The 55,341-nt window shown below is 53.2% G+C and carries 51 protein-coding genes; 21 read left to right on the top strand and 30 right to left on the bottom strand.

Annotation, left to right across the window (positions count from 1 at the left end; genetic code table 11):
- The 9 genes from G506_RS21325 to G506_RS0100230 form a co-directional block, all read left to right on the top strand.
- The coding region (locus G506_RS21325) for a hypothetical protein (RefSeq protein ID WP_205619440.1) at positions 1–210 on the top strand (210 nt) is incomplete at its 5' end.
- A complete protein-coding gene (rsxD, locus tag G506_RS0100265; protein ID WP_028115125.1) occupies positions 210–1,262 on the top strand; it encodes an electron transport complex subunit RsxD in 1,053 nt (350 codons plus the stop codon). The genes G506_RS21325 and rsxD, both read left to right, overlap by 1 nt.
- Before the next feature lie 3 nt (positions 1,263–1,265).
- Complete coding sequence (gene rsxG, locus G506_RS0100260) at positions 1,266–1,898, top strand: electron transport complex subunit RsxG (protein WP_156904737.1); 633 nt, start codon at positions 1,266–1,268, stop codon at positions 1,896–1,898.
- Complete coding sequence (locus tag G506_RS0100255) at positions 1,895–2,590, top strand: electron transport complex subunit E (RefSeq protein WP_028115123.1); 696 nt, start codon at positions 1,895–1,897, stop codon at positions 2,588–2,590. Before rsxG ends, G506_RS0100255 begins: the two co-directional genes overlap by 4 nt.
- 73 nt (positions 2,591–2,663) lie before the next feature.
- A complete protein-coding gene (gene nth, locus G506_RS0100250; protein ID WP_028115122.1) occupies positions 2,664–3,299 on the top strand; it encodes an endonuclease III in 636 nt (211 codons plus the stop codon).
- 105 nt (positions 3,300–3,404) lie between these two features.
- Positions 3,405–3,806, top strand: a complete 402-nt coding sequence (locus G506_RS0100245) for a DUF350 domain-containing protein (RefSeq protein ID WP_084631035.1) — start codon at positions 3,405–3,407, stop codon at positions 3,804–3,806.
- A gap of 10 nt (positions 3,807–3,816) precedes the next feature.
- A complete protein-coding gene (locus G506_RS18265; protein ID WP_051201775.1) occupies positions 3,817–4,452 on the top strand; it encodes a DUF1190 domain-containing protein in 636 nt (211 codons plus the stop codon).
- Complete coding sequence (locus G506_RS0100235; RefSeq protein ID WP_028115120.1) at positions 4,453–5,619, top strand: glutathionylspermidine synthase family protein; 1,167 nt, start codon at positions 4,453–4,455, stop codon at positions 5,617–5,619.
- Between the two features lie 54 nt (positions 5,620–5,673).
- A complete protein-coding gene (locus tag G506_RS0100230; RefSeq protein WP_051201774.1) occupies positions 5,674–6,027 on the top strand; it encodes a DUF4377 domain-containing protein in 354 nt (117 codons plus the stop codon).
- 152 nt (positions 6,028–6,179) lie between these two features.
- Here G506_RS0100230 and G506_RS0100225 read toward each other — a convergent pair whose 3' ends face one another.
- From G506_RS0100225 to G506_RS0100175, 11 genes are all read right to left on the bottom strand, one after another.
- Positions 6,180–7,079 (bottom strand): hypothetical protein, encoded by a 900-nt coding sequence (locus G506_RS0100225; protein WP_028115118.1) that lies wholly within the window; start codon positions 7,077–7,079, stop codon positions 6,180–6,182.
- 153 nt (positions 7,080–7,232) lie between these two features.
- Positions 7,233–7,784: a GNAT family N-acetyltransferase gene (locus G506_RS0100220; protein ID WP_028115117.1), complete on the bottom strand. Its 552-nt coding sequence runs from the start codon at positions 7,782–7,784 to the stop codon at positions 7,233–7,235.
- Between the two features lie 108 nt (positions 7,785–7,892).
- A complete protein-coding gene (locus tag G506_RS0100215) occupies positions 7,893–8,414 on the bottom strand; it encodes a DUF2306 domain-containing protein (RefSeq protein WP_028115116.1) in 522 nt (173 codons plus the stop codon).
- A 40-nt stretch (positions 8,415–8,454) separates the two neighbouring features.
- Entirely contained in the window at positions 8,455–9,459 is a 1,005-nt protein-coding gene (locus tag G506_RS0100210; protein WP_028115115.1) for a S66 family peptidase, read from the bottom strand.
- Positions 9,460–9,593: 134 nt separating this feature from the next.
- Positions 9,594–10,088 (bottom strand): hypothetical protein, encoded by a 495-nt coding sequence (locus G506_RS20785; protein ID WP_156904736.1) that lies wholly within the window; start codon positions 10,086–10,088, stop codon positions 9,594–9,596.
- A gap of 416 nt (positions 10,089–10,504) precedes the next feature.
- The gene (locus tag G506_RS18260; RefSeq protein WP_084631033.1) at positions 10,505–11,068 is read right to left on the bottom strand and encodes a DUF4329 domain-containing protein; all 564 of its coding nucleotides are present in this window, start codon (positions 11,066–11,068) and stop codon (positions 10,505–10,507) included.
- 318 nt (positions 11,069–11,386) lie between these two features.
- Positions 11,387–14,611 (bottom strand): carbamoyl-phosphate synthase large subunit, encoded by a 3,225-nt coding sequence (carB, locus tag G506_RS0100195; RefSeq protein WP_028115113.1) that lies wholly within the window; start codon positions 14,609–14,611, stop codon positions 11,387–11,389.
- 18 nt (positions 14,612–14,629) lie between these two features.
- The gene (carA, locus tag G506_RS0100190) at positions 14,630–15,784 is read right to left on the bottom strand and encodes a glutamine-hydrolyzing carbamoyl-phosphate synthase small subunit (protein ID WP_028115112.1); all 1,155 of its coding nucleotides are present in this window, start codon (positions 15,782–15,784) and stop codon (positions 14,630–14,632) included.
- Between the two features lie 222 nt (positions 15,785–16,006).
- The gene (gene dapB / locus G506_RS0100185; protein ID WP_028115111.1) at positions 16,007–16,816 is read right to left on the bottom strand and encodes a 4-hydroxy-tetrahydrodipicolinate reductase; all 810 of its coding nucleotides are present in this window, start codon (positions 16,814–16,816) and stop codon (positions 16,007–16,009) included.
- A gap of 267 nt (positions 16,817–17,083) precedes the next feature.
- Entirely contained in the window at positions 17,084–17,695 is a 612-nt protein-coding gene (locus G506_RS0100180; RefSeq protein ID WP_035386921.1) for a BamJ family beta-barrel-assembly machinery protein, read from the bottom strand.
- A 232-nt stretch (positions 17,696–17,927) separates the two neighbouring features.
- On the bottom strand, positions 17,928–19,910 hold the full coding sequence (locus G506_RS0100175) for a TonB-dependent copper receptor (RefSeq protein WP_028115109.1): 1,983 nt from the start codon (positions 19,908–19,910) through the stop codon (positions 17,928–17,930).
- Positions 19,911–20,124: 214 nt separating this feature from the next.
- Between G506_RS0100175 and G506_RS18255 the strand changes: the two genes are divergently transcribed.
- The 3 genes from G506_RS18255 (at position 20,125) to G506_RS0100160 (ending at position 23,435) form a co-directional block, all read left to right on the top strand.
- Positions 20,125–21,381, top strand: a complete 1,257-nt coding sequence (locus G506_RS18255; protein WP_051201772.1) for a sensor histidine kinase — start codon at positions 20,125–20,127, stop codon at positions 21,379–21,381.
- A gap of 2 nt (positions 21,382–21,383) precedes the next feature.
- The gene (locus tag G506_RS0100165) at positions 21,384–21,914 is read left to right on the top strand and encodes a response regulator transcription factor (protein ID WP_028115108.1); all 531 of its coding nucleotides are present in this window, start codon (positions 21,384–21,386) and stop codon (positions 21,912–21,914) included.
- A gap of 84 nt (positions 21,915–21,998) precedes the next feature.
- Entirely contained in the window at positions 21,999–23,435 is a 1,437-nt protein-coding gene (locus tag G506_RS0100160; RefSeq protein WP_028115107.1) for a glutathione synthase, read from the top strand.
- An 85-nt stretch (positions 23,436–23,520) separates the two neighbouring features.
- Here the strand turns inward: G506_RS0100160 and G506_RS0100155 are convergent, their stop codons facing one another.
- On the bottom strand, positions 23,521–23,748 hold the full coding sequence (locus G506_RS0100155) for a VF530 family protein (RefSeq protein WP_028115106.1): 228 nt from the start codon (positions 23,746–23,748) through the stop codon (positions 23,521–23,523).
- A gap of 209 nt (positions 23,749–23,957) precedes the next feature.
- Here G506_RS0100155 and G506_RS0100145 point away from each other — a divergent pair, with 209 nt between their 5' ends.
- Positions 23,958–24,332 carry a VOC family protein gene (locus tag G506_RS0100145; protein WP_028115104.1) on the top strand — a complete coding sequence of 125 codons (375 nt, stop codon included), beginning with the start codon at positions 23,958–23,960 and terminating at the stop codon, positions 24,330–24,332.
- Between the two features lie 130 nt (positions 24,333–24,462).
- On the opposite strand, the gene G506_RS0100140 is transcribed toward G506_RS0100145, so the two are convergent.
- Positions 24,463–26,481 (bottom strand): alkyl/aryl-sulfatase, encoded by a 2,019-nt coding sequence (locus G506_RS0100140; protein ID WP_028115103.1) that lies wholly within the window; start codon positions 26,479–26,481, stop codon positions 24,463–24,465.
- Positions 26,482–26,602: 121 nt separating this feature from the next.
- Between G506_RS0100140 and G506_RS0100135 the strand changes: the two genes are divergently transcribed.
- Positions 26,603–27,505, top strand: a complete 903-nt coding sequence (locus tag G506_RS0100135; RefSeq protein WP_028115102.1) for a LysR family transcriptional regulator — start codon at positions 26,603–26,605, stop codon at positions 27,503–27,505.
- Between the two features lie 120 nt (positions 27,506–27,625).
- Here G506_RS0100135 and phoU read toward each other — a convergent pair whose 3' ends face one another.
- Genes phoU through G506_RS0100115 form a run of 4 tightly spaced genes read right to left on the bottom strand, consistent with a single transcriptional unit; the run spans position 27,626 to position 33,056 of the window.
- Positions 27,626–28,339 carry a phosphate signaling complex protein PhoU gene (phoU, locus tag G506_RS0100130; protein WP_028115101.1) on the bottom strand — a complete coding sequence of 238 codons (714 nt, stop codon included), beginning with the start codon at positions 28,337–28,339 and terminating at the stop codon, positions 27,626–27,628.
- A gap of 31 nt (positions 28,340–28,370) precedes the next feature.
- Complete coding sequence (gene pstB / locus G506_RS0100125) at positions 28,371–29,189, bottom strand: phosphate ABC transporter ATP-binding protein PstB (protein ID WP_028115100.1); 819 nt, start codon at positions 29,187–29,189, stop codon at positions 28,371–28,373.
- Between the two features lie 12 nt (positions 29,190–29,201).
- Positions 29,202–30,836, bottom strand: a complete 1,635-nt coding sequence (gene pstA, locus G506_RS0100120) for a phosphate ABC transporter permease PstA (RefSeq protein WP_028115099.1) — start codon at positions 30,834–30,836, stop codon at positions 29,202–29,204.
- 9 nt (positions 30,837–30,845) lie between these two features.
- Positions 30,846–33,056: an ABC transporter permease subunit gene (locus G506_RS0100115; protein WP_028115098.1), complete on the bottom strand. Its 2,211-nt coding sequence runs from the start codon at positions 33,054–33,056 to the stop codon at positions 30,846–30,848.
- A gap of 203 nt (positions 33,057–33,259) precedes the next feature.
- Between G506_RS0100115 and ppk1 the strand changes: the two genes are divergently transcribed.
- On the top strand, positions 33,260–35,341 hold the full coding sequence (ppk1, locus tag G506_RS0100110; protein ID WP_028115097.1) for a polyphosphate kinase 1: 2,082 nt from the start codon (positions 33,260–33,262) through the stop codon (positions 35,339–35,341).
- Positions 35,338–36,819, top strand: a complete 1,482-nt coding sequence (ppx, locus tag G506_RS0100105; RefSeq protein WP_028115096.1) for an exopolyphosphatase — start codon at positions 35,338–35,340, stop codon at positions 36,817–36,819. Before ppk1 ends, ppx begins: the two co-directional genes overlap by 4 nt.
- A gap of 55 nt (positions 36,820–36,874) precedes the next feature.
- On the opposite strand, the gene G506_RS18250 is transcribed toward ppx, so the two are convergent.
- Complete coding sequence (locus G506_RS18250) at positions 36,875–37,315, bottom strand: MerC domain-containing protein (RefSeq protein WP_051201771.1); 441 nt, start codon at positions 37,313–37,315, stop codon at positions 36,875–36,877.
- 284 nt (positions 37,316–37,599) lie between these two features.
- Here G506_RS18250 and G506_RS0100095 point away from each other — a divergent pair, with 284 nt between their 5' ends.
- The 4 genes from G506_RS0100095 (at position 37,600) to hypE (ending at position 41,819) form a co-directional block, all read left to right on the top strand.
- A complete protein-coding gene (locus tag G506_RS0100095; RefSeq protein WP_028115095.1) occupies positions 37,600–39,204 on the top strand; it encodes a long-chain fatty acid--CoA ligase in 1,605 nt (534 codons plus the stop codon).
- Between the two features lie 263 nt (positions 39,205–39,467).
- Positions 39,468–39,695, top strand: a complete 228-nt coding sequence (locus G506_RS0100090; protein WP_028115094.1) for a HypC/HybG/HupF family hydrogenase formation chaperone — start codon at positions 39,468–39,470, stop codon at positions 39,693–39,695.
- The gene (gene hypD / locus G506_RS0100085) at positions 39,688–40,821 is read left to right on the top strand and encodes a hydrogenase formation protein HypD (protein WP_028115093.1); all 1,134 of its coding nucleotides are present in this window, start codon (positions 39,688–39,690) and stop codon (positions 40,819–40,821) included. Before G506_RS0100090 ends, hypD begins: the two co-directional genes overlap by 8 nt.
- Entirely contained in the window at positions 40,818–41,819 is a 1,002-nt protein-coding gene (gene hypE / locus G506_RS0100080) for a hydrogenase expression/formation protein HypE (protein ID WP_035386857.1), read from the top strand. Before hypD ends, hypE begins: the two co-directional genes overlap by 4 nt.
- Positions 41,820–41,943: 124 nt before the next feature.
- Here the strand turns inward: hypE and hypB are convergent, their stop codons facing one another.
- The 11 genes from hypB to G506_RS20995 form a co-directional block, all read right to left on the bottom strand.
- Positions 41,944–43,023, bottom strand: coding sequence for a hydrogenase nickel incorporation protein HypB (gene hypB, locus G506_RS0100075; protein WP_028115091.1), 1,080 nt, complete (start codon positions 43,021–43,023; stop codon positions 41,944–41,946).
- Entirely contained in the window at positions 43,023–43,364 is a 342-nt protein-coding gene (gene hypA, locus G506_RS0100070) for a hydrogenase maturation nickel metallochaperone HypA (protein ID WP_028115090.1), read from the bottom strand. Before hypA ends, hypB begins: the two co-directional genes overlap by 1 nt.
- The gene (locus G506_RS0100065; RefSeq protein WP_028115089.1) at positions 43,357–44,307 is read right to left on the bottom strand and encodes a hypothetical protein; all 951 of its coding nucleotides are present in this window, start codon (positions 44,305–44,307) and stop codon (positions 43,357–43,359) included. The genes hypA and G506_RS0100065 overlap by 8 nt, the downstream gene beginning before the upstream one ends.
- Before the next feature lie 3 nt (positions 44,308–44,310).
- Entirely contained in the window at positions 44,311–46,644 is a 2,334-nt protein-coding gene (gene hypF, locus G506_RS0100060) for a carbamoyltransferase HypF (protein ID WP_035386856.1), read from the bottom strand.
- A gap of 2 nt (positions 46,645–46,646) precedes the next feature.
- Positions 46,647–46,889: a HypC/HybG/HupF family hydrogenase formation chaperone gene (locus G506_RS0100055; protein ID WP_028115087.1), complete on the bottom strand. Its 243-nt coding sequence runs from the start codon at positions 46,887–46,889 to the stop codon at positions 46,647–46,649.
- Positions 46,890–46,913: 24 nt separating this feature from the next.
- Positions 46,914–48,563: a hypothetical protein gene (locus tag G506_RS0100050; RefSeq protein ID WP_028115086.1), complete on the bottom strand. Its 1,650-nt coding sequence runs from the start codon at positions 48,561–48,563 to the stop codon at positions 46,914–46,916.
- A gap of 85 nt (positions 48,564–48,648) precedes the next feature.
- A complete protein-coding gene (locus G506_RS0100045; protein WP_028115085.1) occupies positions 48,649–49,179 on the bottom strand; it encodes a HyaD/HybD family hydrogenase maturation endopeptidase in 531 nt (176 codons plus the stop codon).
- Positions 49,180–49,188: 9 nt separating this feature from the next.
- Positions 49,189–49,878 carry a Ni/Fe-hydrogenase, b-type cytochrome subunit gene (gene cybH, locus G506_RS0100040; RefSeq protein WP_240473363.1) on the bottom strand — a complete coding sequence of 230 codons (690 nt, stop codon included), beginning with the start codon at positions 49,876–49,878 and terminating at the stop codon, positions 49,189–49,191.
- Positions 49,879–49,890: 12 nt separating this feature from the next.
- On the bottom strand, positions 49,891–51,591 hold the full coding sequence (locus G506_RS0100035) for a nickel-dependent hydrogenase large subunit (RefSeq protein ID WP_028115083.1): 1,701 nt from the start codon (positions 51,589–51,591) through the stop codon (positions 49,891–49,893).
- Entirely contained in the window at positions 51,588–52,691 is a 1,104-nt protein-coding gene (locus G506_RS0100030; protein WP_420806067.1) for a hydrogenase small subunit, read from the bottom strand. Before G506_RS0100030 ends, G506_RS0100035 begins: the two co-directional genes overlap by 4 nt.
- 72 nt (positions 52,692–52,763) lie before the next feature.
- Positions 52,764–52,931, bottom strand: coding sequence for a hypothetical protein (locus tag G506_RS20995; protein ID WP_169628052.1), 168 nt, complete (start codon positions 52,929–52,931; stop codon positions 52,764–52,766).
- Positions 52,932–53,529: 598 nt separating this feature from the next.
- Between G506_RS20995 and G506_RS0100015 the strand changes: the two genes are divergently transcribed.
- A complete protein-coding gene (locus G506_RS0100015; RefSeq protein WP_028115080.1) occupies positions 53,530–54,507 on the top strand; it encodes a transposase in 978 nt (325 codons plus the stop codon).
- A 483-nt stretch (positions 54,508–54,990) separates the two neighbouring features.
- Here G506_RS0100015 and G506_RS0100005 read toward each other — a convergent pair.
- The coding region (locus G506_RS0100005) for an integrase core domain-containing protein (RefSeq protein ID WP_028115079.1) at positions 54,991–55,341 on the bottom strand (351 nt) is incomplete at its 5' end.

Here is a 55,341-nt window from a genome sequence, read left to right as displayed (position 1 = left end):
GTTGCTGCCGCCATTGCTAAAGCCAAAGCTAAGAAACTGGCTGAACAGCAAGCCGAGCAGCCAACAGCCGAACCGGCGGTAGCAGAGGCAGCCCCTGCCCCATCGGCAGAAGACAAACGCAAAGCGGCAGTCGCTGCTGCGATTGCCAAAGCCAAGGCCAAAAAAGCGGCCGAGGCGGCAATGCAGAATAACGATAAAGAGAACAACTGATGGCATTTAAGATCGCCTCATCACCGCACCTGCAGGTGCGTACCCCAACCCACCGACTGATGATGTTGGTGATGCTGGCCACCATCCCTGGGGTGTTGGTGCAGTGGTACTTCTTTGGCTGGGGTAACCTAGTGCAGATCGCCCTAGCGATGTTGACCTGCGCCGCCGTCGAAGCAGTGTGCATCAAGCTGCGTGGCCGCGACGTAAAGTCCACCCTAAGCGACAACAGCGCACTGGTTACCGGTGTGCTGTTGGGCATCTGTTTGCCTCCGCTCGCCCCTTGGTACATCGCGGTGCTCGGCAGTATTTTTGCCATTGGCATCGTCAAACAGGTGTACGGCGGCATGGGCCAAAACCTGTTTAACCCGGCGATGGCCGCGTACGTTACCCTGCTGATCTCATTCCCAGCGGCGATGACTCAGTGGTTACCACCGGCGCCATTGGCAGCGCAAACCTTGGGTCTTGGCGACACCATCAATGCAATCTTGTTCGGTTTGTCGAACATCGGCAGCAGCATCGAAGCGCTGCGTCTGGGCATTGATGGCAGCACCATGGCAACCCCACTGGATACCTTGAAAGTGGATCTGACCTTGGGCTTTACCGCCACCGAAGCGATGAACAAGCCGATTTTCCAAGGCTTGGCTAACCAAGGCTGGTTGTGGTTGAACCTGGCGTTCCTTGCCGGTGGCCTGCTGCTCTTAGCATTGAAAGTGATCCGCTGGCATATCCCAGTGGCAATCATCGCTACCCTGGCACTGCTGAGTTTTATCGATCTGCTGATCGATCCTGATGGCAGCGGCGGCGTGATATTCCATCTGCTCTCTGGCGCCACCATGTTCGGCGCGTTCTTTATCGCGACCGATCCGGTATCCGCCGCGACCTCCAACAAAGGCCGACTGATCTTTGGCGCCTTGATTGGTCTGCTGGTGTACCTGATCCGTACCCTTGGCGGCTACCCAGACGCGTTCGCCTTTGCGGTGATGTTGGCCAACCTGTCAGTGCCGCTGATCGATTACTACAGCCGCCCTACCACCTATGGCCACCGGAGCTAAGCGATGATCCACTCCATCAATAGAAACGGCCTGCTGTTGGCGGCATTCGGCTTAGCGGCAACCGCGGTGGTTGCCCTGACTCACGCCGGTACCAAAGACAAAATTGCCGAGCAGAAACAGCAACAACTGATCGCCACCTTGGATCAGATCATCCCTGCCGGAAGTTACGACAACCAACCGCATCAGGAATGCCATCAACTGGTTAGTCCGCAATACTTGGGGAACGAGCAAGCGCATCAAGCGTTTGTGGCGCGCCTGAACGGCCAACCGGTGGCAATCGCCATTGAAACCACCGCACCGGATGGCTACAACGGCAATATCGAGGTGATCGTTGGCGTGAACTGGCAAGGGGAAATCCTTGGCGTGCGCACCCTTGAACACGCCGAAACCCCGGGACTGGGTGATCTAATTGAGCTACGTCGCTCCGATTGGGTTACCAGCTTCAACGGCTACCGCCTTGAGGGCGAGCAAGACTCACGCTTTGGGGTAAAACGCGATGGCGGTGATTTCGACCAGTTTACTGGCGCAACCATTACCCCGCGTGCTTACGTTAAAGCGGTTAAAAATGCGCTGATCTACGTTGAACGCAACAAACAGCAGATCGTTAACGCACCAAAGTGTGAGGTGAAATCATGAGCCAGTACCGCGAAATCGTCTGGCAAAGCCTGTGGAAGAACAACCCGGGCATCGTCCAGCTGCTGGGTCTGTGTCCCCTGCTGGCGGTGACCAACACCCTGACCAACGCCATGGGCCTTGGCATTGCCACCATGGCGGTGCTACTCGCATCCAACGTGCTGGTATCGCTGCTGCGTAAGGGCATTCCGGCGGAGATCCGGATTCCGGTGTACGTGATGATCATCGCCGCGCTGGTAACCTGCGTGCAGCTGTTGGTAAACGCTTACGCCTATGGCCTGTATCTGTCACTGGGGATCTTCCTGCCGCTGATCGTCACCAACTGCATCATCATCGGCCGCGCCGAAGCCTTTGCCTCGAAAAACAGCGTTGGCTTAGCCGCATGGGATGGTCTGATGATGGGCTTAGGTTTTACCCTCGTGCTAATGCTTTTAGGCGGTATTCGTGAACTGCTCGGCCAAGGTACCTTGTTTGATGGCGCTGAGTTACTGCTGGGCGACTGGGCGGCGGTGCTGCGGGTAGAGCTGTTCCAACTGGATAGCCCATTCCTACTGGCGCTGCTGCCACCGGGCGCCTTTATCGCCATGGGCTTGCTGATTGCCGCTAAAAATCACTTCAACGACAAAGTGGAAGCGCTGCTGGCGCCACCGGCGGAAAAACCGCAAGTGGTTGAACGCGTTCGCGTGACCAATTAATTTCAGCAATATCATTGAGACCAAATCCCGAAGATTCCTCTTCGGGATTTTTACATCGCTTACAGGGCTGACAATGAATAAAGACAAACGCCGCCTGATTTTGGAACGCCTGCGCGAGCAGCGCCCGAATCCAGAAACCGAACTGGAATTTTCTAATCCTTATGAACTGCTGGTAGCGGTAGCGTTATCGGCGCAGGCCACCGATGTTTCGGTCAATAAAGCCACCCGCAACTTGTTCCCGTTAGCCAACACCCCGCAAGCGATGTTGGACTTAGGGCTGGAAGGCGTTAAAGCGCAGATCAAAACCATCGGCCTGTATAACACCAAAGCCGTCAACGTCATTAAGGCGGCGCAGATCTTGGTCGATAAGCACGGCGGCGAAGTGCCAGAGAATCGCGAAGCGCTGGAAGCACTGCCGGGTGTTGGCCGTAAAACCGCTAACGTGGTGCTGAATACCGCCTTTGGCTGGCCCACCATCGCCGTCGATACCCACATCTTTCGGGTCTCCAACCGCACCAAGTTTGCCATGGGTAAAAACGTCGATGAGGTCGAGCAAAAACTGCTGAAAGTGGTGCCAGCCGAGTTCAAGGTCGATGTTCATCACTGGCTGATCCTGCACGGTCGCTACACCTGTCTGGCTCGTAAACCGCGCTGCGGCTCCTGCATCATCGAAGATCTCTGTGAATTTAAAGAGAAAATCGAGATTTAAGCGGTTACACAACTGCCAGCCATAATCACTGCATCCCTGCTCATGCTGCGATAAGATGAGAGATACGACCCAAACTAAATCGACAAATTAGGGATGCCCACTTTTATGGAACTGCTCGCCGGTCTCAGTGCTTTCTTCAGTTACTTTGCCGCAGGCTTTATCGCGCTGCTGCTGTTCAAAACCATCTATGCCGCCATCACCCCATTCGACGAATGGGGCCTGATCAAAGCCGATAATCAAGCCGCCGCCCTCAGCCTTGGCGGTGCTTTGATTGGCTACACCATCGCGCTGGCCTCAGCGGTCAAATACTCCATCAGCTTTACTGATTTCATTACCTGGGCGGTGATCGCCTTGGTGGCCCAGCTGCTGGCGTTCGCCTTAGTACGCTTTACCCTAATGACCGACATTGTCGCCAAGATTGAGCAAAACCACCTTGCCAGCGCCATCGTATTGGCCAGTATCAACATCAGTGTCGGCCTGCTAAACGCCGCCTGCATGAGTTACTAAGGAGCCCGCCATGAAACGCAGTAACAACGTCTGTCTCCCTCGTTTTCGCAAAGCGGTGCCAACCACCACCGCGGTCGCGCTATCGGTAACCTTAGCGGTCAGCGGTTGCAGCCCAGCACCGATGGAAGAAGCGGCGCAGATCTACACCAACGTCGAAGAGTGCGTAACCCAATACCCTGATCAGCCGCAACTGTGTGAACAGGTGTTTGGCTCTGCACAGATGGATCATCTGGCCACCGCCCCGCGCTTTGTCAGCCAAGCGGATTGCGAAGCGGAATTTGGCGCCGAGGCCTGCCAAGAAGCACCTGAAGGCAGCCAAAACAACGCCAGCGGCGGCAGTTGGTTTATGCCAATGATGATGGGCTACATGATGGGCTCAATGCTGTCCGGCAACCGGGCACCGAAATACGCACCGGTGTATGGCTCACGCTCAAAGTCTTCGCCACTGAACGGCAAAATCTTCACCGGTAACGGCACCGTGGTTGGTAAAGCCGGTGACAAAATGGTGCGCGCTACGCCCAGCGCCTTCCAAAAGCCGACCGCACCGACTCGGGTAACCCGCAGCGGCGGCTTTGGCAAGATGGCAGCGGCTAAGTCCTCCTCATCACTGTCGAACAAATCCGGCTCACGCAGTTTCGGGGGCTAAATGCAGCGTCATCTGGTCACTCCGCGCAGCCATTGGCAACAGCAAGCCGAAGAGTACGGCTTTGACTTTCATACCATGTACGGCGAGCCCTACTGGGATGAAAGCCGCTACTACCAGTTCAGCCTCAAGCAGATTGAGCAAGATCTTGAAGATCCCACCGAAGAACTAGGGCAGATGTGCCTGCAAGCGGTGGATAAGGTGGTTAACTCAGAGCAACTGCTGCAGCGCTTTGCTATCCCAGAAGCCCATTGGGATACCGTCGCCCGCGCTTGGCGTTTGAACGAGCCCAGCCTGTACGCCAGACTCGATCTGGCCTACGACGGCACCGGCCCAGCCAAACTGCTGGAGAACAACGCCGATACCCCAACCTCGCTGTATGAATCCGGCTTTTTCCAGTGGCTATGGCTGGAGGATCGCATCAAAGATGGCACCCTGCCTGCCAGCGCCGATCAGTTCAATTCGATTCAAGAACAGCTGATCAAGCGCTTTGCTACTTTCAAAAAAGAGTGGCCGCCGGTGGCGTTGCACTTTGCTTCCTGTGAGGAGAGCATCGAGGATCGTGGCACCGTCCAATACCTGCAAGACTGCGCCGAGGAAGCCGGCTTCAACACCATCTACACCGCCATTGAGCAGATCGGCCTCAGCGACAAAAACGAGTTTCTCGACAGCAACGGCGAGCTGATCCGAGCCTGTTTTAAGCTCTATCCATGGGAGTTTATGCTGCGCGAAGAGTTCGGCGATTTCGTGCCTAAGGCCAACGTTCGCTGGCTCGAGCCAGAGTGGAAATCGGTGCTGTCCAACAAGGCACTGCTGCCGCTACTGTGGCAGATGTTCCCCAACCACCCTAACCTGCTACCAGCCTATTTTGCCGATGAGGCCCACCGCAGCGACAGCGGTCTGTGGGTGAAAAAGCCGATCTACAGCCGTGAAGGTGCCAACATCGCCATCCTAGAAAACGGCAAACCGCTAGAAAGTTCCGGCGGCGCCTACGGCGAGGAAGGCTTTATCATCCAAGCTTACCAACCGCTGGCGAAATTTGGCGACGACAACGCCTTAATTGGCTCATGGCTGATTGGTGATAACGCCGCCGGTATCTCGGTGCGCGAAGACCACAGCCGGATCACCCAAGATCTGTCCCGCTTCATCCCCCACTGCATTCTTGACTAACAATTGATCCCTTATACTGGCTTGGTTAATCCCCAAGCCAATTGGAGACTGTTTATGAACCACACCATCAAAGCCGCTGCGGCAACTGCCGCTATCGCGCTGCTGAGTGCCTGCGCCCAAACCACCGATAGCAACACAGCAACAACTTCAGACACTTCAAAAAGCGAGATCCTCACCGTCACCGTCGCGCCCCAGCAAGCCGATTGTGTTGGCATAGCGCCACGTAAGTGCTTGGTTGTCGATGGCCAGCTGTTTTACAGCGATATCCAAGGCTTTGAATTTGAACCCGGCTTTGAATACCAGCTGCAAATTGAAAAGTCGTTGGCCTTTGGCGGCGGCCCAGTACCCGCCGATGCTAGCCGCTATCAATATCGTTTGATTAAGCAAATTAGCCGCAGCGCGAAATAACCCAGCTACCGAAAATCGCTACGCGTTGCTGCACTTTGAAAGAGATTTGATCTGGTTTGCTGAACAGTCAACCAGATCAGCTTCCGAGGGGGGGATTGGATTATTTTAACTCCTAAATCAGGTGCGCCGCAGGCGTCACCTGGATGCACTTGTTAGTTGCGCTTGGTACTGTAATATACAGCAAGCATTGAAATATTCTCTCGTTTGTCTGGATAAAGACTCCAGAGGTAAACCAAACTATCTGCGAGTGTTATCTGATGTATATTTTTATTTTGATCATTTATTAGTGATGAGATGATATTTTCAAATTCATTTTCAGTAGAGACTGAATTGCAGCCTTGCAAAAACAAATGATCAATTTTATCTTCTGGATCATCAAAATCCCATTTTGACTGTTCATATACGTGAACAAGAATTCTATAAAAAATATCTTTTCCTATTTTCGTTCTAGAGCGGAGTAACCAGCATAGAGTTATTAAGTTATGACCAAAGAAACCCGGCTGCTCAATACATGAATCTAGGACTTTATCTACTTCTACAGTAGAGTTTATTATAGAAGTTGTTTCACCTTTAGTAATTTTTCTAAATGTAGACGATAGATATTCTGCGAAACGGTCTAGGAAGAACGGTATTTGATCATCTTCTAATTCAGAATAAACTTCACGCAAAGCAAGTAAAATAGAAACGTTATGTGAAAGATATTCATTTCTTTCTGCAGCTAAATTTAAGTAGTGATTAAAAATGTGATCTATACCTGCTCGTTGATGCCATTGTTTCATAGCTATATAACCAATTGGCAATACACCGTTTTGCATTACATACTGAATTCGATCATCAGATAATACTTTTGATTCAATGTTCTCAGACATGATCATTGGTACTTTCACTTCTGAAATAGCAATCAAATTCTGACATTGCTTCCATTCTTGAACACCAAAATTTTCAAATCTTACAGAGAGATATTTCATGGCCAAATATGCCTTCAAGGCATGAGGTTGATGGATTGATGCGGATCTTTGAAGAGCATCAGTCAATACTTCATTTTGAATCATTATCTACTTCCTTAATTGATGTTTCTATTGTTTTGATGCGAGCAACTAACGCCCTATTAATAGGCAAATTTTTCTGGGTTGATTTTTTCCTGCGAAGCAGAAAAGCAAAAAGCGACACAGTTGAATTTGTCCTTATTTAACAGATTGTTATATTTAACTATACTCGGTTTTAATCAAACCAAAACATTTAAGGTCGTGGAACTTATTTTTCCAGTACCCACTATGCCGTCTTAGCCCTTCTTCTTTAAACCCCACTTTCACGAGTACCGATTCGGAAGCTGTATTGCCTGGAATTGTGTCACCTTGAATGCGATGAAGTTCACCACAGGGTAACTCACCATCAAAAGCAGCTGTCACTATCCTATGTACTGCCTCTGTTGTATACCCCATTCCCCAATGTCTCGGGAGTAAATCATATCCAAGTACGGCATTTTTCATTTTAGCGTTCCAACTATTGAAACCACATGTTCCAATCAGCTCATTCGTTTCTTTTAAGCGAATAGCCCAACGGATACCTAATTTTTCTTCAAAACGGTTGCGGAAGAACTTAATAAGGTTATGTGCCTGCGATAAGTCATTGAAAGCTTCAAGGTCGTAATACTCAGTAACGGACTCATCCGAAAATAGGTCAAAGACACTTTCAGCATCTTCATCAAGTAACTCTGTTAGCCTTAGTCGATTTGTTTCTAATACAGGAAAGCGCACCTATTCCTCCGTGAAATATAACGCCGCAATAAGCGGCAAGTAATGGTTGGCTAAAATCGGCGAGGAACAAGCGCGAGCCAAGCGTTACGCGTCCGTTTGATTGCCTTGTTAGCCAACTTTAAGCCGCTTTCTCCAAGAGCGAAAAATTAGTTCTGCGAAAAACATTACAAGCCCCATGATAGCAAAAGCTAAAGCCACATCAACGTACCCCGTATAACTAATATTTTGTGCGTCACTTTGCCTTGTAGTCATAAGAATAGTTGGCAATCTAACCATAATCTCCGCAACAAAAGCTGCAATCAAACCAACATAACTCCAATACATAAATGAAAAATGTAATACAAGCCAATTAGTTTTATGACGCCAAAACAATGGAATGTATAGTGCCATTATCGTAGTAGGTAAACTAAGTAGAATAAAAATATGAAATAACCCAATGCTTCCTGACATACTTGTGATCGGAATAGCGCTTAGATTTAGAACTAACATACTAAAAAAGTATACATAACCAAGTTTTTTGTGCTTATTTGTGCCTTTCTTTGACGCAAGGACTACTGCCCCAATGACTAGAGCAATAATTGCTGACACTACATGAAACGCACCAAGTGGTCCATTGATAAACTCATCCATATGTTACACTCCCTACTTTCCTAGTTGGGTAAACGCTTTGTTAATTTGCTGATAGCCACTTACCTTCAAGGCTAAAACGATGATTATCGAAGTCAATTCTTGCTTGAATACCTAATGGTGTCACAAGCATTGGGTGAGTATGACAACTATCAAAACCATAGAAAATCGGTACTTCTTTTCCGTTTAGCACCTCCAATAAGACATCCAGTGGAGAGCGACTTGTACCTTTATGGTCAAACAACTCATGTTTACCCAAAACAACCGCACTGACCTTATCAAACACACCACAGGCCAGTAAGTGAGCAAACGAACGCTCCACCGCATCGATACCTTTTAATGAGTCTTCGATAAGCAAGATGTCACCACGCTGTACCTCAGGCATATAAGGGCTACCCCAAATACCCGCCATCGTATTTAAGTTGCCACCTATAACGCGTCCACTAACCATTCCATTGCCAATGAACTTCCACTCATTTTGATATGTCGCCTTACCCGAATCTTGTGTTTCCCAATCATGTTTAACATCAGTCCAATCTCCGGGCATGGAATAAGAGTAGATGTCTGATTCTGAAGTTAAGATATCCATGAAAGAGTTGAACGTTTCATCCACCAAAGGAGGAAACTCTCCAAAAGATGCAACTAGTGCTGGTCCATAGAATGTGACTAATCCTGTCTGCGCATAAATACCCATGAGTAGAGCGGTTACATCTGAATATCCGATGATTATCTTAGGGTCATTCCGGAGTGCTTCATAATCGATGTATGGCAATAAAGCGTTGCTGTTACTTCCACCAATAGTGGACATGATACAACGAACGCTTGGATCTCTAATGAGCTGATTTAACTCTTCCACTCGCTCCATTATCGAACCAGAGCGATAGTTGTCAGAGCTCCCTGTAAGAGAGCCTGAAACAAGCTTAAAACCTTTTGATTCAAGGTAAGACTTTGCTCGTTGAAAACGTTTGGGAGCAAATACCGTCGCTGGTGATGACGGTGAAAAGAAACCAATTTTGTCACCAGCCTTCAATGCCTTGGGGTACAACACTTAAATCTATCCTCCATGATTTGATTAAGCTAACGTCCCCAAGCAGGGGCAAAGTTACGCAGGCTAAAATTAGGAGCGAAGCGACGGGTGCCTGCGTAAAATTTGTCCTGCTGACTTGGCTTGTTAGGTTTTAATTACAACGATACTGGGATTGGTACAGGTATGCTGTAAATCTTATTTTTAACAAATGTTTCCTTAACCAGTTCTTTGTTTTCAGCTTTAAAAATTAGTGAGCATTTTTCATTTGGCTCGTTCACATTAAACTGAATGTGGTAGTTACTTTTAGCGCTAGGAGTAACATCTAATAATGCAGAACATGAGCTTGAACTAAATGTTCCTGAATTCATAGAAAACAACTGAATTCTATAAGCTGTGTCACTATTCAGGTAGAAATTCCCACTTGATTGGTTTGGCTTTAACGTTGTTACGCTTAGAGGGCGATCATTTTGTAAAGACTGATCAGGAGTAAAAATTCTGACAAAAATAGTTTCATCTGGATGTATCGAGTTTTGCTCTAGCGTTGATGTTGATACCAATACACTTGCGCTTGTCTCATTTTGAGCTATTTGAGGTGTAGATACACAGCCAGATAAAAAAGATAAAACAGCCAACCCTAAAATTTTTCGCATAACTTTCCTTAAAACCTAACAGCTTATTAGGAGGCGCAACTCCTCCTATCCCTCTGAATCTAAGCATCCTATCACACCAGATTAACCTTTGTTGCAATGGGGTTTTAATCATTTAGATCAGTTGCCTATATTATTAGTATCCTGAGATAAATCATGCGCAAATGATAGACGCAAGTTGCAAAAAGCAGGATACACCACAGAATCAGTATAAAAACACAGTATCCACTACCGCTATGGCTATGGCTATGGCTAGTCCTTTTCTTACCCTCATTGCATCCGCCATGCGCATCTTTCGTTATCGTGAAACTACCATCAAAACTTATCTGTACTGGATAACATATTGCATCATTTTCAACAACAAACGTAACGATATGCCATAACTATATAAATTGCTAAACCATTCTCACTTTTTTGTTTTAGCAATCGCCATCATCATTTTCTTCGCGTTGGTTAAGTTCACTAATGGTGTAACTGACAGCAGGACTCATTGCTTCGCACGGTTGGAATAGAGGATCAATGGGTATACAACCGTTTTCGCATAGTAAGAAAGTGGCTTGGCTCTCTAACGAATTAACCCAAACTCTGCCACCGGGCGTAGCAACATACCCGTTGATCCCTTCTGAAAAGTCAGCGATTAAATCATCTACGGAAGGTGTCTCAGTATCTGCATCCGCAGAGTAACTCCCATGAGTATGATAAGAAGCAATCATGTCGAGTTGTTCGTCATCTACCGGAACGCAGCTGTCTTCCTCACCAGCGTTGGGCCGAGTAGCGATTAATCTGTTGTTTTGATCAAATCCAATCAGGCCGCAATATTCACGTTGGTTAACGAAAGAGAGTTTTTGAGCCTCCTGCAAGACGGCAAGCGCAAAACGGTCAATGCTATCCATCTTTAGTAATGAACTAGCATGGGCACGAAGGGGGCTTAAAAGCAAAATAGCATCCAAAGAGAGTGCAATCTGGTGTTGATGACAGAACATTCCGGCTCTTTCCTGTTGGTGTAGGGTAATGGTTGTTTGCCACAATTTTCACGTAACAAATTTATAGACCATTCACTTACGCAGAACACCATACCAAGGCATGAGCAACGCGACTCAAAAATCCAACGTTACCTGCGGATTGGGATGCAAATTCATTAGACCACTTCGCTATTGCAAAGAGTTTTATCGGCCTTTTATCGTTGCTTTAGATAAAAAAAGCTGCCGTTGGCATAAGCCAACGGCAGCTGTTGTTTGAAGCAACCTGTTGCAGACTTTTTTGCAGTAGCTAGGGCAACGCCTTAGTTACTGCTGGACTGCTTATTTGTTGCTGGTGCGTTGATGCAGCTCTTGCACCGAAGTCACCTTGGCGCGGTCATCGGCACTGTGGGCCATACAGGTCGCAAACGCGGCGTTCATGGTGGTGGTGTAGTTCACCTTGTAACGCAGGGCACCGCGACGCAGCTGACGGGAATCTTCAATCGCTTGACGACCTTCGGTGGTGTTAACGATGTAGGTGTATTCGCCGTTTTTGATGCGATCCAGAATGTGTGGACGACCTTCGTGTACTTTGTTTACCAGACGTGGGTTGATGCCCGCTTCGCCCAGCGCTACCGCGGTACCGTGGGTGGCATCCAACTGGTAACCCAGCTCCACCAGCTTCTGCGCCAAGTCGCCGATGCGACGCTTGTCACCAGAACGAACGGACAGCAGCGCACGGCCATTGCGTGGTACGTCTTTCTGCGCGCCCAGCTGCGCTTTAGCATACGCTTCGGCGAAGGTGTCACCGACGCCCATTACCTCACCGGTAGAGCGCATTTCAGGGCCCAACAGTGGGTCAACGCCTGGGAACTTGTTGAATGGCAGTACCACCTCTTTAACGGAGTAGTAAGGTGGGATCACTTCTTGGGTGAAGTTCTGCTCTTTCAAGCTCTTACCCGCCATCACTCGCGCCGCAACTTTAGCCAGTGGCACACCAGTAGCCTTAGATACGAACGGCACGGTACGAGCGGCACGTGGGTTTACCTCAATCAGGTAGATCACGTCGTCTTTGACCGCGAACTGCACGTTCATCAGACCGATTACGCCCAGCTCCAGTGCCAGTTGGCGCACTTGCTCGCGCATCCGGTCTTGGATCGCTTGGCTTAGGGTGTATGGCGGCAATGAACAGCCAGAGTCACCAGAGTGAACACCCGCTTGTTCGATGTGCTCCATGATGCCGCCGATAACCACGTCATCGCCGTCGCAAACCGCGTCTACGTCCACTTCGGTGGCGTCATCCAAGAAGCGATCCAACAATACTGGGGATTCGTTGGATACCGATACCGCTTCGTTGAAGTAGCGACGCAGGTCTTGTTCGTCGTAGACGATCTCCATCGCGCGGCCACCCAGTACGTAGGATGGGCGTACTACCAGCGGGTAACCGATGCGCTCGGCGTCCATTACCGCTTGCTCTAGGTTGGTTACGGTGCTGTTTTCAGGCTGCTTCAGGCCCAAACGGTCAACCGCTTGCTGGAAACGCTCACGGTCTTCAGCACGGTCGATGGCATCTGGGGAAGTACCGATGATTGGCACCCCAGCCGCTTCCAGCGCGCGCGCCAGTTTCAGCGGGGTTTGGCCGCCGTACTGAACGATAACGCCTTTTGGCTGCTCTACGCGGACGATCTCCAGTACGTCTTCCAGGGTTACTGGCTCGAAGTACAGACGGTCAGAGGTGTCGTAGTCGGTAGATACGGTTTCCGGGTTACAGTTAACCATGATGGTCTCGTAACCGTCTTCACGCATCGCCAGCGCCGCGTGTACACAGCAGTAATCGAACTCGATGCCCTGACCAATGCGGTTTGGGCCACCGCCGATCACCATGATCTTGTCTTTGTCGGTTGGGTTGGCTTCGCACTCTTCCTCGTAGGTGGAGTACATGTAAGCGGTATCGGTAGAGAATTCCGCGGCACAGGTATCTACGCGCTTGTACACTGGGAACAGCTCGTGCTTGTGACGCAGTTTGCGTACTTCTGATTCCGCCACACCCAGCAGAGTCGCCAGACGCGCATCAGAGAAGCCTTTGCGCTTCAGGGTGCGCAGGAAGTCGGCATCCAGTGAGCGCATGCCGCCCTCTTGAACTTTCTCTTCCAGCTGGATCAGCTCTTCGATTTGGATCAGGTACCACGGATCGATGTTGGTGATCTTGAAGATCGCATCGCGAGACAAGCCCGCACGGAACGCGTCAGCGATGTACCAAGGACGCTCACAGCCCACATCTTGCAGCTCGTAGCGGATCTTAGACAGGGCGTCGTTGTCGTTCAGATCAACGATTGGGTCAAAGCCGGTTTTGCCGGTTTCCAGACCGCGCAGTGCTTTTTGCATCGATTCTTGGAAAGTACGACCGATGGCCATGACTTCACCTACCGACTTCATCTGAGTGGTCAGACGGTCGTTGGCGCCAGCGAACTTCTCGAAGTTAAAGCGTGGAATTTTAGTTACCACGTAGTCGATGGATGGCTCGAATGACGCTGGGGTTGCACCACCGGTGATGTCGTTAGACAGCTCGTTCAGGGTGAAGCCTACCGCCAGCTTGGCGGCGATCTTAGCGATTGGGAAACCGGTCGCTTTGGATGCCAGCGCGGAGGAGCGAGATACCCGTGGGTTCATCTCGATGATCACCATCCGGCCATCTTTCGGGTTAACCCCGAACTGCACGTTGGAACCGCCAGTCTCTACGCCAATCTCACGCAGTACCGCCATCGAGGCGTTACGCATCAGTTGGTATTCTTTGTCGGTTAGGGTTTGCGCTGGTGCTACGGTGATAGAATCGCCAGTGTGCACGCCCATTGGGTCAAAGTTTTCGATGGAACATACGATGATGCAGTTGTCCGCTTTATCGCGTACTACTTCCATCTCGTACTCTTTCCAACCGATCAGCGATTCGTCAATCAGCAGTTCGTTGGTTGGCGACAGATCCAGACCGCGGGTACAGATCTCTTCAAACTCTTCGATGTTGTAAGCGATACCGCCACCAGAGCCGCCCATGGTGAAGGACGGACGGATGATACATGGGAAGCCCACTTCATCCAGTACCTTGTAGGCGTCTTCCATCGAGTGAGCGATGCCAGCACGTGGACATTCCAGACCGATGGACTTCATCGCTTTGTCGAAACGAGCGCGGTCTTCCGCTTTGTCGATGGCATCAGCGGTGGCGCCGATCATCTCAACGTTAAATTCCGCCAGTACGCCCTGCTTTTCCAGCTCCAGCGCACAGTTCAGTGCGGTCTGCCCGCCCATGGTTGGCAGGATCGCATCTGGACGCTCTTTGGCGATGATGTTGCGTACTACTTCCCAGTGAATTGGCTCGATGTAGGTGGCGTCGGCCATCTCTGGATCGGTCATGATGGTGGCAGGGTTGGAGTTCACCAAAATAACCCGGTAACCCTCTTCGCGCAGGGCTTTACAAGCCTGGGCACCAGAGTAGTCAAATTCACAAGCCTGACCAATAACGATTGGGCCAGCGCCCAAGATTAGAATGCTTTTAATATCAGTTCTTTTTGGCATTTTTCTATCTCTTATCCGTTACTGCTTGGTCTTAAATTCATTCATCAGTTCGATAAAGTGATCGAACAGCGGGGCGGCATCGTGTGGGCCTGGGCTCGCTTCTGGGTGTCCCTGGAACGAGAACGCCGGTTTATCGGTGCGATGAATGCCCTGCAACGAGCCATCAAACAAGCTCTTGTGGGTCGCACGCAGGTTGGCAGGCAAGGTCGCTTCTTCTACCGCGAAACCGTGGTTCTGGGCGGTGATCATCACGCGCTTGCTGTCGATATCTTCCACCGGATGGTTGCCGCCATGGTGGCCGAACTTCATCTTGATGGTCTGAGCGCCAGAGGCCAGAGCCAACAGCTGGTGACCCAAACAGATGCCGAATAGCGGCATTTCGGTTTCCAGAATTTCGCTGATCGCTTGGATGGCGTAGTCACATGGGGCTGGATCGCCTGGGCCGTTAGACAGGAACACGCCATCAGGCTGCATCGCCAGCACTTCAGAGGCTGGGGTTTGCGCCGGTACTACGGTAACGTCACAGCCACGGTCAACCAGCATGCGCAGAATGTTCTGTTTTACGCCGTAGTCGTAGGCCACTACTTTGTATTTCAACTCTTCGCTTGGGGTATCGGATGGCAGACCGCCAACCAGTTTCCAGCTGCCCTGACGCCACTGGTATGGCGCAGACACGGTCACTTCTTTGGCCAAGTCCATGCCTTTTAGGCCTGGGAACGCTTTGGCTGCTGCCAACGCTTTTTCAACGTTGTCTTCGCCAGCGATGATGGCACCCTCTTGTGCGCCTTTCTCGCGCAGGATGCGAGTCAGCTTGCGGGTGTCGATGTCGGCAATGCCAACCACACCGTGGGCTTTTAGGTAGTCAGATAGGGATTGTTCATTACGGAAGTTAGAAGCCAGAACTGGCAGATCGCGGATCACCAAACCTTTGGCGTGAATGGCGTCGGATTCAACGTCTTCAGCGTTGGTGCCGGTGTTACCGATGTGTGGGTAGGTCAGGGTAACAATCTGTTGTGAGTATGATGGATCGGTCAGGATCTCTTGGTAGCCCGTCATGGAAGTGTTAAAAACGACCTCTCCGGCCGCTAAACCCGTGGCACCTATGGATTTACCACGAAAAACAGTTCCATCCTGGAGCACTAATAGGGCAGTATTTTTCAACTTGACCTCCACCATTTGATTTTATAAGATTTTGGTTTTCCTGCAAAAAAGCAGTAGGGTAACTGGCAAAAATTGAATTTTTGACAAATTCCGCGAACTATACCAGCGAAGACCCTGTTTGCCTACCTATTCCCTCACAAATAACGCCATATTTTAGTGACTTCTCTGTTCTCAGAGAAAAACACTGCGGTTTGGGCACAAAAAAGCACGCGCTTCGGCGTGCTTGATTGAATACTACTTAAATCCCAGTACCTGCTGCATGTCGTACAGTCCTGCGGGCTTGTCCGCTAGCCACTGCGCCGCACGCACTGCGCCGTTGGCGAAGGTCATCCGACTGGAAGCTTTGTGGGTGATCTCTAACCGTTCGCCAATATCAGCAAACAGCACGGTGTGATCGCCAACCACATCACCAGCGCGAGTGGTAGCAAAGCCGATGGTTTGGCGGTCGCGTTCACCCCCCATCCCTTCACGACCATAAACCGCACACTGCTTTAGATCGCGACCTAGGGTATTGGCAATCACCTCGCCCAATTTAACCGCGGTGCCCGATGGCGCGTCTTTCTTAAAGCGGTGGTGGGTCTCTTGAATTTCAATGTCGCACTGCTCGCCCATCACCTGGGCGGTCAATTCCAGCAGTTTCATCATTAGGTTAACGCCCACCGACATATTCGGCGCGAACACCATCGGCACCGTTGCCGCGTAGTCGGCTAACTGCGCTTGTTGCTCTAGCGTTAGGCCGGTGGTGCCGATCACCATCGATTTATTCAGCTCGCCGCAGTGTTTGGCAAACGCAAGGGTCGATTCTGGCGAGGTAAAGTCGATCAGCAGGTCAAAGTCATTGGCTACCGCAGTGATATCGTCACTCAGCGCCACACCGGCACGGCCAGCGCCAATCAACTCACCGGCATCCACACCAACCAAGGATGAGCCGCTGCGCTCAATCGCGGCGCCCAACACCAATTGCGGCGCCGCCAGCACCGCTTCAATCAAAGTACGTCCCATGCGGCCACTGGCGCCGGCGATGGCAACTCGAAGTTCTGTCACGTTCACTCCTTTGAGCAAATCAATCAATTTGCCGCACTATAATACCAATTCGCCTAAATATCTGATCATTATTGCTGGTTTAAATCGTCTCACTCGGCGTTACTCAACTTACTGGTAGAGCCACTAGCAGCGGCGTTGAGTGCCTTGATTGAGACGATTTCTCCTGCGCACTAGATAGGCCATTTACTTAGGCGACTTGGTATACCCGTTCATTTGGGCACAAAAAAGGGAAGCCAAGCTTCCCTTATTGTTCGGTAATCAATGGGATTACAGGATTTCCAGCAGTTCTACTTCGAACACCAGTGCGGCGTATGGAGGAATTGCACCGCCAGCGCCTTGCTCGCCGTAAGCCAGGTTGTGTGGGATGTACAGCTTAACCTTGGTGCCAACAGGCATGGTTTGCAGGGCTTCAGTCCAACCGGCGATTACGCCGCCTACTGGGAAGTCAGCTGGCTGACCACGGTCAACAGAGGAATCAAATACGCGACCGTCGGTGAAAGTACCGTGGTAGTGACAACGTACGGTAGATTCGCGAGTTGGCTTTTCGCCTTCGCCTTGCTTCAGTACTTCGATCTGCAGACCAGATTCGGTAACGGTTACTTCGTCACGCTTGGCGTTTTCAGCCAGGAACGCTTCGCCTTCAGCCGCAGCCGCTTTGGCTTTTTCTGCCGCTTCTGCGCGCATGCGCTCAGAGATAACTTGGAAAGCTTGTTGCAGTTCCATCTCTGGTACTGCGGACTCAACGCCATTCAGTGCGTCAGCCAGACCAGCTTGTACTGCAGCGATATCAACGCCTTCGAAGCTCTGGCTTGCCAGTTGCTCGCCCATCTGACGGCCAACGCCGTAGCTTACTTTCTGTTCTACAGACTCAAAAGTCATTTTGATTTCCATTATTAGTGGCATGAAAGGCCTGCAGTCTATCACCGATGCTGGCCAACCACATCGGCAATTGGTTGTTATTGCTGACGCTTGCTGGAAAGACAGCTTCAAAAAAGCGGCAACACCTAGGTGCTGCCGCTGACCTTCAAGGGCACCAGCCCCGATGGAGTGAAGGATAAGTTACCGAGGTTAGGCAAGCCGCTAACTTACGCCGACACAGCCTATCCTTCGGTTAAAATTGGTAATCCAGCTTTACCCAGAAGTTACGACCGGGTTCGTTAACGCGAACCGTGCGCTCATTACCCTCGAGCAGATCGTTACCCGCTCCGGCTTTACTTACGTGTTCGGCATAAGCGCGGTCAAACAGGTTGTCGATGCCGAAACTTAAACGAGTTTGGTCGCTGTGGCTCCAAGCACCATTCACCGACACCACCCCAAAGCCGGCGGTTGCACCGAAGTCTTGACCGACGATATTGCCCTGCCCCTCAGCCACCCGATCTTGGTTATCCACCAGCCGCCACAAACCACCGAATGACCAAGTACCGTTGTCGTAATTCAGCGCCAAACGCCCTTCAAGAGGTGAGATTTGACCTAATGGGATATTAGCAGTGTCGTTTTCACCACGGGTGTAAGCCACGCTGGAAATCAGGCTCCAGTACTCGGCAAACTCATATTTGGCCGCCACTTCACCGCCAAACAAGGTTGCATCGATGTTTGAAGCTTGCAGTTTGCTTATCTCTGGCGTGGGATCGACGTCTTTAATCAAGATGTAATCTTGAATATCGGCATAGAACAGCGATACATCGAGCTGCACTGGCCCGTGGTACAACCAACCGATATCCAACTGATTGGTTTTTTCGGTGTCCAGATCCAGTTTTTGTGGCGACTTGGATGCTTCCCAGTAATCGGCAAGCCGCTCAGAGCGGCCAACCCCAGCGTACCAAGTGCTGTTGTTATGCTCATATTGGTAACGGACAAAACCACTGTACAAAGTATCGCTGCGCTCGGTCTGGTCTTGGTTGTTTTGCCATGTGCCTAGCAGTTCCGTATCCCAAAAATCGGCTCTGATCCCGCTGAACAAGGTCGCTTGCCCCAAAGCGTGTTCCGCTTCGACAAATATCCCAGTATTAGTTTGGCCAAAGACATCTTTAAACGGCGCAGCCAACAATTGATCTAACGAAGCACCGTTACGCATATCTTGCACGGTGTCTAAGTGATCCACGCCAACGGTCATCAACACATTGCCCAGTTCCAGTTCGCCCCACAGGTGGCCACCAAAGCTGGTACGACGGGGGTTAGCCCCTAATGCGTCGTTACCCGGCTTATCAAACTGATCCATGATGTGGTCGTTTTCATTCCAGTAGCCTTGGAATTCAACGCTGCGCCAGATGTCATGGTCCAATACGGTTTTCGCCAGTAGCGACCAGTTCTCGTTGTCGATGGTGCGAGCTTTATTAGCACGATCGGCGTATTCGGCGCTGCCACTGGATTTGCCGTAGCTTAGCTCTACCACGCTGTCATCGGTTGGAGTCCAGCCAATGGCGGTATTTAAGTTTTCACGGTCGTATTTCGACTGCATCTGTTTGCCATCACCGTCTTCAAAGTGATCGCTTTCAGAGCCATTCAGATCCAAGCTCCAGTAGTGGTTCTCATCGCCCACTTTTAGTTCGCTGACGTAATCAAAACGGCCAAAACTGCCCGCCATAATACTGGCGCGTCCTTCCACGGTTTGCTGATCAAAGCCGTAGCGATCCCGTTCAAACAGCACCGTACCAGCGCTGCCCACCGGGCCGTATTTCACCGTTTGCGGGCCTTTAATTACGGTCACTTGCTCGTAAGTTTCTGGGGCAATGTAGTTAGTTGGTGGATCCATCCGGCCGCCACAGGTACCAGCCAAATGTTGACCATCGTTGATCACCGCCACCCGCGAACCTGCCATACCGCGCAGGCTGATGTCACCGCCAGAACCGCCTTTGCGAGTGATGGTAAAGCCCGGAATGGTTTTCAAATAGCCGGAACCATCAAAGGTTGGGATCGGCTGCCGTGGCTGTTTGGGATCGGTAATAACGGTCAGCGCTTCATCGGCCAACTCGGCCACTACCACGATATGATCGTCGCATTGTTGCTCGCCGCAATCGGCATTGGCGAATGCCATCGGCGCCCACAACGCTAAGTGAACAGCAACGGCGAGGGAAAGTGGTTGAATCGATTTCATGGCAACGTCCTAACAGGCCAATCTTGAACTGGCGCCATTGTGTTGCCGCAGGCCAACGCCACCAATGACAAATCAGCAAACTGCGACAATCGGTCGCAGGCAGTCGTGATCCGCCCGACAAATCCATCGCCCGTGATTGCATCGGCAGCGAAAAAATCTAGGGTATCGAGTTAATCAGCCCATTGCGGCCATCGCTATTTACCCTGAGTCACTTATGCGCGCCTTTATCGATTCCCTCTGGCATTACACCGAGCGGTTGCTGCCACTGCAAAAACTGTTGTTGTGCCGCTCAATTTGGTTGCTGCTGTTTTGGGGCTACTTCGCCAGTGAAGGGGCGATGGGGACGCCTTATCAGTTTCTTGCCAGTTCGGTCTCTATTTTGCTGCTGGCATCGCTGTTTCACGTCACTAGCATGCTGTTGCTGTACCGCCAGAAACGCCCCAGCGTGTTCGCCCAAGCGCTACAGATAAGTGCCGAACTTATTATCATGACCGCCCTGCTGGCAGTGAATGGCGGCGCCACCAACGCCTTTGTCTCGGCCCTAATCTTACCGGTGGTGTTTGCTGGGGTTAGCCTCTCTACCCGCTACATCGTCGCCTTCACCACGGCAGCGATGATCGCCTATAGCTGGCTGATTTGGCAGATGCCAAAAATGATGGTGATGCACGAAATGGACATGACCGAACACTACCACGGCATGTGGGTCAGCTTCCTGCTTTCGGTGGTGGTGATTGCGTTGGTGGTGGGCACCATGGCCAAGATGATCGCCAAACGAGAACGCGCCATCGCCTTGCAGCGTGAAGCCCAACTGCGTCAAGAGCAGCTGCTGGCGCTTGGAACCGCATCAGCGCAAGTCACTCATAACGTCGCGACCCCATTGGCCACCATGCAGATGTTGTACGAGGAGTTAGCCGAGATGCACCCGACCGATCCAGCGGTGGCGGATCTGGCCGAGCCATTGGCCCAGTGCCGCCAGCATCTGGATTACTTCCGTCAATTAGCGGTGGAGATCCGCGAAGGTCAGATCCGCTGGCAACACTGCAAACCGCTGCTGACACAGCTGCAAGAGGCGGTGCTGCTGCATTTCCCCGATCAAAAGTTGCGCTGCGATAACGGCACCGACGGTGAAGTCAAAGCCGACGGCATGTTACTGCCCGCGCTGCTGAATTTGGTACAAAACGCCGTTGCCGCTAATCACCGTACCGGCAACAATCAACTGCAACTCAGCGTCACCACCGATTCGGATCGCTTAGTGCTGTCGCTGCGAGATTTTGGCGATGGCATTGCCCACGACCGCTTACAAGAGCTTGGCGGTGAGTTGCTGGCCAGTACCGAGGGATTGGGGATCGCGGTGCTGCTATCCAATACCACGCTGGAACGCTTAGGTGGCTCGCTCAAATTAAGTAACCACCCACAGCAAGGGGCAATCGCCACCGTGACGCTGCCCTACCGTGCATCTGTCGGCGCTTAACAATGATGAAGTTACTGATTATCGAGGACGATATCGCCTTTGCCAGCGCTCTTGCGCGGCGGATGACCCGCCATGGCTTTGAGTGCCACTGCATTCATCAGGCGGATCTGGCACTGGCCAGCGCCCGCCAATGGCAACCGAGCCATATCCTGTTGGATCTGAAATTAAATCACGATAGTGGCCTAGATCTGGTTACGCCACTGCGCAGCGCCCTGCCAACGGTCAAATTGGTGCTGCTGACCGGCTTTGCCAGCATCGCCTCGGCGGTGGAAGCGATGCGCCGTGGTGCCGACGATTATTTGTCTAAACCGGCCGATACCCAAGCGCTACTGAAGGCGTTAACCGGCCAAGGGCACAACAATGACGCGCTACTGCTGGACACCATGTCGCCAGAGCGGTTGGAGTGGGAGCATTTAAATCAAGTATTGGCCGCCAACGAAGGCAACGTCTCCGCCACCGCTCGGCAACTGAACATGCATCGTCGCACCCTGCAACGCAAACTGCAGAAAAAGCCGGTTGCCAGCACCGCTTAAAAAGATATTTCGATAAACCTTGAAAAGTCATCTGGGCATCTACATTTAAGCGACATGTTAATGTTCACCCTGTAGGTGCCAACCATGCTTCCACTTGCCACCAACTCTGCCGTACAAGACGCCATTGAATGGAGTCTGCTTAACGGCATGGCACTGAAAACCGCCGCCCACAGTGCCCAGCACTGCGCCTTTAGCTTGGCGCCAACCATCATCGAGCGTGATCGCTTTGAACTGCTTAAATCGACGGTACCGCTGCTGGGTAAACTGATCCACGGCGTTTCCGAAGATCATCCGTTTTTGCAGCAAGCGATCACCCCGCTGATCGACGGCGATCCGTTTTTTGCCAGTCTGGCGGCACTGCACGACGAGATCCATTTCGAGGGCAACGAGGCGCCACGACTGCCGATGCTGCTGATGCGCACCGACTTTATGGATGACGCCAAGCATGGCCCGAAACTGATTGAATTTAATGGCATTGCCGCTGGTATGGGGCCATTTGGGCAGCGCGCCCATCAACTGCACGATTTTGTTCAACGGCAGTGGCCCGCGGCCTTTAGACAGTGGTCGGAAGTCGACAATCTGGAGTTAGTGCCAAACCACGCCATCGAACACCTGGCCAAAGGCATCGCTGGTGCCGCCCACAGCGTTCGCGCCCAAGCCGGAGAAACTGGCCAACCGCTGTTTATCATGGTGGTGCAGCCGGATGAAGATAACGTCTACGATCAGCACCTGCTGGAGCAAGCGCTGCAAGCCGAAGGGGTGCGTACCGTGCGCCGCAGTTTCCGCCAATTGCATGACCAATTGGCCTCTGGTGACAATCAACGTTTGCTGCTGCAAGGACTCGGCGGCGTCGATGCCATCTATCTGCGTGCCGGTTATCAGCACTGCGACTACATGGCGGCGGATCTCGATGGTGGTCACTGCTGTTCGTTGCTCGGCAAAGTGCGTGTGATGATGGAACAGCACCGCGTCGCCATCAACGCCACCGTCAGCCAACAACTGGCCACCAGCAAACGGGTGCAGATGTTGCTATCAACCATGAGCGCAGAGGAACTTACCCAGTTCGGCGTCAGCCTAGATGAAGCGCAGCGGATCAAACCGTTTTTAGGCGAGATGCGACCGCTGGATAACAGCTCCGCCAACTGGTTTGCCAGCCAAGATAGCCACGATTGGGTGTTAAAAAACCAAGGTGAAGGCGGCGGCCACTGCGTGTTTGGCGACGATATCCTGCCAAAACTTAAGCAGATCCAACCGCACCAGTACTCGGCATGGTCGCTGATGCGCCGCTTACACCCGCATCATCGCCAAAGTCCGGCGCTGATTGTCCGCCAAGGCGAAGCGCAGCAAGTGGATGATCTGATAAGCGAAATTGGCATGTTTACCCTGCACCTTGATGGCCATTCCCTAACCAGCGAACTGGGCTACGCCGGTTACCTTATTCGCAGCAAACCGGCCTCCGTTTCTGAAGGCGGCGTCCACAGCGGCCAAGGCGCGGTCGATTCATTGGCGTACGCCAAATAAGCCCGCAAACAACAACGGCGGCACATCAGAATGTGCCGCCGTTGTGCTTGATGCTCCGCGGCGAGCCGCGCGGTGTCGATAATCCTTAAAAGCCGTTTGGAAAGGTATCGATGTACAGGGCTTCAACCTTGTCGCGTGCCCACTGAGTACGGCGCAGAAACTTCAGTGACGACTTCACCGACGGATTGCTGTGAAAACAGTTAATGCGGATCTCACGATCAAGGTATTCCCAGCCGTAGTGCTCTACCAGACGGGTCACCACCATCTCTAAGGTCACCCCATGTAACGGGTTGTTCGGTTGCTGCTGAGTCATGAATACCTCAAGAAAATGGCTGTCATTCAGAAAATTTGGCGGAGTTTAGCAGAAAAGCCACTGGGGCTTAATGGCTGAGTCATCACTTGCTGGCCACTGCGGCGGGCTACACCAGCGTTGGCAGCGATAACATTGAAATTAGTATTCTCTGCGACGCCCTGTTCGGCGCTAATATCGAAAAATAAGCAAAACAAAATCTGGGTATAAACATGATCGACCACGTCACAATTTCCGTCAGTGACTTAGAGCGAAGCCGCAAGTTCTATGAAGCCGCTTTTGCTCCATTAGGCTACAAAGTTGCCTTTGGTGAACCGGGTAAGTTTTGGGCATTTGACCTCGGCAAGGGATTCCTATTCGAGATCTGCAGCGCCAAGACAACCGGGCCGTTAACCAGCTTTCATATTGCTTTCAGGGTAGCGAACCAACAAAAAGTGCGGGAGTTTTATGATGCGGCCATTTTAGCCGGAGCCCGAGATAATGGAGCGCCAGGACCGCGACCGCACTATACCGAAAACTATTACGCTTGCTTTGTTCATGATCCCGATGGCCATAACATTGAAGCGGTTTTTGATATTTGGAAATAAGCTGTCTGCAATCGGTCTTGATAGCACGACAATCCCCAAATTCATCGCAATAATGATACCGACAAAAAAGCCAGCGGACTCAACCGCTGGCCTAGTGTGATACGAGTTTTAGTCAAACAAGGCTAACGGTTCATTTCTCTGGCATTGGCAGGATTTCAAACATGCCATCAAAATCATCCAAGCAGTTTGCTAATTGGCCAATCAGTTCGCTATTGCCGCTGAGTTTGGCTTTACCCGATTGAACCAGCTCATCCAGTGTGACTTGCCCCAGCACCATGGCCGTCATATCCACCTTATTAAGTTGCAGCGTCACGTCGGTCTTTGGCGGCTCGGCAACTTCAATATTGGCCATATTTGAGTTGGAAACCTCGCCAAAGTAGCGCTCGTTTAAGTCGGGATGGTAGATACCAAAGTTAAAGTCTAACCCGGCTTGTTCCGCTTTTTCAGCATTCAGCCGTACCGCCAAGAAATCTAAAAACATACCGGTTGGGGTGTTAGCTATCACGTCTGGCGAGGCAAGCTTGATAGAAGGCTGGATCTCGCCAGTTCTAAGCTCTACCGCCCCCTGCAGGTACGAGTTGCGCCACGCCATGGTCTCTGACTGATAACCTTGCTGTTCAAAGCTGTCCGCTAAAGCAAAGCGGTAATCGATATTGCTTGGCTGACACTGAACCAGATCATTAAACAGCTGCGATGCCTGTTGGTATTCGCCGTTATTAAAGTGCGCTTGGCCGGCTTTAAATAAGGTATCGGCCCCGGCTGCCTCGACATAAACACAAGACTTCTCTTTGGTTTGCAGCGGATTGGTATTCACTGGATTCATATCATGGTAGCCCAAGTAGAGGTTTACTACTGCCCGCGCATTATGACTGTACGAGCCGTGATAACCGTTGGTGTGCCAAGTATCTTGCTGCGCTTGCGGCACGATTTTTTCAATCTCGCGGCCGACATCGTGGATGGTGACCCCGTGATTGGCTAGACGCATCGCTTGGTTATGGATAAAGCCATAATTGTCCCGCTGCAGCGTCATATAATCCGAGATTTCATTGCTTGGGGTAGTCGCATCATTCCAGACCGGAGCCGAGTGCGCCGCATGAATGTTGTCCACTAAACCGCTGTCGACATAACGCAATTTCAGCTCGGTTAGGTACTTGGTCCACACCAAGGCATCACGGACTTTGGCGCCGCGGAAGGTGTAGATATTGTGCATGCCGTCATAGGTTAATTCCGCGGTATTCAATGAGCGATACTCGGGAATATAAAGTACGATTTCCGCCGGGGCTTCAGCGCCGGGCATATTGATGGCGTGAAATTCCAAACCATCAATGGTGATCACCTTTTCGCGGGACTCAATCTCCTCTGTTGGCGCAACCAAGGTTACTTTCCCCCGGGAGGTGCCCAGACCAAGCGCATTATCGACAATCCCCTGAGTATTGTTATCTAGGGTGGTGCCATATTGATAGTTGGCTCGACGACCCATGGCCGCCCCAGCAATCACGTTTTCATCCGCCAGCTCTTTAATGAAGTCGTTAGGGGCATAAATTGGGGCGCCATCAATCAGATCACCCGATTCCACAATCCCGCGGGAGCCACCAAAGTGATCCGCATGCATGTGCGAATAGATGATGCCGGTGATCTTATGCTCGCCATTGATCTTAGGCAGATGCAGTTTGGCAAACTGCCATGATGCGGCCGCCGCTTCTTTGGAAAGCAGCGGATCGTGAATAACGTAGCCGTTGTTGGTGCGGTAGATGGTCATGTTCGAGATGTCAGCGCCGCGGATTTGATACACGCCATCGGCCACCTGATATAAACCGCCGGCGGCGTAGTTAAGCATCCCTTGACGCCAGATAGAGGGATTCACCGATGCCGGCAGCTCATCCACACTCATCTGCGCCATGTATTCAAATCGATTTTTCAGCTCGCCAGCGTCATGGCTACCAAACTCGGCAATTAGCCCTTTGTTGGTGCGTTCAAAAGCAGTGACATCCTGCCACGGCAGTTGTTGTGCCAAGGCCGCATTGGCATCTTGGGTATGCTGAGTTGCAGGCTTGCCTTGGTAGCTTTCTAAACTGGCGTAGTCTGCTGATGCTGCAAAGGAAACTATTAGTGCAAGGGTAATCGCTGATGGTGCAATAGATCTTTTCATAGTAAGCCTCTTGGTAGCTAGATATTGAACATGGGCTCACTTTATTGGCTTGACACATCGAGATACATGCACAAAACTTTATTTAAAACATCATAAATGGTGATGTGTTAAGGGTAAGGTTGTGCGGTTATCTAATATCGATCTTAACTTGCTGCGGGTCTTTATCGCCGTTTATCAGCACAGTTCTATTACCATCGCGGCAGAGACTTTGGGCTTAACTCAACCCGGCGTCAGTGGCGTGCTTAAGCGGCTGCAGCAGCAATTGGGCGTGCAGCTTTTTGTTCGCAGTGGCCGAGGAATAGAGGCCACTCATCAAGCTCACGAGTTAGCTCGCCAGATTGAGCCCGCACTTAATCAAATTCGCAATGCATTGGAAGGGATCGACGGCTTCTCTAACGCTAATTCGCGCCGCTTTGTGGTGTATGCCTGTGAGCCGGTGATGTTGATGCTGCTGCCAAAGATTGAAGCCGATAACACCTTAGGCAATGTCGAAATTGAGCTGCAACCAACGCTGACCAGCGAGATAGAGCTGATCAACAGCCTGAACCAACAACAGGCCGATTTGGCCATCGACTTCGCCAACTATTCCGCCCCCTCATTCTTTTCTGAGTTTTTACTGAATGATGAGATCTGCCTGATTGCGCGCAAAGGCCATCCAAGGATCAGTAACTCACTCTCCACTAAGCAGTTTTATAGTGAAAAGCACGTCACCTTAAAACTCCGTCGTGAAGACGAATATTTAGCGGATTATTTTACCGAAGAGCCAATATCGGAGCGTCAAATCGCCGCGGAATGTGACTCTTTGGTGTCACAGCTGACGATGATATCCAACAGCAATTGTGTCGCGACCACAGTCAAAAGCATTGCCGACCAGTTTGCCCAGCAATTGGGGCTACAAGTGTTCGATGCCCCCTTTACCGACTTGCCCATCAAATATCGCCTACTAACCCATAACCGCATGAAACACAGCCCCGCCAACATCTGGCTAAGAAACAAACTTAGGTCCTACTTTGCCAACGATTGATTGGCAGTGTAGTGGTCTATCGACAACGTTTTACTTGACCGACTAGCACAGAAAGATGGATGTCTATTTAACAAAAACGGGCATCGATTGATGCCCGTTGCTCATTTCCTTCAGCCCTTATCAGCGGACGATATCTTGCACCTGAGAACGATCGAGGTGACGGACGTCTTTGCCTTTGACGTAGTAGATGATGTATTCGCAGATGTTTTTGCAGCGATCGCCAACCCGCTCTAGCGCGCGCACTGCCCACAGCACTTCGAGGATATTCGGGATCGAGCGTGGATCTTCCATCATAAAGGTCATTAACTGGCGCACCACCCCTTCGTAAGCTTCATCCAGGCGCACGTCCTCTTCGTGGATCTGCATCGCCGCTTCAACATCCATCCGCGCAAACGCATCCAACACGTTGTGCAGCATCCGTTGGGCGTGACGGCCCATGCTGTCGATGCTGGTCATCATGGTGCGGTTGCGGCTCGGTTCGTTATGCAGCTGCGTCACCAAACGGGCAATGCGTTCGGCACTGTCGCCGATCCGTTCCAGCTCGGTCACCGCTTTGGAGATCGCCAGCACCAGCCGTAAGTCGGACGCTGCCGGTTGTCGTTTGGCGATGATCCGAGTGCACTCTTCGTCGATGTAAACCTCCATCGAATTAACCCGGCGGTCGCGTTCGATGATCTGCTCCGCTTCGGCTTTATTGCTGCGGGCCAGCGCGTCGAGCGCGTCGGTCAGCTGTTGCTCGACCAGTCCGCCCATCGCCATCACGTTGTTGCGGATCTCCTCCAGTTCAGCATTGAACTGACCGGAGATGTGTTTGCCAATATTCAGGTGTTCCATAAGGTACTCGCTCACAGCTGGGCTACGCGCCCTAGCCCATCCGTCCGGTAATGTAATCTTCAGTGCTTTTTTGCGCTGGGGTAGTGAACAGGGTGTTGGTATCACTGTACTCCTCCAGCTTGCCCATATACATAAAGGCGGTGTTGTCGGACACCCGCGCCGCCTGTTGCATATTGTGGGTCACGATCACCACGGTGTAGTCGCGCTTAAGGCCAGTGATCAGCTCTTCAATCACTAGGGTCGATAGCGGATCCAGTGCCGAGGTCGGTTCATCCAGCAGCAGCACCTGCGGTTCAATGGCGATAGCACGAGCAATAACCAAACGCTGCTGCTGACCGCCAGAGAGACCAAAGGCGTTATCGCTAAGCCGATCTTTCACTTCATCCCACAACGCCGCCGCTTTAAGACCTTTTTCAACCGCTTCATCGAGACGACGGCGGTCGTTAACCCCTTGCAGACGAAGGCCATAAACCACGTTTTCATAGATCGACTTAGGAAATGGATTGGGTCGTTGGAATACCATCCCCACCTGCCGCCGAAGCGCGGCGACATCCACTTTACGTTGATAGATGTCGTTGCCTTCCAGCAGGATTTGGCCATCGATATGGCAATCGTCAATCAGATCGTTCATCCGATTTAAGCAGCGCAGCAAGGTCGATTTACCACAGCCACTGGGGCCGATAAAAGCGGTGATCTGATTGCGCGGGATCTTCATAGTGATGCCATCAAGTACGGTCTTTTTGCCGTAGCGCAGCGACAAGTCATGGATCGAAAACGCCGCTTGCTCATCCGGCAAATCGGCTAAGTCCAAGCGGTTATTGCTAAACAGATCGCGATCGAGAGTAAGCATGATAATTCTCTGTTAACTGTCGAGGTGACGATAACGACGACGCAGATGATTACGTACGCCGATGGCGGTCATATTAAGGCCGACAATCACCGTCACCAACAACATCGAGGTGGCGTACACCAACGGTCGCGCCGCTTCGACATTGGGGCTTTGAAAGCCAACGTCATAGATGTGAAAACCAAGGTGCATAAACTTGCGCTCTAGGTGGATGAAGGGAAAGTTACCATCCACCGGCAGTTGCGGTGCCAACTTAACCACCCCCACCAACATCAGCGGTGCCACCTCGCCTGCAGCGCGCGCAACCGCCAAAATCAGGCCGGTCATGATTGCTGGACTGGCCATCGGTAGCACCAAACGCCACAAGGTTTCCGCTTTGGTGGCGCCGAGCGCTAGGCTGCCATGGCGTACCGAATTGGGAATGCGCGCTAACCCCTCTTCGGTGGAGACAATCACCACCGGCAAGGTCAAAATCGCCAGCGTCAGCGCCGACCACAACACCCCAGGGGTACCAAAGGTTGGATTGGGCAGCGCTTCAGAATAAAACAAACTGTCGATGCTGCCACCAAGCACATAGACAAAGAAGCCAAGGCCAAACACCCCATAAACAATCGACGGCACCCCAGCAAGGTTGATCACCGCGATACGAATAAAGCGAGTAAGCCATCCCTTACCGGCATATTCATGCAGGTACACCGCCGCCAACACCCCAAAGGGCATCACTACCACCGCCATCAACAACACCATAAACACGGTGCCAAAGATCGCCGGGAACACCCCGCCCTCGGTATTGGCTTCGCGCGGTTCAGCGCTGACAAACTCAACCACGTTGCCGCCCCAATGCTTAAGCTTGTCAGTAAAACTCATGGCATTGGGGAAGTGAATTTGCACTACATCGGCCAAGTTAATTCGTACTAACTCGCCGCGCATGTCGCGTACCAACAGATGGTCACGACTGGCTTGGCTACGCAGCTTAAACAGCTTGCTTTCTTGCTGTTGGTACTGCTGCTCAAGGGCTTTAAATTGCCGTTCCAGTTGGCGCTGCTGTTCGCTGTCCGGCTCGCCTAAGCGCGCCAGTCGCAGTTGCTCCAACTGGTAATTGAGGCTGCCGATCTCATGGCGCTGCATCGCTTCGGCTTTACCAACCAGTTCATTGGCATAAGCAACCGCTTTCGGTAGCCACTGGCCGATAAAATCATCCTGATAGCGACTGCCGTTGTATTGCAACTGGACAATTTCGCCATAGAAGTTGCCGTTTTGACGCCGTTCTATCACCGCCAATGAGGTCGGTGCGGCCTCCGATAGCACCTGCGGCTGCCACACCCAACGAAAATCCAGTGGCACGTATTCGCGGTTGCCAGTTTTCACCAAGAAACGTTCGACAACATCGCCATCCACCGCGAAGTTAATGCCCGCTTCGGTCACCGTTTCCAATGGCACTTGCTCGCGATCGTAGCGCTCACCAATCAGGGTGCTGATGGCACCGTTATCGTCTTGCAGTTGCCACTGATACACCGGCGCTGGCCAAAAGTAGCTAAGGCCCCGCCAGCCAATTAGACACAGCAAACCCAGCACCGCCAGCAGCGCTAAGCTGACTCCGCCGCTGGTTAACCACACCCAAGGGCTGCCTGATTTAATCCAACTTCTCATGCCCTGCCCCTACAGATTGGCGTACTTGTCACGCAGTCGCTGACGTACCAGTTCGGCGATGGTGTTAATCACAAAGGTGAACACAAACAGCACCAAAGCGGTTAAGAACAGCAGTCGATAGTGGCTGCTGCCCAGCGCCGATTCTGGCATCTCGATGGCAATGTTGGCGGCCAAGGTGCGCATCCCTTCAAACAGGTTCCACTTCATGATGGCGGTGTTGCCGGTAGCCATCAGCACAATCATGGTTTCGCCGACTGCACGGCCAAAGCCCATCATGGTGGCGGAGAAGATCCCAGGGCTGGCGGTTAACAGCACCACCCGCGTTAAGGTCTGCCACTGGGTCGCCCCCAGTGCCAAGGAACCGTTAACCAGATGCCGTGGCACCGAATAGATCGCATCTTCGGCAATCGAAAAGATCGTTGGTACCACCGCAAAGCCCATCGCCAGCCCCACCACCAAGGCGTTGCGCTGGTCAAAATCGATGCCCAATTGATTGGTAACAAAAGCGCGACCATCGCCGCCCAACAGTGTCTGCTCAATCACAGGGCTTATCGCCAAACAGCCCCAGCCAACCAGCAGCAGCAATGGCAGTAGCAGCAGTTCGCGGTAGTTAAGCAGCGGCAGCTGTTGAATACGTTCTGGCAAACGGCGCCACCCCAGCGCCACCAGCAAGATGGTGATCGGCATCAGCAACAGCAGTAGCAACACCCCAGCGAGGTGAGTCTCCACTATCGGGGCTAACCACAGCCCGGCTAAAAAGCCCAAAATCACCGTCGGCAGCGCTTCCATGATTTCGATGGTGGGTTTAACCACCCCGCGCACTTTGGCGGTCATGAAATAGGCGGTGTAGATCGCCCCTGAAATCGCAATCGGTACCGCAAACAGCATCGCGTACAGCGCCGCTTTAATGGTGCCAAACAGCAGTGGCATCAAGCTTAATTTGGCTTCAAAGTCTTCCGAACCCGAGGTCGACTGCCACACGTACGCCGGTTCTGGGTAACCTTCATACCAGACCTTGTCCCACAAGGCGCTGAACGAAATCTCTGGGTGGGGGTTATCCACTGCAAATAGGTTGATGGTTTGCCCCTGATCGAGCATCAGCCCAGTACCCGCCGGCGAAAATGCCATGGCGTTGATTGGGGTATTGAACTGCTCTGTCAACAGTTGCCGCTCGGACGTGGTGTACAGCAACTGCAGTGCCCCAGCGTTATCTGCCACCGCCACGGTTTTGCGGAAATATTCGGTGGCGATCGCCGTTGCCGCGAACGGCAACTCAAACTGACGAATTTGCTGGTACAGGCGGCCATGGTCACTGCGCACCGCAAACCATTGGCTGAGTTGTGCAGAGGCGCTTTGCAGCAGCAATGAACTGCCGCCAGGCAACAGCTGAATATCGGCAGTTGCTTGGTTGGTTGTGAGGATCTGCAATCGTGCAACGTTGTCAATGTCGGCCATCTGCCAGACGCTGACGCGGCCACTGGCTAGCACAAACATCTGCCGCTGATCCGGTGTCAATAACACCTTGTCTAGCTGCGGTGGCAACTGCGGTAACGCCCGATCGACGCGCTGCCACTGGCGAGTTTCGGCAATAAAATCGACATCGGCGTAGTAGCGGGTTAAGTGCCAACCAAGGGCACTGTCTTGCCAGACCACCGTGATCTGTTGGTCGTTAACTTCCAGCGCCAACTGAGTGATCGGCTGACGCTGCTTATCCAGTTGCATTTGGCTGCCATCAAGCTGCGGCGTCAAGCGCGGAGCAATGGTGCGCACGCCATCGCTGTAGTCGACGATAAACTCCGGTCGCAGCAGTTGCAGATAGCCATCACTAAAGCCAAATCCCAGCCAACTTTGTTGCGGATTACTGGCGGCAAAAGCGCTGATTTTGGCATCAGCACGGCTGACAAGGCGGGTTTGGTGGGCACCGCTTAGGTGATAAAACTCGACCACGCCATCGGCGCTAACGCGATAACCGTATTGGTTCGATTCATCCATCCCCAGATGCACCGTTGGCGCCAAAGAAAGGTACGGGCTAGACAGGGTTGGAGTAATACTGGCGCGGCTAAACAGTGGGGCCACCACCGTCAGCAGGTAGAAGAAGATCAGTAACAGAGCCACCAGCACCAGTGAACCACCGGCAGAGATAGCGATACGCGCGATGCGGTCTTTGGCTAACCGCTTACGACTGCTACGCATCAGATCGGAGTTCACGCTGCTACTCATCTCAAAATAAAAATGGATGCCACTATATGTCGTTTATATGACAGTAAAATTACAAGCTAGGCTTGATGGCACGCATGGTAATCAATCACTTAGGATGATTCACTGCAACTTGGCGGCTTTGCTGTTTTATTGCGCAAGTTGTCATTTGCCTGCCATCGCTTTTGCGCAAGCTAACGCCGTTAATATCGACAATCGAGGTTCCCGTGGTTTTGCCATCCGCCCAACATATCGAAAAAGAGCTCAGCTGGCTTAGCTTTAATGCTCGAGTGCTGCAAGAAGCCGCCGACGAGCAAACGCCATTGATTGAACGAGTGCGGTTTCTGGGGATCTTCTCCAACAACCAAGATGAGTTTTTTCGAGTCCGAGTCGCCGGTCTTAGGCGCCGCCTGATCATCGAGGAAGCTCGCGGCGGTGGCGAGAAAACCCGTACTTTGATGACCGACATCAATCGTCGCGTCAACGAACTGCAACAACAGTTTGATGAGATCTACCAGCGGCTGATCGTCGACTTAGCGCGGCGTAATATTTTTCTGGTGAGCGAGAACCAACTGTCCGAATCACACCAGCAATGGCTCAACCGCTATTTTCGCGAGAAGATCCGCCGCCATATCATCCCGATCCTGCTGGGGCCTAAATCGGCCATCGAACACCAACTGGAAGATGGCCTGACCTACCTGGTGGCAGAACTGCGCCACGGCGATAGCCTGCAATACGCCTTTATCCCTGTGCCGTCAGATAAAGTACCGCGCTTCGTCACCCTGCCCAGCGACGCCAGTCGCGGTCGCACAACGCTGATCTTACTGGATAACATCATTCGTCACTGCGTCCACGATCTGTTTGCTGGGATCTTCCAGTTCGACAGCGTGCGCTGTTACTCAATGAAGCTGACTCGCGACGCCGAATACGATCTCTCCAACGAAATCGACTCCAGCTTGCTAGAAAAGATGTCAGAGGGGTTAAAACAGCGACTCACCGCCGAACCGGTTCGACTGGTGTACGACCGCGAGATGCCACAAACCATGGTCGATATGCTGGTTGGTTGCCTTGGTGCCAGCAGCTATGACAGCGTTAGCGCCGGCGGCCGTTATCATAATTTTCGCGACTTTATCGCCTTTCCCAACCCCGGCCGCAAATACCTTGAACACAAGAAACTGGCGGGGATCAGCAGCGCCCAATTCAGCAACTACGCCACCGCCTTTGAGGCGATCAGCGCCAACGATATTTTGCTGCATTACCCCTATCACCGTTTCTCGCATCTGGTTGAATGGCTGCGCCAAGCCGCCTATGACCCGCAGGTACGAGCCATTAAATTGAATATCTACCGCGTCGCCAAACGTTCGCAGGTACTGGCCACCTTGATTGAAGCAGTAAAAAACGGCAAAGAGGTCACGGTGGTGGTGGAGTTAGCCGCCCGCTTTGATGAAGAGGCCAACATCGAATGGGCCAAGCTGCTAACCGACGCAGGAGTTAGAGTTAGCTTTGGCATTCCTTCGCTGAAGGTGCATTGCAAGCTGGCTTTGATCAGCCGTATCGAACAGGGCGAGATGGTCAATTATGCCCACGTTGGCACCGGCAACTTTAACGAGAAGACCGCCAAGATCTACACCGACTTGGCACTGTTCAGCAAAGATCCACAGATCACCGACGAAGTTGCCCAGGTGTTTGACTTTATCGAGCATCCCTACCGCCGGATTAAGCTCAACCATCTGCTGCTATCGCCGCTGGATGCCCGCCGCAAACTGTACCGGATGATCGATCGCGAAATCCAAAACCAACTGGCGGGCAAATCGGCGCAGATCATCTTGAAGGTAAATAACTTGGTTGATTCTGGCCTGATCAAGCGGCTGTACGATGCGTCGCGTAACGGCGTTAAGGTGCGCTTAATCGTGCGCGGTATGTGTTCGCTGGTGACCGACTTGCCGGAAAGCTCTGACAACATCGAAGCGATCTCGATCGTCGACCGCTTTCTGGAACACCCGCGAATCATGGTGTTTCACAACGATGGCGATCCCAAGGTGTTTATCAGCAGCGCCGACTGGATGACCCGCAATATCGATCAGCGGGTCGAAGTTGGCTGCCCGATCTATTGCCCGCGATTAAAACAGCAAATTTTGGATCTGCTGCAGATCCAACTGCAAGATACCCAAAAAGCGCGGCGGATCGATCGCCACCAAACTAATCCTTATGTCAGCCGCGGCAATCGCAAGAAACGCCGCAGTCAGATTGCCACCTACGATTACTTAGTGGCGCAAGAAGCGCAGCTTAAGGACAACAGTACGCTATGACGCAAGCGCAAGTGGGCGATGTTATCGCCGCCATCGATCTGGGTTCCAACAGTTTTCATCTAGCCATTGCGCGGGTGTTGGAAAATCGGGTACAGATGCTGCACCGCGTAAAACAGCGGGTGCAACTGGCCGAGGCAATGGATGCCAAAGGTAATCTGGCTGAGGCCGCCATGGCTCGCGGGCTAGAGTGTTTAACTCAATTTGCCCAGCACCTTGAGACCAGCAACATCAACCAAGTGCGGGTGGTTGCCACCTACGCCCTACGGCGCGCCCCCAACCGCCACAAATTCGTTAACCCCGCCCGTAAAATTCTCGGCACCGAGGTCGAGGTGATCGCCGGCAGCGAAGAGGCACGCTTGATCTTCACCGGCGTAGCGCAACAGATGGAGCTGGAAGGCGGTTCGCTGGTGATCGACATCGGTGGCGGCAGCACCGAATTGATCATTGGCCAAGGCCGCAGCGCCAAACTGCTGACCTCGCTGGATATGGGCTGCGTCAGCTATCACGACCAGTTCTTCGCGGACGGCAAGTTCAGTGGCAAACGCTTTGACAAGGCGATCACCGCGGCAGCGCAGCAACTGGAACCGTTGTTAGAGCGTTACTTGCGCCAAGGTTGGGATCAGGCGATTGGCTGTTCTGGCACCATCAAAGCCATTTGCCAACTGTGTGCCGATCCCAACCAGCCACAGCAGTTAACGCTGGCGCAGTTAGAACAACTAAAACAGCAGTTGATCGACAGTGGCGGCAACCAAAGCCCCCTGCTGAGCGATCTGCCGGAGAGTCGGCAAAAAGTGCTACCGGCGGGACTCGTCGTGCTGTTGGCCTGTTTTCGCACGCTGCAGATAGACCAGATGCAGTTTTGTGCTGCCGCCCTGCGCGAGGGGGTGATCATCGAGATGAGCGGCGATCAAGACCACGATTCGGTGTGCGCCGAAACCGTGGCAGCGATGGAGCGCCTACATCACGTTGACAGTGCCCACGGCCAACAGGTGGGCAGCAGTGCGCAAGCGCTGTTTGCCAGTTCGCCCTACCACAACCGCCAGCGAGCCCAGCTAGTCAACTGGGCAGGTCGGCTACTGGAGGTCGGTCTATCGATGAACTTTCGCGGCATGCACCGCCACAGCGGTTACATCCTCAGCAACAGCAATCTGCCAGGCTTTACCGTCGAGCAACAACAGTTGCTTGGTTGGCTTGGCCGCCATCACCGCAAACGCTTAGATGAGTGTCAAACCCCAGAGCTGCAGTTGGCCGACAGCGACGGCCTGCAGCATATGTTGGTGGCTGTGCGGCTGGCGGCGATGTGGCACTTAGGTCGGCGTAAACTGCCGTTGCCGACCATCAGTTGGCATCGTAATCAAGCCAGCGTGGCGCTGAGTCACGAAGCGCTTAACGAGCCACTGCTGATGGCCGATATTGAACGGGAGCAACAGTGGCTTGCCAGCATCGATTGGGCGCTAGAATTGCTGGCGAGCCCCTAAAACGACCAAGCCCCAACACAATTGCTGGGGCTTGGCATGCTAGCTGGATAAACGCTTAGTGGTGATGATGGCCGTGTTGACCATGGTCGTGGCTGCACTTAACGCTACGGCACAGGCGGTAGTTACGCCAGTGGGATGCCGCCAACACCGCCCCAGCAATCACGGTCGCCACTTTTTCACCATCGTGACCAAACAGGTCATGGCCGAAAAACGCCGAAATCACCAAACCGATCAAGCCAACCGCAATGCCGCCCAACACCAGTTTGTCTTTATGCTGACGGCAGCCCATAAACGCCGCAATCACACTGGATGGGATCACCACCCACAGCATCATCTGGTGAAAGCTGTGATCATGATGACCGTGGCCGTGCTCAGACACCGCTGCCAATGCCGGATACAACGCCAACACAATTGGCATCGCCGCACAGTGCACCGCACACACTAAAGATGCGCCGATGGAAAAACGATCGAGGAATTGTTGAGCAAATTGTTTCACGAAAGCGAACTCCAGCAGCAGGATGAGTGATAAGTATTCTCATTAATGGGAGACGGATTATATGCCCTTTCTAGCACGATGCAAGCCAGATTTTTTGCTAACCACTAACAGCCATATTACCGGGTAACTGGCCAATGCCAGCGGCACAAACCCCCATCAAGTTAACAGTTGCGGTCTAAGCTGATTGCGACCATCGGCAGAATCCTTCACTTTATCGTGACTCAGCGCAACATCAATTGCACGAGCTGACGCCCGATAACATCGTAACGATAGCGACCATCACCATGACCCAGTATGTAAACGAACCGTCTAACTACCAACTGCTGATCAAGAACTTGCTGTTTTCTCCGGTGGCATTTAATCCACAACAGGAGATCGTCTACGGCAATCACCGCCGTCACAGCTACCAAACCTTTCATGACCGAGTTAAGCAACTGGCGAATGTGCTGACCCAGATGGGGGTTAAAAAAGGCGATACCGTAGCGGTGATGGATTACGACTCCCATCGCTATCTGGAGTGTTACTTCGCTATCCCGATGCTCGGCGCCAAACTGCATATGATCAACGTCCGTCTGTCACCGGAGCAGATCCTCTACACCATCGATCACGCCGAAGATGACATTGTACTGATCCATGAAGAGTTTTTGCCGATTCTGGATCAGATCAAAGGCCGCATCGACACCGTTACCGATTACATCGTGCTGCGCGACAACGACCAGTGCCAATATGAGCAGCTGCTGGCGCAGCAACCGGCCGAATTTAACTTCCCTGAGTTTGACGAAAACACCATCGCCACCACTTTCTACACCACTGGCACCACCGGTTTACCGAAAGGGGTGTTCTTTACCCATCGGCAATTGGTGCTGCACACCTTAGGGATCTTAAGCTCCATCGGCACCAACGCGGTTCAAGGTCGTCTGCATCAAGGCGACATCTACATGCCAATCACACCGATGTTCCACGTACACGCCTGGGGTCTGCCGTACATGGCCACCATGCTAGGGGTAAAACAGGTCTATCCGGGCAAGTATGTGCCCGATACCCTACTGGGACTGATTGAGCAGGAAGGGGTCACTTTCTCTCACTGCGTGCCGACCATCTTGCACCTGCTGCTTAGCTCTCCAAAATCCCAAACCGTCGATTTTAGCCATTGGAAAGTGGTGATCGGCGGCGCCGCACTGCCCAAAGCCCTATGTAAAGCAGCCTTAGAGCGGGGCATCGACGTGTTTGCCGGCTACGGCATGAGTGAAACCGGGCCAATTCTCTCTTTGGTGCAACTGACCCAAGAGCACCTCGATATGGATCTCGACCAACAAGCGGAATACCGCGCCAAAACCGGCAAAAAAGTGGCGTTAGTCGAAGCCCATATTGTTGATGAGCAGATGAACCGACTGCCTCACGATGGCAGCCAGAGTGGCGAAATTGTGGTTCGAGCACCGTGGCTTACCCCGAGCTATCACAAAGACAATAAGAACTCGAAAGCGCTATGGCGTGGGGGTTACCTGCATACCGGTGATGTTGCCACCATCGATGGCGATGGTTTTATTAAGATCACCGACCGAGTTAAAGACATGATTAAGATCTCCGGTGAGTGGGTCAGCTCGCTGGAGCTCGAAGACATTTTGCATCAGCACCCAGCGGTGTCAGAAGCGGCGGTGATTGGCATGCCGCACAGCAAATGGGGCGAAGTGCCACTGGCATTGATCGCCGTTAAGGCAGACGCCACGGTGACCGAGAAAGAGTTGGTCAGCTTTGCCAAGGAGTTTATTAGCAAAGGGATCTTGGCCCGTGAAGCCCTGCTGCTGAAAGTCAAATTGGTGGACGCCATCGCCAAAACCAGCGTTGGCAAAGTCGACAAAAAAGAGCTGCGACGGTTGTACCCGCAATAACTCTGCCCTGCTAATCGTTGCCACAGCGCAGCCTAAAATAGCTGCGCTTTTTTTGTCCCGTTTACCCTTCGTATTTACCTCCGACTCAGTTACGCCAACAAGGTTAAGTAACAATCGCAATGCGCAATCTTTCGCCACCACTTCCTCAATGGCGTTGATTAAGTGCGCTGGTTAGCATTTTTCTTATCGATGACTGCCGCATTCCTGCGGGATCTGTTACCACCTAGGCAGCACTTAATGACGTAACAAGGAACTGCTGCTCAATGTGCCTCTCTATCCCCTCTGAAGTGGTTGAACTTCATCCAGATGATCGCGTTACCGTGGATACGCTTGGGGTCAAACGGCAAGTCAGTAGCCAGCTGATTGCCGAGCCACTGGCCATCGGCGACTACGTGCTGCTGCATGTGGGTTTTGCCATGAACAAAATCGATAAAGCGACCGCCCTTGAAACCTTGACGCTGCTAAAACAGCTGGAGAGCGCCAATGAGTGATGCGCCACTGACCCTACAGCAGCTTTATCAAGGCTATCGCGATCCCGCTACTATCGCACTACTGGCGAAACAGATCGCCGCCTTGGCCGCCCAGCTTCCCAAGCCATTGCGGATCATGGAGGTCTGTGGCGGCCACACCCACGCCATTATGAAATTTGGCCTGCCGCAACTGTTGCCCAGCAATATTCAATTTGTCCATGGCCCCGGTTGTCCGGTGTGTGTGATGCCCAAAGAGCGCATCGACCAAGCCATCGCCCTTGCTCAGCAGCCCGATGTGATTCTGGCGACCTTAGGCGACATGATCCGGGTGCCCGGCTCACACACCAGCTTGGCCAAACTGCGCGGCCAAGGCGCCGATATTCGCGCCCTCTACGACCCCTTAGATGCACTGACCATCGCCCAAGACAACCCCAGCAAAACCGTGGTGTTCTTTGCCATCGGTTTTGAAACCACCGCACCAATGAGCGCCGTACTGCTGCAACAAGCCGACGCCCTTGGCATCGACAACCTGTTGCTGCACTGCAATCACGTGTTGGTGCCACCGGCGATTGATGCGGTGATGGCCGACGGCCAAGCGGCCATCAATGCCTTTATCGGCCCATCCCACGTATCGGTGATCACCGGAGCCCAGATCTATCAAGCCGCCGTCGATAGCTACCGGATCCCGCTGGTGGTCACCGGCTTTGAACCGGTGGATCTGCTGGAAGGGGTGCTGATGCTGGTCAAACAAGCAATCGCCGGTGAAGCCAAACTGGAGATCCAATATCGCCGCTCGGTCACCACCGAGGGTAACCTTAAAGCGCAGCAGCTGGTGGCCGATTGTTTTGACACCGCCGACAAGTTTCGCTGGCGCGGACTTGGCGATATCGCCGCCTCAGCGCTGCAGCTAAAACCGCATCTGGCCCATCGTGATGCCGAGCAACGGTTCGCCGATGTGCTGCCAACCGAGCCGATTGAAGATCATAAAGCCTGCCTGTGCGGCAACATCTTAAAAGGCCTAAACAGCCCGAACCAATGCAAAGTATTTGGCCGCGGCTGCACCCCGCAAACCCCAATGGGCAGCTGCATGGTCAGCTCTGAAGGCGCCTGTCACGCCCACTACAAATACGCCGGAGTCACTCTATGAAAGCGCAGCAACGATGCATTGAATTAAGCCACGGCGGCGGTGGGGTCGAGATGAGTCAGCTGATCCACAAGCTGTTCTTTAAATATCTGGGCAACGATATTTTGCTGCGGGATGAAGACGCGGCCCGGCTGCAATTTAATGGCCCAGTGGCCTTTACCACCGACAGCTTTACCGTCAGCCCACGCACCTTTAACGGCGGCGATCTCGGTAAAATTGCCATCGCTGGCACCGTGAACGATCTGGCGATGGCTGGCGCCAAACCGCAGTATCTTTCTTGCGGTTTTATCATCGAAGAGGGGCTGCCATTTGCCGAGCTGGAACAGCTGGTGCAATCGATGGCCAGCGAACTGGCCAAATCCGGTGCCAAAATCGTCTGCGGCGACACCAAAGTGGTCCCCAAAGGCGCCGCCGATGGCCTGTTTATCAACACCTCGGGGATTGGTGAATGCTTAGCGGCGCCCTCTTGGCAACAGCTGCAAGTGGGCGATCAGATCTTGGTTTCCCGCGATATCGGCTGCCACGGCGCCTGCATTCTGGCCAGCCGCGAAGGCTTAACTTTAGAAACCGAACTGGCTTCCGATTGCGACACCCTGTGGCCAGCGGTAAACGCCCTACTTGAGGCCGGCATCGACTGCAAAGCGATGCGCGATGCCACCCGTGGCGGTCTCGCAGCGGTGCTGAATGAGTGGGCCAGTGGCCGTGAATTGGGCATCGAAGTGACCGAGCAAGCGCTGCCTATCGCTCCGGCAGTGCAAGGGCTGTGTGAACTGTTCGGCTTTGAGCCGGCGGAGCTGGCCAACGAAGGCACCTTTGTGTTGGCAGTCAGCGCCGACCAAGCCGAGCAAGCCCTCGCGGTCCTCAAGCAGTTCCACACCAGTGCCGCCATCATCGGCCAGATCAGCGACAGCCATCACGGCAAAGTGGTGCAAACCAGCCCGTGGGGCTCCAAGCGCTATATGGAGCTGCCTAAAGGCGAACTGCTGCCGCGGATCTGTTAGGAATAACTCTCCCAAAAACCAAAAGCGCGGAACTCAGGTTCCGCGCTTTTTTATGCCACTCATTTTAAACCACTTAGACCACTCCTATTAGAGCACTCTTATTCGGGCAAAGTGGCGCTGTGGCTTACTTTGCCGCTTTGCGCTGTAACCAGTCCAGCCACAGCTCCATCCCCTCACCGGAGGTGGCAGAGAGGCAGATAACCTCAATGTTGGGGTTAACCTTACGAGCGTTGGCGATGCACTGCTCCAGATCGAACTGCAGGTATGGCAGCAGATCGATCTTATTGACCAGCATCAGCTCGGCAGCAGCAAACATCTCTGGGTACTTCAGCGGCTTATCTTCGCCTTCGGTCACCGACAGGATCGCCACTTTGGCGTGTTCACCCAGATCAAAGGCGGCCGGACACACCAGATTGCCGACGTTTTCAATAAACAGAATGCCACCGGGCTTCAGGCTTAAATGGTGGTAAGCCTGATGCACCATCGCCGCATCCAAGTGGCAGCCCTTACCGGTATTGACCTGAATCGCGTTAACGCCGGTGGCGCGAATGCGCTCAGCGTCGTTCGCGGTCTCTTGATCGCCCTCGATCACCGCCAGCTCAGTGGTCTCTTTTAAGCGCAGCAGGGTTTCGGTCAAGGTGGTGGTTTTGCCGGAGCCTGGGCTCGAGACCAGATTCAATACCAATACTTGGTCGTCGATAAAATGGCTGCGGTTATGGGCGGCAATCTCGTTGTTTTTACCAAGGATATCTTGCTCGATCTGAATCATCCGCTGTTGCGACATCCCCGGCGCATGGGCGTGCGCTGGGCCCTTGCCGTAGTGCAAATCTTGCTGCTGTTGTTCCGGCTCAAAATGCTCGTGCTGATGGTCATGACCGTGATGATGACCGTGTTGATGATCATGATCATGATGGTGATGGTCGTGATCGCCATGATGGTGGCCATGATCATGGTCATGCTGGTGCGGATGAGCATGGTCGTGACCATGACCGTGTTGCGGCGGCGCGCCCAGCACATGGTAATGGACGTGATGATGAACATCGCCGCTATGGTGATAATGGTGATGGATCACGGTCGCCACCGGCTCAGCCGGCTGTTGGCCGTGATGATGGTGGCCATGATCGTCGTGGTGGTGATCGTGATGATGGCGGTGCTCGCCTTCAATCCGGGTTTGACCCTCGGCACAGCCGCAAACGGTACACATTATTCGGTTAACTCCAATGATTTAACTTGCATCTGATTGCCATCGATCACCGTCAACTGGTGACCCTGACAGCGGGGACAAGCGTCCCCCTTTTGTTTGATTGGCACTTGGGCGCCGCAGGGAAAGCAAAAGGCGCTACCGGGCACCAACTGATAAACCAAGGTGGCGCCCTCGGCGGCGGTGCCGCGAGCGACCACCTCGAAGCCAAATTCCAGCGCCGGGATCTCAATGGCGGCTAACTCGCCGAGGGTTAAGATCACCTCCTTAACCTTGCTGCCCTTGGCTAATTGCTGACGTTCAATGATCTGGATGATCCCCTCGGCCAATGACATCTCATGCATCGGATGGCTCCTCGGTAACGGTAATTTCGATATCAACGCAGGGTGCGTGTGACTGCAGCCACAGGGTCAAACCCAGTCGTGACTGCGGGCAATCGTGGTAGGGCGTGCCAAGCAAGCTTTGGCTTATACTGGCCAGTAGTCCCTCGGTTGGGATCTGAATTTGATAATGATCGGCAACGCCGCTGTGCCAGTGGCAACGATGAACCAAGGTACCTCGGGCGGCGGCGATCGTGCCCGCGCCAAGCAATGGCGATTGACCCGCCGCCGGCTGCAGAAGCCACTGCGCCGCTTGCCAGCACTCTTGCCATAACCCGGCAAACCGAGCGGCGATGGTCAGTTGCGACGGTGGCTGACGCACGGCGGCGCCGGATTCAAACCGCGCCATGCAGGCGTGTTCGGTGACAAACTGCGCGGCCCAAGGGGATTCGATAATCGCTTGCTGTAGCGGTTGGTACACCAACTGTTGCCAGCGCGCTTGCCACGGCAGCAGATCCGCCAGTGGCGCCGCGCTCGCCCGAACACCGCACTGATAGCGGTTTGGTGCCAATTGTTGGCGCAGCGACGCCAGTTGCTGCCGCCACTGCGCCAACAACAACATCCGCTGCTCACAGGCGGGCAACAACAGTTGCGCACTGCGCCACAGTTGCCAACTGTGCTCGCTGACCCATTCCAACCACAGCGCTTGCGCGCGAGCGTCGTGCGTCGCGCCATTGACCGCGGTATCGGGTTCCACTAATGACAGCGCCGCCCACCGGTGCGCCTCGGCACATTGGCTATAAACCAGTTGCAGCCGCTGGCTGATTTCGGTGTAGTTGCGGCCATTTAACAAGCTCGCCAGCGGCGGCAGCTGTAACTGTGATTGGCAGTGGCTAATGCGCCCATGCTTGGTGGTCAGTCGCAGTTGCCCTTGGGTGGGGCTGCTGCCCGTTAACGCTTGATTCATCGACTAAGACTCATCGGTTAGATCGCATTGCCGAGCCCACGCCACGGCCGCTTGGCCAATGGCGATGCCACCATCGTTAGCGGGGATCTCACTGTGCACCAAGGCGCTTAAACCCAGTTGCTGCAAGCCATCAACCAATAGCATTAATAGCAGTTGGTTTTGCATCACCCCACCGGATAGTGCCACTTGGGTCACCGCCAGTGGCCGAGCGTGCTTAGCAACCATGGTTAACAGTAGTGCCGCCAAATGTTGATGGAACTGTAACGCCACCTCGGCGGCAGAAACTTGGCGTTCGATCGCAGTCAGCATTGCTGTCCAAAGTGATTGTAATGAGATGGGATCTGACGCTGCTAATGGCGGCATCGTGTGCTGCTTTGCTGGCAACGCTTGCCACGCCAGTGCTTCCACCGCCAGCGCCGCTTCCCCTTCAAAGCTGATGGCGTCAAACTTATCGGTCAGCAGCGCGGCCACCGCATCAAACAACCGGCCAGCGCTGGAGGCGCGCGGGCTGTTGATCCCCGCCGCAATGCCTTGGCGCAGAGTCGCCAATGGCTTTTGCTGCAACCGTTCTAAAGCGCTGATGCCCCGCTGTTGCCAATCCGGCACCGCCGCATCTAAGTGCACCAACAAATTACGCCACGGCTGCCGTGCCGCCAACTCGCCGCCAGCCAGCGGCAGCGCCGGCAAGCCGGTAAGATGGCGAACTTGGCGATAATCACCGTACAGCAGCTCGCCGCCCCACAGTTGGTGATCAGTACCAATGCCGCCCCAACCGAGACCATCAAGCACCAGCCCCAGCACCGGCGCCGTCGTCAGCGGGATCTGGTTGTCAACCAAACACGCCGCCAGATGGGCATGATGATGATCAACGGTTTGCGGCTCCCCCTGTTCGGTGGCAATGCCGTGGCTGATGTAGTTGGGGTGGCTATCGCAGGCTGTCAGATCGGCTGTTACCGCGAACAGCTTGGCGAACAGTTGCAAGTTGTCTTGGTAACTTTGCCGCAGTTGCAGATCCGCCAAATCCCCCAAGTGCGGCGACAGCAGCGCTTGGCCTTGTTTTAGGTAGCAAAAGGTATTTTTCAGATCAGCGCCATAAGCCAATAAGTTGTCCGCCGCGGCAAACCCCGCCGGCAACGAAATTGGCGTTGGCACCAAACCTCGGGCACGGCGCAGCACGCTGACATTGACCCGCCCCTGCAATGAGTCGACACGTACAATCGAATCATCAACCCGATTGACGATGGCGCGATCGTGCAGCAGCAACCAGTCGGCGATCTCGCCCAGTTCGCTGATGGCACTGGCGTCATCAATGCAGGGTGGCTTACCAGACGCGTTGCCGGAGGTCATCACCAACGGCGTATCAAAGTAGCTCAGCAGCAGATGTTGCAGCGGATTAGACGGTAACATCATCCCTAACACATGCAGATCTGGGGCGACCGCCGCCGCGATCGGCGCTCGGCCACCATCGCGGCGACGCAACAACACGATCGGCGCCGCGCCGCTTTGCAGTTGCTGCTGCTCCGCTTTGCTGATTTTGACGTAGCGCTGCATTATCGTCAGATCCGCCGCCATCAAGGCGAAGGGCTTAGCGGGTCGATGCTTACGTTGCCGCAAGCGCATCACCGCCTGCTGATTGCAGCCATCAACCACCAGATGAAAACCACCCAGTCCTTTGACCGCGACAATTTCGCCCCGCTTCAGCGCCGCTACGGTTTGCACCAATGCCTGCTGACCACTGGCGTCGATGCGACCAGAGTTGTGGCGCAACTGTAAGGTGGGGCCACACACCGAACAGGCGTTGGGCTGGGCGTGAAACCGACGGTCAGCAGGATAATCATATTCCTGTTGGCAATCGGCACACAGTGGAAAGGCCGCCATCGAGGTGTGTGGCCGATCGTAGGGCACATCTTGAATAATCGAGTAGCGCGGACCGCAATGGGTGCAGTTGGTAAAGGGGTATTGATAACGGCGATTGCTGGGTTCGAACAACTCATGCCGACACTGCTCGCAGGTGGCGGTGTCCGGCGCAATACGGGTATTGGTGTTGCCGGCAACCGAGGCGGTGATAACAAACTGGTCTGGGTAGCTTGCTTGCAGCCATGGTTCGATATCGGTGCTATCGATCCGTGCCAGTGGTGGCAGTTGTTCCAACATCAAAGTTAAGAACTGATAAGCACTTTGCGGCGGTGACAACTTGATCAACACCCCTTCGGCGTCATTCAACACCTCGCCGCCGACCTGCAGTTGCTGTGCCAATTGCCAAATAAAAGGACGAAAGCCAACCCCTTGAACTTGGCCACGAACGCGGATCTGGGCACCCGGTTGAGTTACCGTCATGATTACGCCTCTCCCCGTTCCATTTTGGCGACAATCTCCTGATACAGCGCCAAGCTGTCCAAGGCCGCAGCGCTGTCCATCTTATTTAGGGCAAAGCCATTGTTAATCAGTATGTAATCGCCAATGGCTAAAGGTTCTAACACCATCGCTACGCTGATTTGCCGAACTCGCCCTAAGGTATCGATGGTGGCGACTTCATTGTCGCAGTCCAGTTCAATGATTTTCGATGGGATGGCAAAGCACATAACTCACTCCTTTGAATCCGTGCCCTAGTGGCAGAACAGCGCGCCCAGCGCCAAGTTGTTGCCGGCGATATCCAGCGGCTGTGGCAGGCTTAATTTAATGTTGCGAGCCAAGCGCAACCGCAGTTGTTGCAATAAAATCGGGTTATCAAACTCATCCCCGGCCAGCACCAACCCCGAGAGGCCGATGTCGGCATCCAGCCGTTCGATCCAGTTACCAACAAAATCGGCGAACGAGTCGATCACCCCAAAAGCGACCCCAGCGGCGCCATCGGGATCAGCCAAGCGATAGCTGATGGCGGCTTGCAGCGCTGGCAGGAAGTCCACTTCAGCGGCGTCTTCACCTTTGCGTAGACGGAAATCGATGCGTGGTGCTTTCAGTTGATTGTGGCCGAGAGCGCTGGCCAATAACGCTTCCGCCGCGATCTGCACATCGTGGCCGCCGTCCAGCTCCCACAACCACGCCACCATCGCCATGATGCCGCTCAGGTTGCCACGGGGACGGCGATGGTTGGTGGCGGTCAACTGTGCCAGCCAGTCACCGTGCTTGGCCTGAAAACGTTCGATAAGGCGTTCAGCACTGGCGCTGCTGCTCGCCAGCGCCGTAAGCCGATCCGCCGGGTTGGCATCTTGATAATCCAGCTTCACCAACCACTGAATTTGCCCTTGGCGGTCTTTGTAGATCACCCCAGATTGGTGCTGGCGGCTGAGGTACAGCACTGCGGTGCTGTCATCAAAGCGCTGTTGCTGCTGCATCGCTTGCAGGGCGTATTCGGCGGCTTTGGTTGGCTCAACCGGTTTGCTGATATCACAGCGGGTCAACTTGACTTTGTCATTGTGGTAGCAGGCGCGGTAATGGCCGACGTGAGCGCTGTACTGCTGCGGTTCGCGCACCGCCAGCGGGGTTAACGCCGGATCCCCCGCCAACGCCGCTGGGCCATTGAGCCACTGGGCAATCAGCAGCGGCTGATAATCGCACTCGACCGCCACCGCCACCACGCCACGCTCGGCCAGCCGTAAGGCCAGTTGATGGGCGATACGATCATCCGCCAAATGACAGTTGTAGAGTGGCCGCGGCAGTTGATGTTGCTGGCTAAACGCTGGCCGAGGTTGCAATCGCAGTTGCGGCTTTTCGATGCCACTAAGTCGCAGCACCCCGTCGTTATCGATGTACAAGGCTTGATTCAAGTCTTTGCCATTGCAGAACATCAGTTGCTGGTGTTCGGCGGTGATCTGTGACAGCGCCACCACGGTGCGACGGCCGCGATGATTGCGATAGCTGGCGCGGCCAACCTCAACAAAATCCGCCACTAAGGCGTCGATATCGACCACCGCATCTGCCGGTGTGCCGCAGTGCCGACAGTCTTCGGTTGGCTTATCCAAACAGTGGCGACAATAAGCGATGTCACTGTACTGGTATGGCAGCTCTTGCGCTTCGCCACTGAACTGCTCGATGGCTTCAGTGCTGGTGCCGGTTGACCAACACGACAGCGGCAAGGTCGCGGCCAACAGATCCGCCAGTTGCTCTAGCTGCGGCTGCTCGCCTTCGGCTTCAATGGCATAGCCTTGGTCGTTATGGCGGATGGCTTTAACGTTGGGATGTTGTAGAAACTGGTTACAGAGACGGGCGTAATGAGCCACCGGACGGGCGGTAGCAAAGTTAAATCGTAGCTTCATCGACGGTTATTACTCGCGGTTTTGCAACCATTTCGGGCAAAGGTGGCGCCCTTCACAGGCGCCGTCCATTGCAGTGGCCAAGCCTCTACACCGACGCGTACGCGATCGCTTGCAGCTGAGGTTCAGCCTGTTGTTCACAAGTCACCCCGAGCGACGCCAGATGGTCAATGAGGGTGCGTTCCATGTAAGGCACAGCGTTTTGCACCGCGTCGGTTAGCTCGAAGCTCATCGCTTCCAGCACCTGCGGGATCACCCCTAGGATGTAGGTGGTTGGCCGGTCGCCAACCATGTCCATCATCTCGAGGGTGTGCAGCATCTCGACCTCATGGGCACTGCCCTGAAAATCGATATGGTGCGGTACCTGGTCGAAGTTAAAGAAGAAGGCATCACCCACTTTGCCGCTATTGGAGTTAACCGTATCGGCGATGATCACATGATCATGTTGGGCAATGATGGGAATTAGGGCTTGGGCCAGGGTGCCACCGTCGACGAATTCCACCGACGGGGCGCCACTGAGGCGGTACTTCTGTTGGAAGTATTTGACAAAATGTACGCCGATGCCTTCATCGGCGTACAGGACATTGCCAATCCCAAGGATCAGGATCTTTTGTGGCATAAGCGCGGCTTAGTCCTCTTTTTTGGGCTTAATCGGGTGGTAGTCGTAACCAGAGATGATCGAATCCACCGAGTTATGGCGGAAGCGGATCCCTGACCAGATGGCCATGTAAACGTGCACCACCATGAATATCACAAACACCCAAGTGAGGATGTGGTGCACTTCGCGCACCGGCGCCAGACCACCAAAGGCCACCACAATCATGTCTGCAGCAGGCTTTAACAAGCCGCCCAGACCGTCGTGGTAAACGTTGGCGTGTAGCGCAATCCCGGTCACACACATCACCACAATCACCAGCGTTAACGCCAGGTAGGTCATGTATTGCAGCGGGCCGTACACCCCTTTCTTGTGAAGCTTGCCAATCCATACGTAGCTAAGCAACTGCTTGACCCAGCTGTTTGGACTAACCACATCCCCCCAAGAGCGACGTTCAACGTCACTTTTGGAGAAGAAGTACAGGTAAGCCCGCGCTACGGTGATGGCACACAACACAAAACCAAACACCAAATGAGCAAAACGGAACCAGCCTTGCTGCAGGTTGTCGCTGCCCCCATACGGAGTCAGAAACGGCCAAGCGATGTAGAAGCCGGTGATCACCAGCACCACAATCGCCAGCGCCCGCAACCAGTGCATAATTCGGATCGCCGGACTAAAGACATAGTCTCTTGAATGCGGCAGATGGTCGGTTTGCGGCATCATAGCGAACCTCCTTTAAGCACTAGGGTTGATGGTGAACTCACCCAGATCAGTGCCTTTGAAGTCCATCACGTGAACTGCACAGGCCATGCAAGGATCGAACGAGTGAATCACGCGGATCACTTCCAACGGCTTGGTTGGATCCGCCAGTTTCATGCCGACAAGCGCCAGCTCATAAGGGCCTTTCTTGCCGTTGGCGTCCATTGGACCGGCGTTCCAAGTAGTTGGTACCACCGCTTGGTAGTTCTCCACCACCCCACCTTTGATCCGCACCCAGTGGCTAAGCATGCCTCGTGGCGCCTCGATCATCGCGTGGCCTTTGTACTCTTTGGCATCATCCATCTGTGGATCGACCCAAGTCGCTTCGTCGGCCAACAAGTTGGTGATCAGCGCGTCCAAGGTTTCCATCGCCGAATCGGCCACCAACACGGTTTGCAGCAAACGGGCGGCGGTACGACCTAAGGTGGTAAACAGCGCTTCCAGCGGCAGTCCGGTGGTTTGCAGCAAGCCATCAACGGCTGCCACAACCCGTGGATTACCCTTGGCATAGTTCACCAGCAAACAGGCCAGCGGCCCCACTTCCACCGGTTCGTCGTCGTAACGTGGCGACTTAACCCAAGTGTACTTGCCGGTTTCATCCAAGGTTGGCAGCGGCCCGTAAACGGTGTCACGCTCTTTAAAGCCGGTGTAGTTGGGCTCGGTGGTGCCATCGTATGGGTGCTGCGCGCCGGGGGCGTCGTACCAGGCGTGGGTAACGTCCTCTTTGATCTTATCGGCGTTGATCTCCTGCACATTGCTCAGATCGCCGTTTAAGATCACCCCGCCTTCAAACAGGTAGTTACCGTTGCCCAAGGCAAAGTCGCGGGTCGCCATAAAGCTCTTGACGCCAACGCCGCCAAGGACGCTGCCTTCGCTCTTAAAGGCTTCCGCCGCCATCAGTACATCTGGCAGGTAAGCGCGAGTGATAAAGTCGTTAACGATGCTGTGCTTGTACTTAAACTCTTGCAAACGCGCCGGTGATAGCGCATCGCGAACACAGGTAACGCCACCAACCACCAGCGATTGTGGGTGTGGCATCTTGCCGCCGAAGATCGCCATCATCTCAGCGGCAACTCGCTGCACTTCCAACGCTTTAAGGTAGTGCGATACCGCAATCAGGTTCTGCTCTGGCGACAGTTTGTACGTTGGGTTGCCCCAGTAAGCGTTGGCGAACGGCCCTAACTTACCGGTGGAAACCAACTTCGCCACACGTTCTTGGGCGGCGCGCAAGTCACCCTCGCCCGCCGCGATAGGCTTATCGCTGTATTGCAGTGCTACCGCCGCGGCTTTAGCCGGATCGGCGCTCAACGCAGAAACCACGTCAACCCAGTCCAGCGCATGCAGGTGGTAGAAGTGCACCACGTGGTCGTGCATATACAGCGCTTGCTGCATCAGGGTACGCAGCAATTCGGCGTTTTTCGGAATTTTCACGCCCAAGGCGTTTTCCACCGCTTCAATACCGGCACGGTAGTGGGAATAGGTACAAACCCCACAGATCCGCTGCACCAACAAACCAGCGTCCATTGGTGTGCGCCCCTTCATGATGGTTTCAATACCACGCCACAAGGTGGAAGAGGACCACGCATCGGTAATGACATTGTTCTCGTCAACTTCGACCTCAACCCGCAGGTGCCCTTCAATACGGGTGATCGGGTCAACAACTACGCGCTTACTCATCGGTTAGCCTCTTCTTTTTTCTCTACAACAACGCTGGCTACGGCGTGAGCACCTAGGCCCAACGCAGTCAGTCCGAGGATGGCACCGCCAACGTAATCGGCGGTTTGATCTAAGCTGTGCAACTCGCGACGACCCAATGGCTTTTCGAAGTCAGCCATGGTGTCCCAGAAGTCCGGCTCGGAGCAGCCGATGCAGCCGTGACCAGCCAATACTGGCCAGGAAACGTGGTGGTTAAAGCGCTCAGTTGGGCAGTTGTTGTAGGCGTAAGGCCCCTTACAACCCACCTTGTATAGGCAATAGCCCTCTTTGGCGCCGTCATCACCGAAGGTTTCAACAAACTCCCCGGCATCAAAGCGACCGCGACGCTCACAGTTATCGTGTACCCGTGCGCCGTAGGCCCACTTCGGACGACCGAACATATCCAGCGCAGGCGCACGGCCAAACATGATGAAATACATCACGGTGCCGACGATGTTCTTTTCACTTGGTGGACAGCCGCCTAGGTTGATCACCGGCTGAGAGATCACCTTATCAACACCTTTGGCGGCGGTTGGGTTTGGCGCTGCGGCCTGAACCCCACCGTAGGCGGCACAGGTGCCGACCGAAACGATGGCAGCAGCCCCAGCAGCGGCATCTTTGATGATGTGCAAACCGGTGTGGCCTTTACAGCCAACGGTTAGGAAGCTGCCGTTATTGGCGGTCGGCACTGCCCCTTCAACCGCCAAAATGTATTGGCCTTTGTAAGTCTTAAGGGCGTGTTCGAGGTTTTCTTCCGCTTGCCAGCCAGATGCGGCCATCAGCGTTTCATGGTATTCCAGCGACACGTAATCGAAGATCAGCGCATCAATGCTTGGGGTATCGGCACGGATCAGCGATTCCGAACAGCCGGTACATTCGGCAAGGTGCAACCAGATCAATGGGACGCGGTCGGCCACTTCGGCAGCTTCGGCAACCATCGGCGCAAACTGCAGCGGCAATCCCAACGCAGCGGCGGTGGTAGCGCTCCATTTCATGAAGTCGCGGCGGCTGACGCCCCCCTCTTCCATGCGCGTGTCTAAAGATTTTTGTTTTTGTGGGGCTTGCGCTTTTAACTCAGCAATTCGAGTACGGGCGGTTACCAACAGGGCATCGTAATTAGCCAAAATCAATCCTCCAGAGTTGGCTGTAATCGATTAACGCTTGGAGAGACACCACCAACCAATGGCTGCTACCGCAATCGCGACAACCCATGGCAGCAGATCAGCAGCGTGGTGAAACAACCCCATACCACCATGCCCTGGGTGCGCTAGGGCCAATGATGGAGCGGTTGCCAACGCCAATGTGACAATCTTGTTATGCATATCTACCTCTTCGTTAAGTAATCCATTACGCGCATTGGGCGCGTCGACCATAAATCCTTTTTAACGAATTGAGCGCTGACGATTGCTTTTAGGTGGTATACCTTGCCGACCCCATTAACCGCTGCAAATGGCCCACTTCGTTACCAATGAAATTGCATTCAGTTTGGCTGTTTCACTGGCCTTATTTGAATATCTGTTCTGCGACTGCCATTTTTATATTGAATTTCATCAACCTTTAAAACCAAACTCGCAGCATAAACATCGCCATTTTGATTTAAATCAATTTAACCAAATACCCTTGGACAGTTAGTCGCACTCACCTAAATAATGAGCTCAGTGTCACAATTGAATTCACTTCATGACTTAGTTTATTTAATAAAAGGAAAGATTTTTTACTCAACTGTCCGCCAGCCAAGGCTATTAACGACGAGCTGATTTAATTTGGCGAAACCAAAACTGCGACATTATGACCAGTAAAATCAGCCAAAAACATATTTGCTACATATCGCCAACAACTAATTCTTAAAGTGACACCCACCTTTCTGGCGATTGTCTGATACTCATCTACGCTTAAGTTTTCACTTATCGGGGAATCGCCATGCCACGGGCCCGCAAACATCAAGTCAGTCTGCAAGATACGCCCTACTACCACTGCATTAGCCGCTGCGTCCGGCGGTCATTTTTGTGTGGCACCGACCACTACAGCGGTAAGAGCTACGAACACCGCCGTGGCTGGGTTGAACAACGGCTGTTGGCGTTAACCAAAACCTTTGCCATTGAGGTCTGCGCCTATGCGGTGATGAGCAACCATACCCATGTAGTGCTGTGCGTGAATGCCAAACAAGCACAGGATTGGGATGCGTTGGCGGTACTGGAACGCTGGCACCAGCTATTCGCAGGTACCCGATTAACCCAGCTGTATTGTGTCAAAGCGGAACGTGAATCATTGACCAGTGCTGAGTTACACACGGTTGAACGGCTGGTGGCGCTGTATCGAGAAAGACTCACCAACATCAGTTGGTTTATGCGGGCGCTTAATGAATACATCGCCCGTGAAGCCAACAAAGAGGACGGCTGCACCGGTAGATTTTGGGAAGGACGCTTTAAGTCGCAAGCCTTGTTGGATGAGCAAGCGGTGCTGTCGTGCATGGCCTACGTTGACCTAAATCCAATTCGAGCAAAACTGGCCAAAACGCCGGAGCAATCGGACTTTACCAGCGTACGTCTACGCATCAAGGCTGCTTTAAAAGGCAAGCAACCAGAACCACTTAAAGCCTTTGATGGCGATGCCAACAGCCTTGAGAAACTGCCGTGTCAGCTAAATCAATATTTGGATTTAATTGAGTTTACCGGCCGAGCCATTAGCAAAGGTACAACCGGCGCCATTCCGGCTAGCGTTGCTCCACTATTAGAGCGATTGGCGATAGATAGCGACAGTTGGCTCGAACTATCACAAGAATTTGAATACCAATTTAGTCACTTGGCCGGACGGCTAAGCAGCCTACAAAGGTGCCGGCAAACCGACCTCTGTCAGCGCATACGTGGCAGTAGTAACGCCAGACGACTATTTGGCTAACCTGCCTCCTGTCGTATTCGCCCCAGCAATAACCCTTTCATACTTGGGTAGCCGATTTGCGCGTCGGTGGCCGAAAACTTTGCTCATCTTCCATCAATACAGCCCTTTTCCGGCTGCTAACGCCACCAAAATAAGTTCCTACTAAAGAGACAACTAAAACATGCCACCTCAAATATGCGGATCTGCGATCAAATGGCAGCTTTTATCATGGGTGTCTTTTTAAAGATCTTTATCATGGGTGTCTTTTTAAAGATATTTTGAGACCTTTTTATAGCTTTTTAGCCAGCACAAAAATGAAGTTTGCGGTGGTTGATAACCGCCGATAAACCTCTGGGCTTCGCTGTTTTAACCGCTCGGTTGGTGTGCCCTCTTGCAGATCGATGATCGCCAAGCCGTTGCTGGTTAATGCTGTTATTTGTTCAGTTAATGAACGACGATAAAAACTTACGGAAACCGGTACACCGACGGTATCCCATTCATCGGTTAGCTGTCAGGTCCCCGGTGATTGATGGGCTTCACACGAAAGAGTTCCGGTGAAGTTTGATAGTACCCCTTTAGTCGTTCAATTGGAGGGGTATGACCAAGCGCTTTTTGCGGTATGTGGTGATTATAAACGTGGGCATATCTGAGCAGGGTTGCTTCTAAATCCGCTCGGCAATCAAATCGGGTGGCTTTAAGTATTTCTGACACCCGACCATTAAAACGTTCCACCATGCCATTGGTCTGCGGCTTTCCTGGCGAGATAAGCCGATGTTCAATTTGTTGCTCGGTGCACTCTAAATCGAATTCGTGCTTACCTGTTGGCTGCCGCTGCCCAGTAGCGCAAAAACGGTC

The organism is Ferrimonas senticii DSM 18821, from assembly GCF_000422665.1.
Lineage (GTDB): Bacteria > Pseudomonadota > Gammaproteobacteria > Enterobacterales > Shewanellaceae > Ferrimonas > Ferrimonas senticii.
The sequence above is the reverse complement of the archived record's forward strand: the minus strand, read 5'-3'. Positions and strand labels throughout refer to the sequence as shown.

Bases quoted from the DNA above. Each gene is read 5' to 3' on its own strand.
- G506_RS0100225 (WP_028115118.1), bottom strand. From the start codon at position 7,079: ATGATTCAAAATGAAGTATTGACTGATGCTCTTCAAAGATCCGCATCA.
- pstB (WP_028115100.1), bottom strand. From the start codon at position 29,189: ATGCTTACTCTCGATCGCGATCTGTTTAGCAATAACCGCTTGGACTTA.
- G506_RS0100215 (WP_028115116.1), bottom strand. From the start codon at position 8,414: ATGGATGAGTTTATCAATGGACCACTTGGTGCGTTTCATGTAGTGTCA.
- rsxD (WP_028115125.1), top strand. From the start codon at position 210: ATGGCATTTAAGATCGCCTCATCACCGCACCTGCAGGTGCGTACCCCA.
- rsxG (WP_156904737.1), top strand. From the start codon at position 1,266: ATGATCCACTCCATCAATAGAAACGGCCTGCTGTTGGCGGCATTCGGC.
- G506_RS18255 (WP_051201772.1), top strand. From the start codon at position 20,125: ATGCGCGCCTTTATCGATTCCCTCTGGCATTACACCGAGCGGTTGCTG.
- G506_RS0100050 (WP_028115086.1), bottom strand. From the start codon at position 48,563: ATGAAGCTACGATTTAACTTTGCTACCGCCCGTCCGGTGGCTCATTAC.
- G506_RS0100115 (WP_028115098.1), bottom strand. From the start codon at position 33,056: ATGAGTAGCAGCGTGAACTCCGATCTGATGCGTAGCAGTCGTAAGCGG.
- hypE (WP_035386857.1), top strand. From the start codon at position 40,818: ATGAAAGCGCAGCAACGATGCATTGAATTAAGCCACGGCGGCGGTGGG.
- nth (WP_028115122.1), top strand. From the start codon at position 2,664: ATGAATAAAGACAAACGCCGCCTGATTTTGGAACGCCTGCGCGAGCAG.
- G506_RS0100235 (WP_028115120.1), top strand. From the start codon at position 4,453: ATGCAGCGTCATCTGGTCACTCCGCGCAGCCATTGGCAACAGCAAGCC.
- G506_RS0100065 (WP_028115089.1), bottom strand. From the start codon at position 44,307: ATGAATCAAGCGTTAACGGGCAGCAGCCCCACCCAAGGGCAACTGCGA.
- hypD (WP_028115093.1), top strand. From the start codon at position 39,688: ATGAGTGATGCGCCACTGACCCTACAGCAGCTTTATCAAGGCTATCGC.
- phoU (WP_028115101.1), bottom strand. From the start codon at position 28,339: ATGGAACACCTGAATATTGGCAAACACATCTCCGGTCAGTTCAATGCT.
- G506_RS0100145 (WP_028115104.1), top strand. From the start codon at position 23,958: ATGATCGACCACGTCACAATTTCCGTCAGTGACTTAGAGCGAAGCCGC.
- G506_RS0100035 (WP_028115083.1), bottom strand. From the start codon at position 51,591: ATGAGTAAGCGCGTAGTTGTTGACCCGATCACCCGTATTGAAGGGCAC.
- G506_RS0100255 (WP_028115123.1), top strand. From the start codon at position 1,895: ATGAGCCAGTACCGCGAAATCGTCTGGCAAAGCCTGTGGAAGAACAAC.
- G506_RS0100055 (WP_028115087.1), bottom strand. From the start codon at position 46,889: ATGTGCTTTGCCATCCCATCGAAAATCATTGAACTGGACTGCGACAAT.
- G506_RS0100090 (WP_028115094.1), top strand. From the start codon at position 39,468: ATGTGCCTCTCTATCCCCTCTGAAGTGGTTGAACTTCATCCAGATGAT.
- G506_RS0100175 (WP_028115109.1), bottom strand. From the start codon at position 19,910: ATGAAATCGATTCAACCACTTTCCCTCGCCGTTGCTGTTCACTTAGCG.
- G506_RS0100045 (WP_028115085.1), bottom strand. From the start codon at position 49,179: ATGCCACAAAAGATCCTGATCCTTGGGATTGGCAATGTCCTGTACGCC.
- G506_RS0100180 (WP_035386921.1), bottom strand. From the start codon at position 17,695: ATGACTTTTGAGTCTGTAGAACAGAAAGTAAGCTACGGCGTTGGCCGT.
- hypF (WP_035386856.1), bottom strand. From the start codon at position 46,644: ATGACGGTAACTCAACCGGGTGCCCAGATCCGCGTTCGTGGCCAAGTT.
- G506_RS0100155 (WP_028115106.1), bottom strand. From the start codon at position 23,748: ATGACTCAGCAGCAACCGAACAACCCGTTACATGGGGTGACCTTAGAG.
- G506_RS18260 (WP_084631033.1), bottom strand. From the start codon at position 11,068: ATGTTCTGTCATCAACACCAGATTGCACTCTCTTTGGATGCTATTTTG.
- cybH (WP_240473363.1), bottom strand. From the start codon at position 49,878: ATGATGCCGCAAACCGACCATCTGCCGCATTCAAGAGACTATGTCTTT.
- G506_RS0100140 (WP_028115103.1), bottom strand. From the start codon at position 26,481: ATGAAAAGATCTATTGCACCATCAGCGATTACCCTTGCACTAATAGTT.
- carB (WP_028115113.1), bottom strand. From the start codon at position 14,611: ATGCCAAAAAGAACTGATATTAAAAGCATTCTAATCTTGGGCGCTGGC.
- G506_RS18265 (WP_051201775.1), top strand. From the start codon at position 3,817: ATGAAACGCAGTAACAACGTCTGTCTCCCTCGTTTTCGCAAAGCGGTG.
- G506_RS0100230 (WP_051201774.1), top strand. From the start codon at position 5,674: ATGAACCACACCATCAAAGCCGCTGCGGCAACTGCCGCTATCGCGCTG.
- G506_RS20785 (WP_156904736.1), bottom strand. From the start codon at position 10,088: ATGCGAAAAATTTTAGGGTTGGCTGTTTTATCTTTTTTATCTGGCTGT.
- hypB (WP_028115091.1), bottom strand. From the start codon at position 43,023: ATGTGTACCGTTTGCGGCTGTGCCGAGGGTCAAACCCGGATTGAAGGC.
- hypA (WP_028115090.1), bottom strand. From the start codon at position 43,364: ATGCATGAGATGTCATTGGCCGAGGGGATCATCCAGATCATTGAACGT.
- G506_RS0100245 (WP_084631035.1), top strand. From the start codon at position 3,405: ATGGAACTGCTCGCCGGTCTCAGTGCTTTCTTCAGTTACTTTGCCGCA.
- ppx (WP_028115096.1), top strand. From the start codon at position 35,338: ATGACGCAAGCGCAAGTGGGCGATGTTATCGCCGCCATCGATCTGGGT.
- G506_RS0100165 (WP_028115108.1), top strand. From the start codon at position 21,384: ATGATGAAGTTACTGATTATCGAGGACGATATCGCCTTTGCCAGCGCT.
- G506_RS0100160 (WP_028115107.1), top strand. From the start codon at position 21,999: ATGCTTCCACTTGCCACCAACTCTGCCGTACAAGACGCCATTGAATGG.
- G506_RS20995 (WP_169628052.1), bottom strand. From the start codon at position 52,931: ATGCATAACAAGATTGTCACATTGGCGTTGGCAACCGCTCCATCATTG.
- pstA (WP_028115099.1), bottom strand. From the start codon at position 30,836: ATGAGAAGTTGGATTAAATCAGGCAGCCCTTGGGTGTGGTTAACCAGC.
- G506_RS0100015 (WP_028115080.1), top strand. From the start codon at position 53,530: ATGCCACGGGCCCGCAAACATCAAGTCAGTCTGCAAGATACGCCCTAC.
- G506_RS0100095 (WP_028115095.1), top strand. From the start codon at position 37,600: ATGACCCAGTATGTAAACGAACCGTCTAACTACCAACTGCTGATCAAG.